General features: G+C 64.9%; 64 protein-coding genes (2 of these 64 only partly in view). 41 read left to right on the top strand and 23 right to left on the bottom strand.

All coding sequences use genetic code 11. The features are described from left to right. From AC1DIM_RS12365 to AC1DIM_RS12380, 4 genes are all read left to right on the top strand, one after another. A protein-coding gene (locus AC1DIM_RS12365) for a cytochrome P450 (protein ID WP_477710784.1) crosses the window boundary here: on the top strand, window positions 1–138 show its 3' portion. The gene continues 1,035 nt to the left of window position 1, outside the view; 138 of the gene's 1,173 nt are visible here — the last part of the coding sequence; the start codon falls outside the window, past its left edge; the stop codon is at window positions 136–138. Beyond that, entirely contained in the window at window positions 135–329 is a 195-nt protein-coding gene (locus tag AC1DIM_RS12370) for a ferredoxin (RefSeq protein ID WP_477710785.1), read from the top strand. Before AC1DIM_RS12365 ends, AC1DIM_RS12370 begins: the two co-directional genes overlap by 4 nt. Beyond that, window positions 326–1,525 (top strand): NAD(P)/FAD-dependent oxidoreductase, encoded by a 1,200-nt coding sequence (locus tag AC1DIM_RS12375; protein ID WP_477710786.1) that lies wholly within the window; start codon window positions 326–328, stop codon window positions 1,523–1,525. The genes AC1DIM_RS12370 and AC1DIM_RS12375 overlap by 4 nt, the downstream gene beginning before the upstream one ends. A gap of 100 nt (window positions 1,526–1,625) precedes the next feature. Next, window positions 1,626–2,240 carry a TetR/AcrR family transcriptional regulator gene (locus tag AC1DIM_RS12380; RefSeq protein WP_477710787.1) on the top strand — a complete coding sequence of 205 codons (615 nt, stop codon included), beginning with the start codon at window positions 1,626–1,628 and terminating at the stop codon, window positions 2,238–2,240. Between the two features lie 3 nt (window positions 2,241–2,243). On the opposite strand, the gene AC1DIM_RS12385 is transcribed toward AC1DIM_RS12380, so the two are convergent. Together AC1DIM_RS12385 and AC1DIM_RS12390 are read right to left on the bottom strand one after the other, a co-directional pair. Further along, window positions 2,244–3,623 carry an ammonium transporter gene (locus AC1DIM_RS12385; RefSeq protein ID WP_477710788.1) on the bottom strand — a complete coding sequence of 460 codons (1,380 nt, stop codon included), beginning with the start codon at window positions 3,621–3,623 and terminating at the stop codon, window positions 2,244–2,246. A gap of 259 nt (window positions 3,624–3,882) precedes the next feature. After that, window positions 3,883–4,119: a DUF2630 family protein gene (locus AC1DIM_RS12390; protein ID WP_477710789.1), complete on the bottom strand. Its 237-nt coding sequence runs from the start codon at window positions 4,117–4,119 to the stop codon at window positions 3,883–3,885. 118 nt (window positions 4,120–4,237) lie between these two features. On the opposite strand from AC1DIM_RS12390, the gene AC1DIM_RS12395 reads away from it, so the two are divergent. From AC1DIM_RS12395 to AC1DIM_RS12420, 6 genes are read left to right on the top strand one after another with little or no spacing between them, the layout of a single operon-like run. Further along, window positions 4,238–4,636: a hypothetical protein gene (locus AC1DIM_RS12395; RefSeq protein ID WP_477710790.1), complete on the top strand. Its 399-nt coding sequence runs from the start codon at window positions 4,238–4,240 to the stop codon at window positions 4,634–4,636. 60 nt (window positions 4,637–4,696) lie between these two features. Continuing rightward, window positions 4,697–8,407: a nitrate reductase subunit alpha gene (locus AC1DIM_RS12400; RefSeq protein WP_477710791.1), complete on the top strand. Its 3,711-nt coding sequence runs from the start codon at window positions 4,697–4,699 to the stop codon at window positions 8,405–8,407. Further along, window positions 8,407–10,101: a nitrate reductase subunit beta gene (gene narH / locus AC1DIM_RS12405; RefSeq protein WP_477710792.1), complete on the top strand. Its 1,695-nt coding sequence runs from the start codon at window positions 8,407–8,409 to the stop codon at window positions 10,099–10,101. The genes AC1DIM_RS12400 and narH overlap by 1 nt, the downstream gene beginning before the upstream one ends. Further along, entirely contained in the window at window positions 10,098–10,718 is a 621-nt protein-coding gene (gene narJ / locus AC1DIM_RS12410; protein WP_477710793.1) for a nitrate reductase molybdenum cofactor assembly chaperone, read from the top strand. Before narH ends, narJ begins: the two co-directional genes overlap by 4 nt. A 2-nt stretch (window positions 10,719–10,720) precedes the next feature. After that, a complete protein-coding gene (gene narI, locus AC1DIM_RS12415; protein ID WP_477710794.1) occupies window positions 10,721–11,566 on the top strand; it encodes a respiratory nitrate reductase subunit gamma in 846 nt (281 codons plus the stop codon). 39 nt (window positions 11,567–11,605) lie between these two features. Next, the gene (locus tag AC1DIM_RS12420; RefSeq protein ID WP_477710795.1) at window positions 11,606–12,844 is read left to right on the top strand and encodes an MFS transporter; all 1,239 of its coding nucleotides are present in this window, start codon (window positions 11,606–11,608) and stop codon (window positions 12,842–12,844) included. Here the strand turns inward: AC1DIM_RS12420 and AC1DIM_RS12425 are convergent. From AC1DIM_RS12425 to AC1DIM_RS12435, 3 genes are read right to left on the bottom strand one after another with little or no spacing between them, the layout of a single operon-like run. Further along, a complete protein-coding gene (locus tag AC1DIM_RS12425) occupies window positions 12,841–13,182 on the bottom strand; it encodes a DUF202 domain-containing protein (RefSeq protein WP_477710796.1) in 342 nt (113 codons plus the stop codon). The genes AC1DIM_RS12420 and AC1DIM_RS12425 overlap by 4 nt on opposite strands. A gap of 4 nt (window positions 13,183–13,186) precedes the next feature. Next, a complete protein-coding gene (locus AC1DIM_RS12430; RefSeq protein WP_477710797.1) occupies window positions 13,187–13,615 on the bottom strand; it encodes a YidH family protein in 429 nt (142 codons plus the stop codon). Between the two features lie 43 nt (window positions 13,616–13,658). Then, window positions 13,659–14,018 (bottom strand): YnfA family protein, encoded by a 360-nt coding sequence (locus AC1DIM_RS12435; protein WP_477710798.1) that lies wholly within the window; start codon window positions 14,016–14,018, stop codon window positions 13,659–13,661. Between the two features lie 193 nt (window positions 14,019–14,211). Here AC1DIM_RS12435 and AC1DIM_RS12440 point away from each other — a divergent pair, with 193 nt between their 5' ends. From AC1DIM_RS12440 to AC1DIM_RS12450, 3 genes are all read left to right on the top strand, one after another. Then, window positions 14,212–14,415, top strand: a complete 204-nt coding sequence (locus AC1DIM_RS12440; RefSeq protein WP_477710799.1) for a hypothetical protein — start codon at window positions 14,212–14,214, stop codon at window positions 14,413–14,415. A 134-nt stretch (window positions 14,416–14,549) separates the two neighbouring features. Further along, a complete protein-coding gene (locus AC1DIM_RS12445; protein ID WP_477710800.1) occupies window positions 14,550–15,647 on the top strand; it encodes a ferredoxin reductase in 1,098 nt (365 codons plus the stop codon). 13 nt (window positions 15,648–15,660) lie between these two features. After that, entirely contained in the window at window positions 15,661–16,848 is a 1,188-nt protein-coding gene (locus tag AC1DIM_RS12450; protein WP_477710801.1) for a fatty acid desaturase family protein, read from the top strand. Between the two features lie 113 nt (window positions 16,849–16,961). On the opposite strand, the gene AC1DIM_RS12455 is transcribed toward AC1DIM_RS12450, so the two are convergent. Next, window positions 16,962–17,219 (bottom strand): metal-sensitive transcriptional regulator, encoded by a 258-nt coding sequence (locus tag AC1DIM_RS12455; protein WP_477710802.1) that lies wholly within the window; start codon window positions 17,217–17,219, stop codon window positions 16,962–16,964. 121 nt (window positions 17,220–17,340) lie between these two features. On the opposite strand from AC1DIM_RS12455, the gene AC1DIM_RS12460 reads away from it, so the two are divergent. The 3 genes from AC1DIM_RS12460 to AC1DIM_RS12470 all read left to right on the top strand — a co-directional run bounded on the left by AC1DIM_RS12460 (window position 17,341) and on the right by AC1DIM_RS12470 (window position 20,252). Further along, the gene (locus AC1DIM_RS12460; RefSeq protein ID WP_477710803.1) at window positions 17,341–17,958 is read left to right on the top strand and encodes a rhodanese-like domain-containing protein; all 618 of its coding nucleotides are present in this window, start codon (window positions 17,341–17,343) and stop codon (window positions 17,956–17,958) included. Then, a complete protein-coding gene (locus tag AC1DIM_RS12465) occupies window positions 17,955–18,713 on the top strand; it encodes a sulfite exporter TauE/SafE family protein (RefSeq protein WP_477710804.1) in 759 nt (252 codons plus the stop codon). The genes AC1DIM_RS12460 and AC1DIM_RS12465 overlap by 4 nt, the downstream gene beginning before the upstream one ends. Before the next feature lie 129 nt (window positions 18,714–18,842). After that, window positions 18,843–20,252: an MBL fold metallo-hydrolase gene (locus AC1DIM_RS12470; protein ID WP_477710805.1), complete on the top strand. Its 1,410-nt coding sequence runs from the start codon at window positions 18,843–18,845 to the stop codon at window positions 20,250–20,252. Window positions 20,253–20,471: 219 nt separating this feature from the next. On the opposite strand, the gene AC1DIM_RS12475 is transcribed toward AC1DIM_RS12470, so the two are convergent. From AC1DIM_RS12475 to AC1DIM_RS12500, 6 genes are all read right to left on the bottom strand, one after another. Beyond that, a complete protein-coding gene (locus tag AC1DIM_RS12475; RefSeq protein ID WP_477710806.1) occupies window positions 20,472–20,726 on the bottom strand; it encodes a YegP family protein in 255 nt (84 codons plus the stop codon). 131 nt (window positions 20,727–20,857) lie between these two features. Continuing rightward, window positions 20,858–21,022, bottom strand: a complete 165-nt coding sequence (locus AC1DIM_RS12480) for a hypothetical protein (protein ID WP_477710807.1) — start codon at window positions 21,020–21,022, stop codon at window positions 20,858–20,860. Between the two features lie 72 nt (window positions 21,023–21,094). Continuing rightward, window positions 21,095–21,409, bottom strand: a complete 315-nt coding sequence (locus AC1DIM_RS12485) for a DUF3040 domain-containing protein (RefSeq protein WP_477710808.1) — start codon at window positions 21,407–21,409, stop codon at window positions 21,095–21,097. 183 nt (window positions 21,410–21,592) lie between these two features. After that, window positions 21,593–21,964 carry a DUF488 domain-containing protein gene (locus tag AC1DIM_RS12490; protein WP_477710809.1) on the bottom strand — a complete coding sequence of 124 codons (372 nt, stop codon included), beginning with the start codon at window positions 21,962–21,964 and terminating at the stop codon, window positions 21,593–21,595. 114 nt (window positions 21,965–22,078) lie between these two features. Further along, complete coding sequence (locus tag AC1DIM_RS12495; protein ID WP_477710810.1) at window positions 22,079–23,962, bottom strand: glycoside hydrolase family 15 protein; 1,884 nt, start codon at window positions 23,960–23,962, stop codon at window positions 22,079–22,081. Then, entirely contained in the window at window positions 23,959–24,435 is a 477-nt protein-coding gene (locus tag AC1DIM_RS12500; RefSeq protein WP_477710811.1) for a hypothetical protein, read from the bottom strand. The genes AC1DIM_RS12495 and AC1DIM_RS12500 overlap by 4 nt, the downstream gene beginning before the upstream one ends. Before the next feature lie 408 nt (window positions 24,436–24,843). On the opposite strand from AC1DIM_RS12500, the gene AC1DIM_RS12505 reads away from it, so the two are divergent. The 3 genes from AC1DIM_RS12505 to AC1DIM_RS12515 all read left to right on the top strand — a co-directional run bounded on the left by AC1DIM_RS12505 (window position 24,844) and on the right by AC1DIM_RS12515 (window position 26,458). After that, on the top strand, window positions 24,844–25,509 hold the full coding sequence (locus AC1DIM_RS12505; RefSeq protein ID WP_477710812.1) for a helix-turn-helix transcriptional regulator: 666 nt from the start codon (window positions 24,844–24,846) through the stop codon (window positions 25,507–25,509). A 206-nt stretch (window positions 25,510–25,715) separates the two neighbouring features. After that, a complete protein-coding gene (locus AC1DIM_RS12510; RefSeq protein WP_477710813.1) occupies window positions 25,716–25,946 on the top strand; it encodes a hypothetical protein in 231 nt (76 codons plus the stop codon). A 98-nt stretch (window positions 25,947–26,044) separates the two neighbouring features. Beyond that, window positions 26,045–26,458 (top strand): VOC family protein, encoded by a 414-nt coding sequence (locus tag AC1DIM_RS12515; RefSeq protein ID WP_477710814.1) that lies wholly within the window; start codon window positions 26,045–26,047, stop codon window positions 26,456–26,458. 98 nt (window positions 26,459–26,556) lie between these two features. Here the strand turns inward: AC1DIM_RS12515 and AC1DIM_RS12520 are convergent, their stop codons facing one another. Together AC1DIM_RS12520 and AC1DIM_RS12525 are read right to left on the bottom strand one after the other, a co-directional pair. Continuing rightward, window positions 26,557–27,393, bottom strand: a complete 837-nt coding sequence (locus AC1DIM_RS12520) for an alpha/beta fold hydrolase (protein ID WP_477710815.1) — start codon at window positions 27,391–27,393, stop codon at window positions 26,557–26,559. A gap of 107 nt (window positions 27,394–27,500) precedes the next feature. After that, window positions 27,501–27,698 (bottom strand): hypothetical protein, encoded by a 198-nt coding sequence (locus AC1DIM_RS12525; RefSeq protein ID WP_477710816.1) that lies wholly within the window; start codon window positions 27,696–27,698, stop codon window positions 27,501–27,503. 155 nt (window positions 27,699–27,853) lie between these two features. Here AC1DIM_RS12525 and AC1DIM_RS12530 point away from each other — a divergent pair, with 155 nt between their 5' ends. Both AC1DIM_RS12530 and AC1DIM_RS12535 read left to right on the top strand, forming a co-directional pair. Continuing rightward, a complete protein-coding gene (locus AC1DIM_RS12530) occupies window positions 27,854–28,603 on the top strand; it encodes a lytic transglycosylase domain-containing protein (RefSeq protein ID WP_477710817.1) in 750 nt (249 codons plus the stop codon). Window positions 28,604–28,722: 119 nt separating this feature from the next. After that, a complete protein-coding gene (locus AC1DIM_RS12535) occupies window positions 28,723–29,211 on the top strand; it encodes a methyltransferase family protein (protein WP_477710818.1) in 489 nt (162 codons plus the stop codon). Window positions 29,212–29,276: 65 nt separating this feature from the next. Here the strand turns inward: AC1DIM_RS12535 and AC1DIM_RS12540 are convergent, their stop codons facing one another. Continuing rightward, entirely contained in the window at window positions 29,277–29,696 is a 420-nt protein-coding gene (locus AC1DIM_RS12540; RefSeq protein WP_477710819.1) for a response regulator transcription factor, read from the bottom strand. A gap of 61 nt (window positions 29,697–29,757) precedes the next feature. Between AC1DIM_RS12540 and AC1DIM_RS12545 the strand changes: the two genes are divergently transcribed. After that, window positions 29,758–30,300, top strand: a complete 543-nt coding sequence (locus AC1DIM_RS12545; protein WP_477710820.1) for a DUF488 domain-containing protein — start codon at window positions 29,758–29,760, stop codon at window positions 30,298–30,300. Window positions 30,301–30,321: 21 nt separating this feature from the next. Here the strand turns inward: AC1DIM_RS12545 and AC1DIM_RS12550 are convergent, their stop codons facing one another. After that, window positions 30,322–31,065 carry an ANTAR domain-containing protein gene (locus tag AC1DIM_RS12550; RefSeq protein ID WP_477710849.1) on the bottom strand — a complete coding sequence of 248 codons (744 nt, stop codon included), beginning with the start codon at window positions 31,063–31,065 and terminating at the stop codon, window positions 30,322–30,324. Window positions 31,066–31,493: 428 nt separating this feature from the next. On the opposite strand from AC1DIM_RS12550, the gene AC1DIM_RS12555 reads away from it, so the two are divergent. The 6 genes from AC1DIM_RS12555 (at window position 31,494) to AC1DIM_RS12580 (ending at window position 36,239) form a co-directional block, all read left to right on the top strand. Beyond that, on the top strand, window positions 31,494–31,952 hold the full coding sequence (locus AC1DIM_RS12555) for a hypothetical protein (protein WP_477710821.1): 459 nt from the start codon (window positions 31,494–31,496) through the stop codon (window positions 31,950–31,952). Between the two features lie 91 nt (window positions 31,953–32,043). Further along, on the top strand, window positions 32,044–32,898 hold the full coding sequence (locus AC1DIM_RS12560; RefSeq protein WP_477710822.1) for a hypothetical protein: 855 nt from the start codon (window positions 32,044–32,046) through the stop codon (window positions 32,896–32,898). Between the two features lies 1 nt (window position 32,899). Then, window positions 32,900–33,403: a hypothetical protein gene (locus AC1DIM_RS12565; protein WP_477710823.1), complete on the top strand. Its 504-nt coding sequence runs from the start codon at window positions 32,900–32,902 to the stop codon at window positions 33,401–33,403. Further along, window positions 33,400–34,635 carry a hypothetical protein gene (locus AC1DIM_RS12570; protein WP_477710824.1) on the top strand — a complete coding sequence of 412 codons (1,236 nt, stop codon included), beginning with the start codon at window positions 33,400–33,402 and terminating at the stop codon, window positions 34,633–34,635. Before AC1DIM_RS12565 ends, AC1DIM_RS12570 begins: the two co-directional genes overlap by 4 nt. Before the next feature lie 144 nt (window positions 34,636–34,779). Beyond that, entirely contained in the window at window positions 34,780–35,370 is a 591-nt protein-coding gene (locus AC1DIM_RS12575; RefSeq protein WP_477710825.1) for an adenylate kinase, read from the top strand. Continuing rightward, complete coding sequence (locus AC1DIM_RS12580) at window positions 35,367–36,239, top strand: NAD-dependent epimerase/dehydratase family protein (RefSeq protein WP_477710826.1); 873 nt, start codon at window positions 35,367–35,369, stop codon at window positions 36,237–36,239. Before AC1DIM_RS12575 ends, AC1DIM_RS12580 begins: the two co-directional genes overlap by 4 nt. A gap of 30 nt (window positions 36,240–36,269) precedes the next feature. On the opposite strand, the gene AC1DIM_RS12585 is transcribed toward AC1DIM_RS12580, so the two are convergent. Further along, on the bottom strand, window positions 36,270–37,085 hold the full coding sequence (locus AC1DIM_RS12585; protein ID WP_477710827.1) for a FadR/GntR family transcriptional regulator: 816 nt from the start codon (window positions 37,083–37,085) through the stop codon (window positions 36,270–36,272). Between the two features lie 139 nt (window positions 37,086–37,224). Between AC1DIM_RS12585 and AC1DIM_RS12590 the strand changes: the two genes are divergently transcribed. The 6 genes from AC1DIM_RS12590 to AC1DIM_RS12615 are packed head-to-tail and all read left to right on the top strand — an operon-like array spanning window position 37,225 to window position 43,114. Further along, entirely contained in the window at window positions 37,225–38,517 is a 1,293-nt protein-coding gene (locus tag AC1DIM_RS12590; protein ID WP_477710828.1) for an ABC transporter substrate-binding protein, read from the top strand. 8 nt (window positions 38,518–38,525) lie between these two features. Beyond that, on the top strand, window positions 38,526–39,404 hold the full coding sequence (locus AC1DIM_RS12595; protein WP_477710829.1) for a carbohydrate ABC transporter permease: 879 nt from the start codon (window positions 38,526–38,528) through the stop codon (window positions 39,402–39,404). Beyond that, window positions 39,401–40,291 (top strand): carbohydrate ABC transporter permease, encoded by an 891-nt coding sequence (locus AC1DIM_RS12600; protein WP_477710830.1) that lies wholly within the window; start codon window positions 39,401–39,403, stop codon window positions 40,289–40,291. Before AC1DIM_RS12595 ends, AC1DIM_RS12600 begins: the two co-directional genes overlap by 4 nt. Window positions 40,292–40,296: 5 nt before the next feature. Beyond that, on the top strand, window positions 40,297–41,445 hold the full coding sequence (dgoD, locus tag AC1DIM_RS12605) for a galactonate dehydratase (RefSeq protein ID WP_477710831.1): 1,149 nt from the start codon (window positions 40,297–40,299) through the stop codon (window positions 41,443–41,445). Between the two features lie 5 nt (window positions 41,446–41,450). Beyond that, on the top strand, window positions 41,451–42,128 hold the full coding sequence (locus tag AC1DIM_RS12610) for a bifunctional 4-hydroxy-2-oxoglutarate aldolase/2-dehydro-3-deoxy-phosphogluconate aldolase (protein WP_477710832.1): 678 nt from the start codon (window positions 41,451–41,453) through the stop codon (window positions 42,126–42,128). Beyond that, window positions 42,125–43,114, top strand: coding sequence for a sugar kinase (locus tag AC1DIM_RS12615; RefSeq protein ID WP_477710833.1), 990 nt, complete (start codon window positions 42,125–42,127; stop codon window positions 43,112–43,114). The genes AC1DIM_RS12610 and AC1DIM_RS12615 overlap by 4 nt, the downstream gene beginning before the upstream one ends. A 33-nt stretch (window positions 43,115–43,147) precedes the next feature. Here AC1DIM_RS12615 and AC1DIM_RS12620 read toward each other — a convergent pair whose 3' ends face one another. Together AC1DIM_RS12620 and AC1DIM_RS12625 are read right to left on the bottom strand one after the other, a co-directional pair. Beyond that, the gene (locus AC1DIM_RS12620) at window positions 43,148–43,972 is read right to left on the bottom strand and encodes an oxidoreductase (protein ID WP_477710834.1); all 825 of its coding nucleotides are present in this window, start codon (window positions 43,970–43,972) and stop codon (window positions 43,148–43,150) included. Between the two features lie 121 nt (window positions 43,973–44,093). Beyond that, on the bottom strand, window positions 44,094–45,203 hold the full coding sequence (locus AC1DIM_RS12625) for a DNA alkylation repair protein (RefSeq protein WP_477710835.1): 1,110 nt from the start codon (window positions 45,201–45,203) through the stop codon (window positions 44,094–44,096). Between the two features lie 66 nt (window positions 45,204–45,269). Here AC1DIM_RS12625 and AC1DIM_RS12630 point away from each other — a divergent pair, with 66 nt between their 5' ends. Together AC1DIM_RS12630 and AC1DIM_RS12635 are read left to right on the top strand one after the other, a co-directional pair. Next, entirely contained in the window at window positions 45,270–46,064 is a 795-nt protein-coding gene (locus tag AC1DIM_RS12630; RefSeq protein WP_477710836.1) for a phosphatase PAP2 family protein, read from the top strand. 15 nt (window positions 46,065–46,079) lie between these two features. Further along, complete coding sequence (locus AC1DIM_RS12635) at window positions 46,080–46,388, top strand: MmcQ/YjbR family DNA-binding protein (protein WP_477710837.1); 309 nt, start codon at window positions 46,080–46,082, stop codon at window positions 46,386–46,388. Here the strand turns inward: AC1DIM_RS12635 and AC1DIM_RS12640 are convergent. Beyond that, window positions 46,358–46,738 (bottom strand): MerR family transcriptional regulator, encoded by a 381-nt coding sequence (locus AC1DIM_RS12640; protein ID WP_477710838.1) that lies wholly within the window; start codon window positions 46,736–46,738, stop codon window positions 46,358–46,360. The two genes, AC1DIM_RS12635 and AC1DIM_RS12640, sit on opposite strands and share 31 nt — an antisense overlap. A 139-nt stretch (window positions 46,739–46,877) precedes the next feature. On the opposite strand from AC1DIM_RS12640, the gene AC1DIM_RS12645 reads away from it, so the two are divergent. The 3 genes from AC1DIM_RS12645 (at window position 46,878) to AC1DIM_RS12655 (ending at window position 48,146) form a co-directional block, all read left to right on the top strand. Beyond that, window positions 46,878–47,300 carry an Hsp20/alpha crystallin family protein gene (locus AC1DIM_RS12645; RefSeq protein WP_477710850.1) on the top strand — a complete coding sequence of 141 codons (423 nt, stop codon included), beginning with the start codon at window positions 46,878–46,880 and terminating at the stop codon, window positions 47,298–47,300. Between the two features lie 71 nt (window positions 47,301–47,371). Continuing rightward, window positions 47,372–47,740 carry a J domain-containing protein gene (locus AC1DIM_RS12650; protein WP_477710839.1) on the top strand — a complete coding sequence of 123 codons (369 nt, stop codon included), beginning with the start codon at window positions 47,372–47,374 and terminating at the stop codon, window positions 47,738–47,740. A gap of 28 nt (window positions 47,741–47,768) precedes the next feature. Continuing rightward, a complete protein-coding gene (locus tag AC1DIM_RS12655) occupies window positions 47,769–48,146 on the top strand; it encodes a hypothetical protein (protein ID WP_477710840.1) in 378 nt (125 codons plus the stop codon). Here the strand turns inward: AC1DIM_RS12655 and AC1DIM_RS12660 are convergent. Beyond that, window positions 48,138–49,553 carry an AAA family ATPase gene (locus AC1DIM_RS12660; protein ID WP_477710841.1) on the bottom strand — a complete coding sequence of 472 codons (1,416 nt, stop codon included), beginning with the start codon at window positions 49,551–49,553 and terminating at the stop codon, window positions 48,138–48,140. The genes AC1DIM_RS12655 and AC1DIM_RS12660 overlap by 9 nt on opposite strands. Before the next feature lie 97 nt (window positions 49,554–49,650). Between AC1DIM_RS12660 and AC1DIM_RS12665 the strand changes: the two genes are divergently transcribed. Then, on the top strand, window positions 49,651–51,183 hold the full coding sequence (locus AC1DIM_RS12665) for a glycoside hydrolase family 1 protein (RefSeq protein ID WP_477710842.1): 1,533 nt from the start codon (window positions 49,651–49,653) through the stop codon (window positions 51,181–51,183). 23 nt (window positions 51,184–51,206) lie between these two features. On the opposite strand, the gene AC1DIM_RS12670 is transcribed toward AC1DIM_RS12665, so the two are convergent. Together AC1DIM_RS12670 and AC1DIM_RS12675 are read right to left on the bottom strand one after the other, a co-directional pair. Next, a complete protein-coding gene (locus AC1DIM_RS12670) occupies window positions 51,207–52,292 on the bottom strand; it encodes an App1 family protein (protein WP_477710843.1) in 1,086 nt (361 codons plus the stop codon). Window positions 52,293–52,358: 66 nt separating this feature from the next. After that, window positions 52,359–53,090 (bottom strand): DUF72 domain-containing protein, encoded by a 732-nt coding sequence (locus tag AC1DIM_RS12675; protein ID WP_477710844.1) that lies wholly within the window; start codon window positions 53,088–53,090, stop codon window positions 52,359–52,361. Between the two features lie 137 nt (window positions 53,091–53,227). On the opposite strand from AC1DIM_RS12675, the gene AC1DIM_RS12680 reads away from it, so the two are divergent. Next, a protein-coding gene (locus AC1DIM_RS12680) for a glycoside hydrolase family 15 protein (RefSeq protein ID WP_477710845.1) crosses the window boundary here: on the top strand, window positions 53,228–53,657 show its start. The gene runs 1,382 nt beyond the window's last position; 430 of the gene's 1,812 nt are visible here — the first part of the coding sequence; it begins with the start codon at window positions 53,228–53,230; its stop codon lies off the right edge, out of view.

Genomic DNA, 53,657 nt, shown 5'->3' on the forward strand with positions numbered 1-53,657 from the left:
AAGCTTGAAGCGCACGCAGTCATCGAGGCCCTAGCCCGCCGGGTGCAGTCGCTGACCATCGGAGACGAAGTGAGGGAGCCGAGCAACATCACCCGCAGCATCGAGAAGCTCGAGGTCGTTAAGGTCGTGGCAGCATGAGGATCGAACTGGACCGGCCACGCTGCGAAGGACACGGCCTCTGCGAGGAAGCTGCTCCTAAACTGATGCACCTTGATGACGACGGCGAGCTGGTCATCGATGTCGTGGACGTGGACGGGGCGGAGCTGGATGCAGCGAAGGCCGCCGTCAGGATCTGCCCTGTGGCCGCCCTGCGATTGGCCGCGGCATGACCATGCGCCGGATCGTGGTGGTCGGCAACGGCATCGCCGGGCTCACGGCGTGTGACTCGCTGCGCTCCGCCGGCTTCGACGGTGAGCTGACCGTGGTGGGCGCGGAGCGGCACCAGCCCTACAGCCGGCCCGCCTTGTCGAAGGCACTCCTGCACGGGGACGACCACCTGCAGGCCCATGAGCTGCCGCAGCCGACCCACGAAGCTACCGAGCTGCTCGGCGTCAGCGCAACGGGCCTCGACATTGAGGCCCGGCTGGTTCGCACGGACGGGGGCGGTGAGCTGCCGTATGACGGCCTGGTCATCGCCTCCGGCTCCCGGGCGAGGCGCCTCGGGCCCGTGGAAGGAACGGCAGGGGCACATCAGAACGGCTCCTTCCGGGAGCTCACCCTGCGCACCATCGAGGATGCGGTCCTGCTCAAGGAACTGGTGGCGTCGCGTCCTTCGGTGATCGTCATCGGCGGCGGACCGCTCGGCATGGAGGTCGCCTCCGGGTGCCTGCACATGGGCTGCGACGTCACCATGGTCTCCGACGTGAGGCCACTGTCCCGGCAGCTCGGTGACCATCTGGCCGGGATCTTCACGTCCGCCGCCATCCGGCGCGGCCTCAAAGTGGTGGGGGGAGGGAAGGCGCGCCTCGCGGCCTCCGACGGCGGCCCGCGGGTTGTCCTGGCTGACGGCACCGAACTTGAGGCGGACCTCGTGGTCACCGCCATCGGTGACGAGCCTAATACCGGGTGGCTGGCTGGTTCCGGCCTGGTCACTGACGGGTCGCTGCGCGTCGATTCCCGCGGCCGGCTCCGGCCGGACATTGTGGCCGCCGGTGACGTTGCCTTCTTCCCCACCCATCGCGGAGTGCAGCGCGTTCCCTTGTGGACCAGCGCCATTGACCAGGCCAAGAGCGCCGCCGTCGGACTTCTCCAGGGCGATGCCGCACCCGAGTTCAGCTTCCAGCCGTACTTCTGGACCGAGGGCTTCGGCCTGTCGCTCAAGGCGGTGGGCTTCACCCCGGTCATCGGCTCGCCCGATTACGCCGAGGCGGGCGAGGGGGCGGCCTCGATGCTGCTGCGCTGGGACAGCGAACTCGGCTCCGGCACAGCCGCGGCGATCAACTACCGGATCCCCGTCCCGAAACTGCGGCGGCTGGCGAATGCCGGCCCGGAAGCGCTCCAGCGGACCGTGCCGGCGGGTGTCTGATGTGCCCGGCGCGCCTCCCGACATGGCAGGGCCGGCCCGTCCCCGGACTCCGTTTCGCTGCGTGCGTTCGGACTCTGCACCCCACCGATAGGATGGACGCATGTCGTCGCTGCGAGAAGCCCAGAAACAGCTGACCCGGGACGTCATCGTCGAACGGGCACTTGAGCTGTTCACCGAGAAGGGCTACGCCGCCACAACGATCGATGAAGTTGCCGCTGCGGCTGGAACAACGCGGGCAACCTTTTACGCCTACTATCCCTCCCGCAGCGATTTGATGCGGGACTTTATGGCGCGCGTCAACGCCTTCCTGGACCGTTCGGACGCCCCCGAACAGGGCACCACCGCCCCCGAGCTCGTCGACGTCGTGCGTGCAGGCGAGCTGCCGGGAATCCTCGCCTGGCTGGAGTCACGCGCTGCCTTGTGGCCGGTTTTCCGCCCCTACCTCGACGTCCTCGACGAAGCCGCGGCCGTCGACCGTGAAGTGCGCACCATGCTTGAGGGATGGCACGAAGAAGTCATCTCCGACATCGTCCGGGGCATGGAGCTGGCCGGCCGCTTCCCGGAAGAGACCCGCCACATCCGGGGTACCCTCGCCTTCACCTCGCTTGACTACGTAGCCACGCTCTGGACCCGCCGGAAGTTCGAGCCAAACCGGGAACATGCCCTCGAGGTGCTGGCGGACAGCTGGCATCACCTGCTGTGCGATGAAGGCTGACGCTTAGGCGAAGGAATCTTCCTTGGCTGCACTGGCCGGGCTGGTGGCGCTGACTGCGCTGGCGCGGCCGGCCGGGCGGGAAATTTCGACGCCGGCAGCCGCCGCCGCGGCGGAAGGTGCGGCCGGACGGTGGCCCAGCGGGTTGAAGTGGCCGGCGAAGAGCTCACCGAAGGCATAGGCGGTTTCGGCGTGCTCGGACAGGTCCACGCCCGCAGTTTCGGCCTCGTGGCTGACGCGGAAACCGATGAACCGGTTGATGACCTGGCCGATAATCAGGGTGACGACGCCGGAGAGCAGCACGGTGACCACTACCGCTGCGGACTGCGCCACCAGCTGCTGGAGGCCGCAGCCGTAGAAGAGGCCGCCGCCTACACCGCCAACCGGGAGGGCGATGAAGCCCAGGGCCAGGGTTCCGATCAGGCCTGCGCCGAGGTGGACGCCCACTACATCCAGGGAATCGTCCAGGCCGAAACGGTATTTCAGGTCGACAAAAACGCAGCAGGCTGCCCCGGCTACCAGACCCAGGCCGATTGCGGCCACTGGGCTGACGTTGGCACAGGAGGGCGTGATGGCCACCAGGCCGGCGACTACGCCGGACGCGGCACCCAGCGACGTGGGGTGGCCATGGCGGACCTTCTCCACGAGCAGCCAGCTGAGCATCGCCGCAGCCGGAGCAACGAGCGTGTTCACCCAGATCAGGCCGGCCTGCTCGGCCGTGGTGGCTGCGCCGCCGTTGAACCCGAACCAGCCGAACCAGAGGATGGCCGCACCCAGCATGATAAAAGGGACATTGTGCGGGCGGTGGCTGGGGTCCTTCGCAAAACCGTGGCGCTGCCCTACCACCAGGGCCAGGACAAGGGCAGCCGTACCCGAGCTGATTTCCACTACGGCACCGCCGGCAAAGTCGATTACTTGGCCGAACACCGCGGTCATGGCTCCGCCTGCGCTCATGAGCCCGCCGCCCCAGATCATGTAGGCAAGCGGGCAGTAGACCAGCGTGACCCAGACCGGTACAAACACGGCCCAGGCGCTGAACTTGGCGCGGTCCGCAATAGCACCGCTGATCAATGCCACGGTGATGATCGCGAAGGTGGCACTGAAACCGGCTTTGATCAGATCCGGGGAGCCCATGAGGTTTTGCAGACCGAAGTTGGCGAACGGGTTGCCGAAGATGCCCAGGAAGCCCTCGCCCGTGGTCATGGAATAACCCCACAGAACCCAGACAACACCGACGATTCCAGCCGAGATGAAGCTCATCATGATCATGTTCAGGGCGGCCTTGGCCCGGGTCATGCCGCCGTAGAAGAGGCCAAGCCCCGGGGTCATGAGCAGCGCCATAGCCGCCGCGATCATCAGCCAGACGTGTTGCGCAGTGATGTGCACCGGCGTCCCTTCCCATTGATCCAGATCGCGGGACTTCTGCCCGGGCGATCCCCCTGATCAATCGTCGTGGTGCCGTGTTTCGTTCTGTGCCGCAGCACGTTGCGTGCTTGTTACGTAATGGACCGCTGCGTGAAGACCGCGTGACCGGCATGTTTCGCGCAGGTTAAATAGGTGGCTGCCGGAGGGGAAAGGCAGCGTGGACAGGTTGGAGTGCGCCCCCACATTTCCTCAACGTCACCAGTTGCTCACCACCCTCGGCCTACTGCTTGTAGCCCTCCACTTCGTGGACTGAACGGGTGGCTGCCTCGTTCGGATTCTCGCCGGACTCCAGCTTGGCCCGGCGCTGCCGCAGCAGGTCCCAGCACTGGTCCAGGCTCTCTTCCAGGTGCCTCAGCCGAGCCTCGTCCGGTGCTTTGCCAACTCCCGACGCTTCGCGGAGTTCATGCTCCTCCGCGACCAGCGCCTCAATGCGGCCTAAAATGTCCTGATCGTTCATGGCTTCTCCTTTTTGTTCCAAGATGGGTGCTCCATGGCGGGTCCCCTCAGGCTAATGAGTCCTGCAGGAAGTCACCAGCGATCTTTTCTGGAGCCCCACCCCCGGTAGCATCATTTCCATGCCCACCGTGCTCGAAATGGCAGGTCCCATCCTGGAGATCCTGACCTGGCTGTGCCTGCCTGCCGGGCTCGGCCTGCTCTTCTACTCCGGTATCCTGCGCCGTTTTGTGCACCCGTGGTCAGTGGCCGAAGCTGTGGTCTACGCGGACGAGAGCGGAACGGGGTTCCGCTGGTTCGACCGCAAATTCCAGGTCCACCACGCGCCGATGTCGCCCTATGACATCAGGGATTTGGCCGTCGGTGACACCCTGCCGATCTATTACCACCCCAAGCGCCCCACCCAGTGGCAAACCGCAGCGCCCGAGGATGCGGCGAGAACCGCCGTCGTGCTTGGCCGCTTGCTCACCGGAATCGGCGCTGCGGCGCTCATGGTCGGGTTCTTCCTGCCGATGTTCTGACCCCCGGGAAGGGCCGCCCGGCCCTGTTCTTAACGGCTGCCATGGCCTAGCGTGTTGCCCATGGCTGCCGGACCCCATGCGGGGTTAGATGGACCCGCATCAGATGCAATGCTGAAGTTGGGCCGTTTCTTCACGAAATGGGACCAGACCGACGACGGCAGGGCCGTGTTCCGGGAGGGCGGCCGCCAGGGCGACATCTTCTACCGCGACCGTTGGAGCCACGACAAGGTGGTCCGCTCCACTCACGGCGTGAACTGTACCGGCTCCTGCTCCTGGAAGGTGTACGTCAAGGACGGCATCATCACCTGGGAATCCCAGCAGACCGATTACCCCTCGGTGGGCCCGGACAGTCCTGAATATGAACCTAGAGGCTGCCCCCGGGGGGCAGCTTTTTCTTGGTACACGTACTCACCCACGCGGGTCCGTTTCCCGTATGCCCGGGGTGTCCTGGTGGAGATGTACCGGGAGGCCAAGGCCCGGCTCGGTGACCCGGTGCTCGCCTTTGCCGAGATCGCGGCTGACCCGGAACGCCGCCGCCGCTACCAGCAGGCCCGCGGCAAGGGTGGTTTGGTTCGGGTCTCGTGGCAGGAGGCGACCGAGATTGCCGCCGCCGCGCATGTGAACACGATCAAGACCTACGGCCCGGACCGGTGCGCCGGCTTCTCGCCGATTCCCGCGATGTCCATGGTCTCGCACGCGGTGGGGACCCGCTTCATCCAGCTGATCGGCGGGGTGATGACGTCCTTCTACGACTGGTATGCGGACCTCCCCGTGGCCAGCCCGCAGATCTTCGGCGACCAGACAGACGTCCCGGAATCCGGCGACTGGTGGGACGCGCGCTACCTCATGATGTGGGGCTCCAACGTCCCGGTGACGCGCACTCCTGACGCGCACTGGATGGCCGAGGTGCGGTACCGCGGCACCAAGGTGGTCACGGTCAGCCCGGACTACGCGGACAACACCAAGTTCGCCGACGAATGGCTCCCCGCCCAGGCCGGAACGGACGCCGCGCTGGCCATGGCCATGGGCCACGTGATGCTCAAGGAATTCTTCGTGGACCGCGAGGTCCCGTTCTTCACCGATTACGTCAAGCAGTACACGGACCTGCCGTTCCTTGTCCGGCTGGTAAGGAACGACGACGGCGCGCTGACGCCGTCGAAATTCCTCACCGCGAAGGACCTCCCGGGCGAGGCCGGGGCTGAGGATGCGGCATTCCGCACCGTGCTGTTCGACAAAACAACCGGGCGTCCCGCCGTTCCGAACGGCTCCATGGGGTTCCGCTACTCCGGCAGCGGCGAAGGCAAATGGAACCTTGACCTTGAGGGGATCGAACCGGCGTTGTCCCTGCGGGAAGTGTCCGGGGAAAGCGCCGAAATCCTCCTCCCGTGCTTCGAGCAGGCGGACGGCACCGGCAGCATCCTGCGGCGCGGGGTGCCAGTTCTTGAAATCGAAGGCCAGCTCGTCACTACAGTGTTCGACCTGATGCTGGCCCAGTACGGTGTGGGCCGGGAGGGTCTGCCGGGGGAGTGGGCCGCCGGCTACGAGGATGCGTCCACGCCGTACACCCCGGCCTGGCAGGAGGAAATCACCAGCGTTCCGGCGCAGGCCTGCATCCGTGTGGCGCGTGAGTTCGCCCGGAACGCCGAAGAATCCAAGGGCCGCTCCATGATCATCATGGGCGCGGGAATCTGCCAGTGGTTCCACGGCGACACCACCTACCGGGCCGTGCTGGCGCTGGTGATGCTGACCGGCTGCATGGGCCGCAACGGCGGTGGCTGGGCGCACTATGTGGGGCAGGAGAAGACCCGGCCGGTCACCGGCTGGCTGTCGCTGGCCAACGCCCTGGACTGGGCCCGGCCGCCGCGGACCATGATCGGCACCGGTTACTGGTACATGCACACGGACCAGTGGCGCCAGGACGGCTACTCCGCGGATGCCCTGAAATCCCCGCTGTCCACCGGAGCGCTGGACGGCATGCACACGGCGGACGCGATGGCGCAGTCCGCGAGGCTCGGCTGGATGCCGTTTTATCCCCAGTTCGACCGCAACCCGCTGGACCTCGCGGATGAGGCGGAGGCCGCCGTCGCCGCCGGGACAGCGAAGGACACCCCCAGCTACATCGCCGACGCGCTCAAGAACCGCACCCTGAACCCGGCCATCGAGGACGTGGATGCCCCGGAGAACTGGCCCCGGACCCTGGTGCTCTGGCGCTCCAACCTGTTCGGTTCCTCGGCCAAGGGCAACGAATACTTCCTGCGCAACCTGCTTGGCACCCATAACAACGTTTTGGGCAAGGACCACGCCGAAGGGCTCAAGCCCAGGGGCGTGAAGTGGCATGAGCAGGCGCCGGAAGGAAAACTGGACCTGCTGGTTTCCGCCGATTTCCGGATGACCTCCACAACGCTGCTGTCCGACGTCGTGTTTCCCGCTGCCACCTGGTACGAAAAGCATGACCTCTCCTCCACGGACATGCACCCGTTTGTGCACGCCTTCAGCCCGGCGATCGACCCGCCGTGGGAGACCAAAACGGACTTCGACACCTTCCACCTGCTCGCCCGCGAGTTTTCCCGGCTGGCCAAAACCCACCTCGGCGTCCGCCGCGACCTGGTCAGCGTCCCGCTGCAGCACGACACCCCGGGCCAACTGGCCCAGCCCGGCGGCATCGTGCGCGACTGGCGGGAGACGGACATCCCCGCCGTGCCCGGGCAGAACATGCCCGTATTTTCCGTGGTGGAGCGGGACTATACGGCCATCGCGGACAAGCTTGCCGCCGTCGGGCCGCTGGCCGACAAACTGGGCTTCACGGTCAAGAACGTCACCTACAAACTTGCCGGACCCCTGGACCGGCTCAGCCGCTCCAACGGGGTGATGCTCGGCGGTGCCGCGGACGGCCGGCCGGCGATCGACACCGACGCGAAAATGGCGGAGGCCATCCTGGCGTTCTCCGGCACCACCAACGGCGCGCTGTCGGTCCAGGGCTTCAAGGACCTGGAGGTCCGTACCGGCCGCAAACTTGTGGACCTGTCCGAAGGCTCCGAGGAAAAGTTCATCACCTTCGCCCAGACCCAGGCGGGCCCGGTGCCGGTGATCACCTCCCCGGAATGGTCCGGTTCAGAAACGGGAGGCCGCCGCTATGCCCCGTTCACCATCAACATCGAACGGCTCAAACCCTTCCACACCCTGACCGGACGGATGCATTTCTTCCTCGACCACGACTGGATGACGGACATCGGCGAGGGGCTTCCCATTTACCGGCCGCCCCTGGATATGCACCGGCTCTTCGGTGAGCCCAAGCTCGGCGCCAACGGGGAACTTGAGGTAGTGGTCCGGTACCTGACACCGCATTCCAAGTGGTCCATCCACTCCGAATACCAGGACAACCTGCTGATGCTCTCGCTGTCCCGCGGCGGCCCGACGGTCTGGATGAGTCCCGCCGACGCCGAGTCCATCAAGGTCAGGGACAACGACTGGGTGGAGTGCCTGAACATCAATGGCGTCCTGGTGGCCCGGGCGATCGTCAGCCACCGGATGCCAGCCGGGGTGGTGTACGTCCACCACGCCCAGGAACGCACCATCGACGTGCCGAAGTCCGAGGCTACGGGCCGGCGCGGCGGCATCCACAACTCCGTCACCCGGCTGCTGGTCAAACCTTCGCACCTGATCGGCGGGTACGCCCAGCTGGCCTACGCATTCAACTACCTTGGCCCCACCGGGAACCAGCGCGACATGGTTGCCACCGTCCGCCGTCGTTCTCAGGAGGTGCAGTACTGATGCGTGTTATGGCTCAAATGGGCATGGTCATGAACCTGGACAAATGCATTGGCTGCCACACCTGTTCGGTGACCTGCAAGCAGGCCTGGACCAACCGTGCCGGCACCGAATACGTCTGGTTCAACAACGTGGAGACCCGTCCGGGACAGGGCTATCCCCGCCGGTACGAGGACCAGGAGAAGTGGCATGGCGGCTGGGAGCTGAACAAACGCGGGAAGCTGGTCCTCAAGGCAGGCGGCCGCGTGAAGAAGCTGTTCGGGATCTTCGCCAGCCCGGTCCAGCCCGAGCTCAAGGACTACTACGAGCCGTGGACGTACGACTACAAGACGCTGATCGATTCACCCCTGGGCGATGACTTTCCCGTGGCCCGGCCCAAGTCGCTGATCACGGGGGAGGACACCAAGATCACCTGGTCCGCAAACTGGGACGATGACCTGGGCGGTTCCACCGAGCATGGCCATTTGGATCCGATCGTGGAAAAAGTCCGCCGTGAGTCCGAGGACAAGATCAAGTTCGCGTACGAGCAGACGTTTATGTTCTATCTGCCGCGGATCTGCGAGCACTGCCTGAACCCGTCCTGCATGGCCTCCTGCCCTTCGGGGGCGATTTACAAGCGGGTGGAGGACGGCATTGTCCTGGTGGACCAGGACAAATGCCGTGGTTGGCGGCAATGCGTCACCGGCTGTCCTTACAAGAAGATCTACTTCAACCACAAGACCGGCAAAGCCGAAAAGTGCACCTTCTGCTACCCCCGCGTGGAGGTGGGGCTCCCCACGGTCTGCTCAGAGACCTGCGTGGGCAGGCTGCGGTACCTGGGGCTGTTCCTGTACGACGCCGACGCCGTCACCGCGGCAGCCTCCGTCACCGACCCGAGGGAACTGTACGACGCCCAGATGGATGTGCTGCTGGACCCGAATGACCCCGCCGTCCAGGCCGAAGCCCGCGCCCAGAACATTCCGGAGGACTGGATCGACGCCGCCCGGCGCTCCCCGGTCTACGCCCTGGCCAAGGTCTACAAGGTGGCCCTGCCGCTGCACCCCGAATACCGGACCATGCCCATGGTCTGGTACGTCCCGCCGCTCTCCCCGGTCGTGGACCTGCTGCGGGACCAGGGGCACGACGGCGAGGATCACGGCAACCTCTTTGGCGCCATCGACGCGCTGCGCATCCCGGTGGAATACCTCGCGGAACTGTTCACGGCGGGCGATGCAGACCGGGTCACCGCGGTGCTGAAGAAACTTGCCGCCATGCGCTCCTTTATGCGCGGCATCAGCCTGGGCAACGATCCCGATGACTCCATCCCCGAGGCCGTGGGGATGGACAGCCAGACCATGTACGAGATGTACCGCCTCATGGCCATCGCCAAATACGACGAACGCTACGTCATTCCCAAAGCCCATGTGGAACAGGCTCATGACCTGGAGGAGATGGGCTGCTCACTGGATTTCGACGGCGGACCGGGCATGCAGGACTCCTCCCCGTTCGGTGAGGCAAGCGGCAGGCCCGTCCCGGTGGCGGTGGAAACGTTCAACGCCCTCCGGGACAGGCAGACCTCGGACGAGATGGGGTCCGGGTCCGGCCTCCACGGCCGGGTCAACCTGCTGAACTGGGACGGGCGCGGGGCGCCCCCAGGGCTCTTCCCGGGACGGTCGCGCCCCGAACCAGGTTCTTCGGCAGAAGAGGAACGGCCGTGAGCCGGCGAGATCAGGTGGTCTACATGGCCGCCGCGTGGTGCCTGTCCTATCCCGATGAGGAGCTGATCGGCCGGGTGCCGCTGATGCGGGCCGCGCTGGCCGAGTTCCCCGGTGCGGTCCAGGACTTCGTTGACGTCCTGGACCTGCTCGAATCCTCGGAACCAATGGAAATCCAGGCCCACTACGTGCGCGAGTTCGACCTGGGCCGGCGCCACGCGCTCCACCTGAGCTACTGGACGGACGGCGACACCAGGCGCCGCGGTGAAGTCCTGGGCAACTTCAAGAAGGCCTACCGGCAAAGCGACATCCTGGTGGACACCCACGGCGAACTGCCGGACTACCTGCCCATGGTCCTCGAATACGCCGCCCGGGTGGATCTTGCGGCGGGCCGTGACTTGCTGATCCGGTACCGGGCCAGCCTCGAGATGCTCCGCTTCGGCCTGCTGCGCGATGAGTTGCCGCATGCCCGCATCCTCCAGGCCATCTGCACCACGCTGCCTGGGAAATCGCCGGCCGATGAGCAGGCTGTCATGCGGATGGCCGGCTACGGGCCGCCCACCGAAGCCGTGGGACTGGACCCGTATGATCCCCGCCTGCTGCCCGTGAAAGGGGCCTGACCATGCTGATCTTCGAGACCGGGCCAGGATCCGCCGTCGAACTCACCGCCCTGGACATCGTCCTCTGGGGTGTCCTGCCGTACGTCATGGTGGTGGTGCTGGTGGGCGGCAGCATTTGGCGCTATAAATACGACCAGTTCGGCTGGACCACCAGGTCCTCACAACTGTATGAGTCCCGGCTGCTGCGGATCGCCTCACCGCTGTTCCACTTCGGCTTGCTGGCGGTCATCGCGGGCCACTTTTTCGGCCTGGTCATCCCCATGGCCTGGACGCAGGCCGTGGGGATGAGCCAGGAGTTCTACCATATAAACGCCCTGCTTGTGGGAGGCATCGCGGGGGTGGGAACCCTGGGCGGAATTCTGCTGCTGATTTACCGCCGCCGCACCACCGGGCCGGTTTTTATGGCCACCACCAAAAACGACAAGGGCATGTACGTGGTGCTCACGGCGGCCATCCTGTTCGGCTTGTGGACCACCCTGGCCAGCGTCTTTGAGGGCGAGCACGGGCACAACTACCGCGAAACCGTGGCCCCCTGGTTCCGCTCCCTGTTCATCTTCCAGCCGGACATCGCGGCCATGGCGTCAGCGCCGTTCTCCTTCCACCTGCACACGCTGGTGGGGATGGCGCTGTTTATGATCTGGCCCTTCACCCGGCTGGTCCACGCCTTCACGGCGCCGCTGCACTACCTCTTCCGGCCCTACATCGTCTACCGCTCCCGTGACCGGGACCGCGTCAACGCAAAGCGGAAGGAAACAGCCGGAACCTCCGCTGCACGCACCACCGGGACTGCGGCACGCCGCGGCTGGTCCGCCGTCGGAACCCACGACAGGGACACCCGGAACCGCTAGCGAAAAAGCCAGTACCAACGTAGAGGGAAGAGGAACGCCGTGACCGGATCCGCCGCCCCAGCCCCGCCGGCGCCGGCTGGCCGGACGCTCAATCTCGTGCTCGCAACCTCCGCCTCGGTAGTGGGTTTCTGGGCGTGGAACTCGGTGGCGACACTGGGCTCGTTCTACACGCAGAACCTCCACCTCAACCCGGCGGCCACAGGGGTGCTGGTGGCGATGCCGGTGTTTGTCGGCTCGCTCGGCAGGATCGTCGTGGGCACTTTGACGGACAAGTACGGCGGCCGGGCGATGTTCACCTTTGTGCTGCTCGCCTCCATCCTGCCGATCCTGCTGGTCTCAGTCGGCGGACTTCTCAGCTCATTCGCGCTGGTGCTCGGCGCCGGCCTGGTGCTCGGCGTCGCGGGTACCGTCTTCGCCGTCGGAATCCCGTTTGTCAGTGCCTGGTTCGAGCCGTCCCGGCGGGGCTTCGCCACCGGCGTGTTTGGTGCCGGGATGGGCGGCACTGCGCTGGCCGCGTTCCTGAACCCGCGTCTCGTTGCCAGCATCGGGTATTTCCCCACGCACCTGCTGATTGCCACAGTCCTCGCCGCAATGGCAGCCCTGGTGTGGTTCCTGATGAAGGAGTCGCCGGGCTGGACCCGCAACAACGCCCCGGTGCTGCCCAAGCTCCTTGACGCCGCGAAGACACCGGTCACGTGGAAGATGTGTTTCCTCTACGCGGCGGTCTTCGGCGGCTTCGTCTCGTTCGCCACGTACCTGCCCACCTACCTGCGGGATGTGTACAGCTTTGATCCCAGTGGTGCCGGGGCCCGCACAGCGGGTTTCGCGCTGGCGGCAGTGCTGGCACGGCCAATCGGCGGCGTCCTCGCCGACAAGTTCGGCTCCAAGCCGGTGGTGCTCGCCTCGCTGGCAGGGGTGGCGGTGCTCGGCTGGGTGGTGAACCTCCAGCCCGACGGCGAGGTCCCCGCCGGTCTGACTTTCGTGGCCATGGCGGCCGCGCTGGGGTTGGGAACCGGTGGCGTGTTTGCGTGGGTGGGCGTACTCGCTCCGCCCGGCAAGGTGGGCAGCATCAGCGGGGTGGTCAGCGCCGCCGGGGGGCTGGGCGGCTACTTCCCGCCCCTCGTGATGGGTGCAACGTACGACGCCGCCACCCGCAGCTACTCAATCGGCCTGCTGCTGCTGGTTGCCACCGCCCTGGTGGCGTTTGCCTTCACCGCACTGGTCTTGCGTGGTCCCTCGAAATCCGTCCAGGCAGTGAAGGCCTCACCCGGAGCCTAGGCGGCCAGCACCACACCAATGCCGAGTGCGCCCAGGACGATCCCGGCAAAGGCCGTCCAGAGCACAGCCGAGGTATCGGCGTCGACATTCTCACGCGTGATCCCGCGGGCGCTGGCGCCATAGCGGCGACGCTGGGTGAAGTAGATGGCCGCGGCGGCGGCGGCGGACACGGCGAACAGCAGCAGGATGGGCAACCCGTAGTGGGGGAGCCAGCGCAGGAAAAGGGCGCTGACGGTCACCAGCGCCAGCATGGTCCGGCCCCACGCCAGCGTGGTCCGTTCGGGCTGGAGCCCGGGATCGCCGTGCGGCGCGGGGTCCGGCGTCCGGCTGCGGGCCATAACGCTAACGCCAGAGGATAAAGACAAGGACGACGGCGGCCGCCAGCGCCCCGGCGCCGGCCAGCAGCGGCACGATGAGCGGCAGCGGGAGCGGAGTTTTGTTGCGCATGCTTCGCTCCACGCGGAGCCAGCGCCCTGCGGCGCCGGCGCTCAGCAGCATGCCAAGGAGCAGAAGCAGCACTGCGAGACTTTTGCGGACCGGCTCAAGGAAAAGGTCCGACGTGAAGGCTTCGATGGCGATGCCGCCGGCCAGGAGCGCCAGTGCGGTGCGGATCCAGGCGAGGAAGGTCCGTTCATTGGCGAGGGTGAAGCGCGGGTCGGGTTCGGTGCCGCCGGGTAGCAGCCGTTCGGCTATCCGTCCGCGAGACGGCGGGGGAGGCGTCGACGGCGACGGCGGCAGGGGACCGCTGGGCGGTGGCTGGTTGCTGGACACGGGGACAGTTTAGCCGCCGGGGAATGCGGTCGCTGCAGGCTCGTCAGCCAGCGTTCCGGGGTGCGAACATGATGACGGCCACGCCCACCAGGCAGATCACGGAACCCGCTACGTCCCACCGGTCCGGCCGGAAGCCGTCGAAGATCATGCCCCAGATGAGCGAGCCAGCCACGAACACACCACCGTAGGCGGCAAGGATCCTGCCGAAATGGGCGTCCGGCTGCAGGGTGGCAACAAAACCGTAGACGCCCAGGGCAATAACGCCGAGGCCCGCCCACCACCAGTCCTTGCCTTCGCGGACGGCCTGCCACACGAGCCAGGCGCCGCCGATTTCAGCCACCGCTGCCAGAACGAAAAGCACGGCCGTTTTGGCGATCGACGCCGTTTCAGCAGGAATATTCACAGGTTCATCATGCCAGCCGGGAATGCGGTCGCTGCACGGACTGACGGCCCGCTTCGGCAACACCTATGCGGGCGCACCGGATGTCCTGGCCGAGTCTCAGACCCGGCTGGGCGTTCCGCCCCGGAAGTAATACTCTAAGAGCAACCGGGGCATTGCTTACTCCCGTCCTGCCCCGCAGCCAGAGAGGTTCACCATGTCCGAGAAGCTTCATCTGACGCCAGAAGACGATTTCCCCGACGACCTTGCCGCCCTTCCTAACCAGGAGCTCCAGGTTCTGGACAGCCAGGTGCAGCGCCAGCTGAACTACGAATACGTTGCTGAGGGCGAACCCAATCCGGAGACGGAGTTCAGGCGCGATGACCTTAACGAGGAATTCGAGGAGCGCGACCAACGCTGATCCGGGAACCATCCACCTGCCGGAGCCGTTACGCTTATGGTGGGCTTGGGGGACCCGACTGCCCTCTAATACAGCATGGCTGCGCAACGGTCAGGAGAGAGAAACATGGCTCGCGCCGCTAAAGGAACAACTGCATGATCCGGCTACGTCAGTTGGCCCAGGCGGCCTCCGTCTTGACCTCACCACTGTCGCCCGAAGACGTTCTGGCGCTCTTCAACCCTGTCTTTTCCGCACGCCAGCTGCGCGGCGTGGTCACCCGGGTAGTCCAGGAAACGGCACAATCGGCCACCATCTTTTTCCGTCCCGGCCGCGGTTGGCATTCGCACCTGGCCGGCCAATGGGCGCGCATCGGCGTTGAGCTTGACGGCGTCCGTCACTGGCGCTCGTACTCCCTGAGTGCCCCCGCGGGCAAGGACCCCGCCATCACCGTCACCGACGTCGGCGCCGTTTCCGGCACCCTGGTGCGCACCACCAAGCCCGGCGACGTCCTGTTCCTCGCCCCTCCGCAGGGTGACTTCATCCTCCCGGAGCACCCGCGGCCGCTGCTGATGGTTACCGCTGGAAGCGGTATTACTCCGGTGATGTCCATGATCCGCACGCTGGTCCCGCGCCGCCCGGATGCCGACGTCGTGCTGGTGCACTCGGCCCGCACACCTGGTGAGAGCCTTTTCCACGAGGAACTTGCCGAGCTGGCCGACCAGTTTCCCAACTTCCGCCTGGCCCACTGGTACACGGGCGAACAGGGCAGGATGGATTTGACCAACACCGCAGAGCTTGACCAGATCTGCCCGGACTGGAAAGAACGCGCCGCTTACGCCTGCGGCCCGGACAGTTTCCTGGACGACGCCGAGGCGCTGTGGAAGCAGGCCGCGCTCACCACCCCGGCACCGGGCTCGGATGTGGCAATCGCTGGTGACCCCGGCAACCTGATGATCGAACGGTTCAACACCACCTTTGCCGGGGGTGTGGGGCACGATGGCGGCATTGTCACCTTTGAAGCCTCGGACCGGGAAGTCGACGCCGACGGCGACACCCCGCTGCTGGATGTGGGCGAGGACGCCGGTGTGCTGATGCCCAGCGGCTGCAGGATGGGGATCTGCCACAGCTGCCTGACTCCGCTCCTGTCCGGCCAGGTCCGTGACCTCCGGACCAACGAAATCCATGGCGAGCCCGGCCAACTGATCCAAACGTGTGTCTCGGCAGCCGCCGGACCCGTCAACCTCGAACTCTGAGGAGCACTATCGCATGTCAGTAGTTTCAGAAAACAAGACAGTTTCAGAAGGCAAGACCGCCCCCACCGGAGCGGCAAGGACGCGCCCCGGAGCGCTGGCCGAGTCCGGCAGCCCTTCGGTCCGCCCTCCCAGCGCCGCGCACCTTTCGGACGAACAGGTGGCGGAGCTGGGCCGGGAACTGGACGCGATCCGCGACGATATCCTCGCCAAGCGCGGTGCCTCGGACGCAGCCTATATCCGGCGCCTGATCAAGATTCAGCGCGGCCTGGAGATCTCCGGCCGCGCCGCACTCCTGGTCAGCAAGAACAAGGGGGCGTGGGTTACCGGCACCACCCTCCTGAGCCTCGCCAAGATTCTCGAAAACATGGAGATCGGGCACAACGTGCTCCACGGCCAGTGGGACTGGATGCGGGACCCGGACATCCACTCCACCACCTGGGAGTGGGACTTTGTCACCCCCTCCCGCTCATGGCAGCACACCCACAATGACCTCCACCACCGCTGGACCAACGTGGTGGGCAAGGACAACGACGTCGGGTACAACCTCCTCCGCATGGACGAGTCCCAGCCGTGGGTGCCCGCGAACCTGGGCAACCCGCTGTACAATGCGATCCTGGCACCCCTTTTCGAATGGGGCATCGCCATCTATGACCTCGAGCTCAACGATTTCAAAGAGGGCAGGAAGTCCAAGGAAGCGTTGCTCAAGGACCTCAAGGCGCTGGGCAAAAAGGTGGTCACCCAGTTCACGAAGGACTATGCGGCCACTCCCGCCGTCGCCATGCTCACCGGCTCCGGCAAGCAGGCCCTCTACGGCACCCTGACCGCAAACGCCGTCCGCAACGTGTGGGCACACGCGGTGATCTTCTGTGGCCACTTCCCGGAAGGAACGGACACCTTCAGCGAAGAAATGGTTGAAGGCGAAACCCGCGGCGACTGGTACGTCCGGCAGATGATCGGCTCCGCCAATATCTCCGGCTCCAAGTTCATGCACCTCATGACCGGCAACCTGTCGCACCAGATCGAGCACCACCTCTTCCCGGACCTGCCGTCCAACCGGTATGCCGAGGTTGCGCCTCTGGTCCAGGAAATCTGCCAGCGTTACGGCCTGAAATACACCACGGGTCCGCTGCTGAAGCAGGTGGGTTCAACCTGGGGCAAGATCTTCAGGCTCGCGCTCCCAAGCAAGGCCGCAAAGGCCTAAGGCAGCAGAGCACAACAGTCAGTGGAGGGGACAGGCGAATGCCTGTCCCCTCCACTGTTTGTTTTAGCGCGCCGTATTAATGCGCCATCCTGTGACGTCCCCGGAAGTAGCCCTTAGGCGAGGGAGAGGAAAAGCTTTTCCAGCTCTTTCCGGTCCATGGTGGTGTCTTTGCGGACGATGCACTGCTCCAGGCCGCTGGCAATGATGGCGAAGCCAGCGCGGTCCAGGGCCTTGGACACGGCGGCAAGCTGCGTGACGATGTCCTTGCAGTCCCGGCCCTCCTCCAGCATGCGCGTGACGGCGGCGAGTTGGCCCTGGGCCCGTTTGAGGCGGTTGACCACGGGTGTCAGTTCAGTCGAATCAAGTTGCATTGGGGGTCTCCAAGGGTCGTGTTCCTGCGGTCAACTATATACCCGGTGGGGTGTCTTGACTACCCCCGGGGGTATCTGTAATACTCGGTGGGGTATTTACTCGTCCGTTGAAAGGCCATCCATGACTTCCCCTTCCACCACCGCAGCCACCACCGCGCTCGCCCCGGAGGAGCTGCGCAGCTGGGTCACCGAACACCAGGATCTAGTCGTTGTTGACGTCCGCTCAGCCGCCGAGTTTGAGGCCCTTCACATCCGCGGCTCCTACAACGTGCCGCTGCCGCTGCTGTCCGAACACGCGGATGAGCTGGCTGCACGCCTGGGCGGCCGCGTAGTCCTTGTCTGCCAGTCCGGAGCCCGTGCCGAGCAGGCACGCCAACGCCTGGGCGCATCGGGGATTGAGGCTGCCTATGTCCTGACCGGAGGTGTGCAGGGCTACGACGCGGCCGGAGGTGACGTCGTCAAAGGGAAGGGCCGCTGGGACCTGGAACGGCAGGTCCGCCTCGCCGCGGGGTCCCTGGTGGTTCTTGGCCTCGCGGGAGGTAAGTTCGTTTCGCCAAAGATCCGGACGCTGGCCGGGGTTATCGGCGCCGGCCTGACCTTCTCCGCGGCTACCAACACCTGCGCCATGGGCCAGGCCCTCTCGGCCATGCCGTGGAACAAGTCCGCCAAGGAGCCCACCCGCGAAAGCGCCATCCTGACCCTGCCCGCGCCCGAGGCCAAGCAGGCCCCGGCAGCATGATTGCGGCCTTGTCGCTGGGGCTCCTGGTTGGGGCCGTGCTCGGTGTGGTGGGTGGCGGCGGTTCGATCATTGCCGTTCCCGCACTGGTTTATGGCGTGGGCATGAGTCCGGCGGCAGCCATTCCCACGTCCCTCCTGGTGGTGGGAATCTCGTCCCTGGTGGCCTTGTTCCCGCGCCTTCGCGAAGGTATCAACTGGCCTGTGGTTCTGATCGTCGGAGCTGCGGGAATCCCCGCAGCGTGGGGCGGGGCAGCCGTGGGACGGCTGCTGGATCCGAATGTTCTGATGCTTGCGTTTGCCGCCATCATGGCGGTGGCAGGAATCCGGATGCTCATGCGGACCATGGAAACGGAGGGGTCGTGCAGCATCGGTCCCACGCGGGCTTTCCGTTCCTGCGCGCCCAAGGCCGTGGGGGTCGGGCTCCTTGTCGGCTTCCTCACCGGGCTGTTGGGCGTAGGCGGGGGATTCCTGATTACGCCTGCCCTCACCTTGTTCCTGGGCCTGCGCACGAAACAGGCCGTTGGTTCATCCTTGGCCATCATCGTCATTAACTCGGCGGCGGGCTTCAGTGCGCATGTCGCTGGATTCACCATTGACTGGCCGACTGTCCTGAGCTTCGCAGTCCCGGCGATCATGGGCTCCCTCATTGCTGCGCGGCTCGCCCGCCGGCTCAAGGACAAGCACATCCGCGTGTCCTTCGCGATGCTTATCTTTGCGGTGGCCGCCTGGGTCACGGCAAGCACCGTTACCGCCTGACGCCTTTCCCGAACCGGCCTAACGCCGCGTTAAACCTGTTGGAAAGTTCCGATTGCAACATACCCCCTAGGGTATTAATATTGATAGCAGAACACTTCCCCTCCACCACTTCACGAAGGAGAGCATCAGATGCTTATCGAACGCATTTACGACGAAGACCTTGCCCAGGCAAGCTACCTGATCGGCTGCCAGGCCAAGGGTGAAGCGGTAGTGGTCGACGGGCGCCGCGACATCGCGGTCTACCTGGAGCTTGCCAAGAAGAACGGCATGAAGATCGTCGCCGTCACGGAAACCCATATCCATGCCGACTACCTCTCCGGCACCCGCGAACTGGCCGCGGCCACCGGCGCCCAGATCTACGTCTCGGGTGAAGGGGGACCGGACTGGCAGTACGGGTTCGACGGCGAGCGGCTCTTCGACGGCGACAAGATCGCCCTCGGCAACATCAGCCTCCAGGCAGTACACACCCCCGGCCACACGCCGGAACACCTGTCCTTCCTGATCACCGACGGCGCGTTCAGCGACCAGCCCGGCTACCTGCTCTCCGGCGACTTCGTCTTCTCAGGTGACCTGGGCCGTCCTGACCTGCTCGACGAGGCAGCCGGCGGCATCGACACCCGTTTCGTCGGAGCCAAGCAGCTGTTCGCCAGCCTGCGGGACAAGTTCCTGACCCTGCCGGACTACGTCCAGGTCCACCCTGCCCACGGCGCAGGCAGCGCCTGCGGCAAGGCCCTCGGTGCCATCCCTTCCTCCACAGTCGGATACGAGCGCCTCTACGCCTGGTGGGGCTCCTACCTCGCCGCCAACGACGAGCAGGGCTTCATCGATGAACTCCTCGACGGGCAGCCCGATGCGCACGCCTACTTTGGCCGCATGAAACGCGAAAACCGTGAGGGGCCGGCCGTTCTGGGCCAGCGCACGCCGCTCGCGGAACTGGACAATGCCGACGTCGCCAATGACCTTGCTGGAGACAAGGTCACCTTCATCGACACCCGTTCCAACGGCCAGGTTCACAAAGGCACCGTCACCCGCTCCCTCAACGTCCCGGCCGGCAAGTCTGTAGCCAGCTACGGCGCCTGGGTGGTCAACCCCGAAACGGACCGGAATCCGCTGGTGCTCCTGGCTGCGGACCAGAAGCAGGCGCAGGACATGTGGGACCACTTGGTCCGCGTTGGCATCGACAATGTGGCCGGCTATGTCAGCAGCATCGACGGTCTGCCGCTGTCCGCGCCAAAGCTCATCCAGCCCGCCGAACTTGCTGACTTCGATGCAGCGATGGTCCTGGACGTACGCAACCGTACCGAGCACGCCGCCGGACATGTTCCCGGATCCCACCAACTCAGCGGCGGACGTCTCATGTGGCACCTCGATGAACTGCCCGCGGAGGGCACCATCGTGACCTACTGCCAGAGCGGGGTCCGGAACTCCGTGGCCGCCAGCGCCCTGCGCCGCGCCGGGTACAACGTCGTCGAACTCGACGGCAGCTACGCAGGCTGGAAGGCGTGGCAGCAGGCGCAGGAGACCGTGCCAAGCAACTAGGAAACGCAGCTGTAAGTCATCCGGCAACACTCCTGGTCGGGGATGCAGGAGTGGGGGTGTGCAGTCAACGGTTCAGGGCTGTTCGGCGGTGGATTTTTCAGTGCTGCGGTCCGGCTGATCCGCTTTCGGCGGCATGGGAATTGAGGTGGCAGCCACGGTACTCTCCTTCTCAACGCCGGCACTTGTTGGACCGGGAGTTCGTTTGATTTTCTGCCTGGTTCATCCGAACCATTGTGATGGGCGCTGTTGCGTCTGCCGTGAAGCCGACGATGGGCTTTTGGTCAACGGCGGCCGGGTCGTATGGTCGTTGATGAGCGCCATTGCGGCGCATTCTTGTGCATCGTGGATGCCTGCGACCGCTGAGTTCTTGTCCTTGTATCTTCCGGACACAGCAAGCACTTTCCCAGTGCGGGAGAGCAATCTGAACTCAAAGTCTCCGTCGGTTGTTACCACCAGTTCGAATGTTCCTGTCATGGTCCACGTGATCCTTTGGGTCGGGCGCTTCGTTTGGTCCGGCCGGACCTGTCGGGTCATCGCCTGATGAAACGCAATGAGTGGGTCTGAATTAAGCAGTGTTCGTGGCCAATGATTTGGCCCCTTTGGGACTAGGGATGCCGCGCACCCTTGGGTGCATCGGCTTCCGCAGGGGAATCCGGACCTTCAGCGGGGTCCTGGGAGTGGGACCGTATCTCCGGAAACTCCCGTGTGTTGTCGCCTTCAGCCGGAGCCTCGCTGTGGATCCGGATATCGCCTGTGGCTGAAATGCCCATTCCTCACACCTCTTTGTTGCCTACATCATCTGCGAACCGAWGGTAGGCAGATGAATTGATTCAACGCTGACTTCAATATTTCCCGGGTCCCGAACCGGGACGAGGGCTGATCCGGCGTGGTGTCCGTTCAGCGTCGTCTCCTACGAGGACGTAGGTTCCTACTCCCATCAAAAGGAAGCCGATAACGCCGACGGCGGTAACCTGCGAAGCGATTCCCGCAATAAGCAACACGACACCGACCAGACACGCGAGGGCGGCAAAATACGTCGCTCTGAATCTGTCCCGCAGGGAACCTGAGGAGAGTTCCTGGGCCAGTCGCGGGTCCTTTGCGATCAGGTCCAGCTCCAGTTCATTAAGCAGCTTCTGCTCTCTGTTTGACAACGGCATCTGAAGCCTCCTCTGACACCGCTGCCAGCCCTGTCCAGGGCCTTGAAGCTGAGCCGCTGAGCAGTTGTGGTTGTCGCGGTTTCTAAATCCAACATTTTGAATGTTAGTATTCCGACCATAGGAGCGTTCCTGATGGAAGTCAAGGAAAGTGGTCCGGGCAGGGGGATTCCGGTTGGGGCGCCGTCAGCTTTCGGAGCTTGATGGGTGCCGGGTTTCCTTGATCAGTGCGAGCAGAACTGCTGCTTCACTGATGCTGGGTTCCTTAGTGGCCGTCAGGAGGGTCAGCGGGCCGCGGTCGGCCAGGCTGCGGAGCCGGCCAAGGGCCGTTGCGGCGTCGGGTGCTTCCAGTTCGACTCGGTAGCGTCGGCTGAACTCCTCGAAGAGTTGAGGGTCGTGGGCGTACCACTTCCGCAACTGAGGGGACGGGGCCAGGTCTTTGCACCATTGGTCGATGCGGGCCTTTTCCTTGGTCAGGCCCCGCGGCCAGAGTCGGTCTACCAGGATGCGGGTGCCATCTGTGACGAGCGGGGCCTCGTAAATGCGTCGAACTTTCACAGTTTGTGGGCTGACCATCGGGGTGGGCTCTCTTTCGTCGCAGGGTAATGGGTGGCTTTGTTCCTTGAGTGTTGAATAGGTGGTGCGGGCCGAGGGGATGCAGCAGGTGCAGTCTCAGCGGGCGGTTGCGTCGGTCCCTTCGTTCCCGGCAGCGGTATCGCGGAGGGCGAGGGCAGCCTGGATCAGGGCGGCATGGGTCAGCGCCTGCGGAAAGTTGCCGAGGAGGTCTCCGGTGACCGGGTCGATTTCTTCGCTGTAAAGCCCAAGCTCGTTGGCGTTCTTCAGGAGTGCCTGGAAAAGTGCCGTCGCTTCGCTTCGCCGTCCCGTGTGGGCGAAGGCCTGGACAAGCCAGAATGAACAGGGCAGGAATGCCCCCTCGGTTCCGGGTAGTCCGTCCTGGCCGGGCGGGTAGCGGTAGAGGAACGGAAAGCCTGCGGAGAGGTTTTCGTTGACGGCATCCACTGTTCCTTTGACGCGGTCCGAGCCGGTCTCTTCGAAGCCGGTGACGGGCAGGACCAACAGGGCCGCGTCCAGGTCGGTGGATCCGTAGGTGCGGGTGTAGGTGTTTCTCGCGGGGTCAAAGCCCTTTGATCTGATCTCGGCGGCGAGATCGTGCCTGGCCTTTTGCCAATGGGCCCGTTGCCGTGCGCGGAGGTGGTGGGTTTGTCCTATCCGCAGTGCCCTGTCCAGAGCCAGCCAGCCCATCATTTTGGAATGCACGTGGTGGGCGGCGTCGTCGCGGATTTCCCAGATTCCTGCGTCCGGTTCCTGCCAGCGCAAAGCCACCAGGTCCGCAAAACCGCGCATCGCCCGCCACGTCTCTGAGTACAGGCGGTGTCCGCTCCGCACCAGGACCCAGGCGGCGTCCAGGACCCATCCGTAACCGTCGAGCTGGTGCTGTCTTGCGGCGCCGTTGCCGATGCGGACCGGGGTGCTCCCGGCAAAGCCGGGCCAGCCGCGGAGGGTGCGCTCGGCGGGCACATGTCCTCCGGCAAGGGTCAGCAGTGCGGGCAGCCGCGGCCGCTCAAGCCGGCTGGCGTGCAGCAGCCAGCCGAGGAACTTTCTGGCTTCAGCGGTTTTGCCGACGGCAAGAAAGGAGCCGACCCCTATGCTGGCGTCCCGAGGCCAGGCATACCGATAGTCCCAGTTGCGGATCCCGCCCGGATCCTCTGGAAGGGATGTGGTGGGGGCTGCCACCGGGGCCCCGGAGGGGGAGTATGTCAGCAGTTGGAGGGTCAGCAGGCTCCGCAGGACAGGTTCCCGGAAAGGCATGCCCGCATCGACGTCCTCCGTCCAGGCCTGCCAGCGGGCTTCGTCGGTTTCCACCAGGCCCCAGGCTGTTGACGGGTCGACGTGGATGAGGGGTTCACCGTAAGCGATGGCGAGTACGAGGGTGACGGGGTGGCCGGGGTGGACGGTCAGGTAGGTCCGCTGACCTGGTTCCAGCTCGAGTTCCTGGCTGCACCCCAGGGACAACGCCAGCGGGCCCCAGTCGCAAACGAGGTCGCGTCCGCGGCGGATGCGCGGGCGGCGATGCTGTTCGCCCAGCCGGGGGTCGAAGCAGATGACAGCAGGCATGGGTGAACCCCTGGCGCTGAGCCGTCGAATCAGGACCGTTGTGGGCAGCAGCTGGCCGGCAACTTCAGCGACCATGGCTTCGGTGAGGATGAGCGCGCCTTCGCCGGCTGACCAGACAGTTTCCAGTGTTGCGCTGTGGTGGCGGTATCGGCGCGTGACTTCTTGCGACGGCAGGACCGGTCCGGCCAGAAACGCTCCGGCGCAGGCTCCGCCCAGGAGCGCTCCGAAGACAGGCTCACCATCAAATGCCGGGACGCAGAGCCAGTCCACAGAACCGCCTGCGGAAACCAGGGCTGCCGTGCGGGTGTCACCGACCAGCCCATAATCAGCAATGGGCGACGGCGTCCAGTGCTCGCTGAGGTGAGGGAGGGGATCTGCCACGGTCGATTCGTCGATGCCGTGCCGCCGCTGGGCTGTCATGATGCCTTCAGGAGCAGCCCGAGGACAGCGCCGTAAACAACGTGGGCGAGAACTGCGACGGCGGGGGTCTGGATGCCGTAGTTCAAGCCAAGCAGGCCCGGGGGCTCCAGCACCGCCCTGTTCCCAGGTCCCGCCCTGGTCGATGCCATCCTCGGATGGATCCCTGGCAGCAGCGGGAGGATCACCGTCAGCGCCACAGCGACATGGAGGAGCCCAAGCAACGCACCCGTCCACCACGTTGCCGTCCCCAGGAGCGCGAAGGTAGCCGCGTAGCCCAAGGCGAAAATCTGACCCGCGACCAGATGGATGAAGAATCCCGCGACACGTGCCCGATCAGGATCAGGGGTTACGAGCGTGCCTAGCACCAGGGGCAGGTCCAGGCGTGTCCAGCCAGCCATCTGAGCTGAGATCATCACGACCGTCAGCGCGCCGGTCGCCAGCAGCCCGAACAGTGCCCACCCGTACCAGTCCATCTCAACAGCCGCTTCCACTGTGCAGGGCCGGCGGAAGTCGCCGCTGCCTTGCAGGCGGTCCTGTCCGGCGGGTTGCCGATGGCTCGGCGGCCGCGCGCCACCGAGGTGTGAGACGGGAGGTGTGATCTCGCGTGTCCGGAACCATCTCCTTGCCCTTTCCTGTACTGGGGCCGCGGGTAATGATCAGGTGGGTATCGGCAGAGATGATCATGCCTGACTGGCGTCGGACTTCCTCGAGGATGGGAATGACACGAGCAGCTTTCCCTTGTCGTCAAGGGGTGCCGGGCGAGCGTGATCGTCCTTCGGGGTGTGTACTGATATATCATGACCCATCTAAAGCCGGTTCTCTTGAATTTAGAGCGTATAATTAAGTCCGTCAAGCCTTCCAGGAGATGATTGAATTTCCCCATGAGTTCCTCGCACATTACAACGCGAAATCCCGACGCGGCCTCACTGGCCGATCCTGTGCGGCGCTCTCTCTACCAGGCACTGATACGTAGCCCCGTACCGCTCACGCGTGACCAACTGGTTAAAACGCTCAATCTCGCTCCGAGTACTGCATCGTTTCATCTGGAGCGGATGGTGCAGGACGGTCTGCTGGAAACTGAAAGCAGGAAGCTTGGTCCCCGGACCGGCCCAGGTTCCGGCCGTCCCAGTAAGCTCTACAGGCCGGCATTGGATGAAGTTCAGCTCTCCTTTCCGGCGCGCGATTACGAGCTTGCCGGCCGCATGTTGGCCTCCGCGATCGAAGCGTCCGTTGAAACCGGAGAACCAGTGGAGGACGCTCTTGCCGCCGTGGCCTATGCGGAGGGCCAACGGCGCGGTCTGCTCGCAGGGAACCTCACGAAGGCTTTGACTAACAACGGTTACGAACCTGAGACCGACGGGCAGGGAGTGGCTTTGTGTAACTGTCCGTTCCGCCGCCTCGCAACAGACCACACCCGGCTTGTCTGCGGACTCAGCGCCGCCCTCTTGCAGGGCACACTTGACGGGTGCAGTGACAAGGAGCACAAGGTGGTGGCCGCCCCCGCGGGCTCAGCCTGCTGCGCACGGCTCACCGTGCCATCAAAGTGAAAGGCCCAGCGCATGGTGGGTTTCACCCCTACCTATGCGCCTGAGGGCTAAGCGGGCGTTCTGAAATGGTGTTCCGACCAGCGCCTGGCACCTCGGCGTTGAGGCATGCCACATGATCAAGCCCTAAGCCGTGATCCTCATGGAGGCGGATAGCCACAGAGCCTTGGGCCTCTGGCATTTACTGCCAAAGGTGTCATGATGGAGTGATGGTTGCAGTGGACCCCGTTGCACAGGCTCAGGCCAACTTCAAAGAGGCCAAAAAGCAGTTTGCGCACGCCGAAGATCAGTTCCGACGCAGCGAAATTTCCAAGGAACGGCTCGACGAATTGGGCCGGCTGCGCGATATCGCCGAAGAAGATCTACGCCGCACGGCGAAGTTATTCGGATTACCGATTCCAGACGACGCGAGGTGGAGTGGAAACTTCAGGCCTGGCTGACACCCCGGATGTCTTGCTAACCCCTCGACTGATGGCCTTAGAAGGCAGCTGACCGGTCGTGGCTGGCCATATGCGTCCCGCGGGTCAACAATGGCTGAATGGGGTATTCAGCCAAGGTGGCATCATCCGTTCTGTACGTATCCGAACTTGACCGGTCGGTGACCTTTTACCGGGACCTGTTCGAATGTGAGGTAAACCTCCGCTCGACGGATGCTGCCCTCCTGCTGACCGCCGAGGGCTTCCAGCTGTACATCATCGAGCGTGGCAAGCATGCTGAGCGCCACCCCAACGGATTGGGCCACCACCTCCTGATGTGGGCCACTGACAGCGCCAAGGGCCTGGAATGTCTGAAGCAGGCGCTGCAGGGCACCGGCAGTTATGTCGATACCCACATATCCGGCGGCGTTACCTTTGTAGAGGGCCGCGACCCTGACGGCCTTCGCGTGGTGATTGCCCACCCCGATCCGGCACAGCACCCGCGTTCTATTTTCGACAGCCACTTGTACGCCTGATTGGTAGCAGCCGTCCGCGCTGAGAGCCGCGCGGCGGCGCGTTGACCGATGAGGACTGACGCATCTCCGCTGGATAACGCCCTCGCGGCTGAACCCTTCTATTTCTGCAGGAAGCTGAGCAGGGCCTCGTTGACCTCCGTGGCGTGCGTCCACAGCATGCCGTGCGGGGCGCCGTCGATCTCCACATACTCGGCGCTGGGCAGCGCCTTGGTGAACCGGCGGCCGGTCACGTCGATCGGCAGGATGTTATCGGCGGTGCCGTGCACAATCAGTGCGGGCACATCGATCTTGGGGATGTCTGCCCGGAAGTCGGTCAGCCAGGTGGGCTGGGCTGCGACCAAGGCGGTGGCTCCTGCGGCGGCCGCAACATTCCAGCTGGCGTCCACTGCTTCCTGGCTGAGACGCGGGGTGCCCAGGAACGTGTCGGTGTTGTAGAAGTTCTTAAAGAACTCCCTCAGGAAGGCGTATGGGTCTGCGGTGACGGCTTCGGTGAGTCCGTCAAAGACATCCTGCGGAACGCCGTCGGGATTGTCGTCGGTCTTCAAGACGAAGGGCTCCAGCGATCCCAGGAATGCTGCGCGGGCAACCCTGGCCGATCCGTAGGTGCTGATGTACCGGGCCACTTCGCCGGTGCCCATGGAGAAGCCCACCAGCACGGCCTCGTTCAGGTCCAGGGCGGTCAGGAGGGTGTCGAGGTCGGCGGCGAAGGTGTCATAGTCGAAGCCTTCGGTGGGCTTGCTGGACTTGCCGAACCCCCGGCGGTCGTACGTGATGACCCGGAAACCGGCCGCCAGGAGTGCGGTGGTCTGCTTCTCCCAGGAGGAACCGTCCAAGGGATAGCCGTGGATCAGGACCACCGGCTGTCCACTTCCATGGTCCTCGTAGTAAAGCTCGATGTCTGTGCTGTTCTCGGTTCCAACGGTTACGTAGGCCATCAGTGCGGTCCTTTCGAGGGCTCGGAATCAGTTCAGGGCAGGACGCTCAAAGCCGCGCCCGGCATTCCCTACTCTAGGGAACGCCGGGCACGGCTCCAAGGGCGCGGCTATTTGGAGGGTTGGGGCAGTTCGCACTCAATCTTGGGGTTGACGCCCATGTAGTTCAAGGGACCCGCAATGATGGTCACTGCCACCGTGCCCGCCTGGGCGCAGGTTCCGGGGGCGCCGCCGAAGTAGCCGCGCTGCCAGGCGGCGATTCCGCCGATGATCAGCCAAATGACAATCAGTGCTCCGAAAAACTTCATGGTGTCCTCCCATTGGCCGTGGCCGCCTGTGCGTTCAAGTATGCGCCGTTAACTGACATGCGCACAGCATCAGGAGGGGGCCGCATCCCGGGTGCGGTCGTCGGCGTCGTAGTGGGCCGTTCCTCCTGCCGGACTTCGATCGATAGGATCAATCCGTGCTCCGACTAAAACGCCTTGCGGTTTTCTGCGTGTTCGCGATCTGCGTCATCACCGCGTTGTCCTTCTGGGCACTCCGGCAATCCGGCGCGGACGCCCGCGGGGCTCTTCCTCCTCCACGGGCGGAAGCGAAATTCGAGACGCTCGCCGCCGGCTTTACTCCCGCGGTGAATATCACTGGGAACGCTGATGCCCAGTGGCTCATCCATGCCGCTGCGCAGACTGGAATTCCCGCCCGGGCCCTTCGCGCGTACGTAGCGGCCGCCGGCGGGGCCAACCACTCCACCCCGGGGTGCGGAATCGGGTGGAACACGGTGGCGGCGATTGGTTTCGTCGAATCCGCTCACGGAGCTTTCGGCGGCGGAAGCCTGACTCCCGCGGGACAGGCGAGCGGACCGATTGTCGGCCCAAGTCTGGACGGCAACGGATTTGCCGCCATCGCTGATACAGACAACGGCGCCCTGGATGGCGATGCCCGCTGGGACCGTGCCGTCGGACCCATGCAGTTCATTCCCTCCACTTGGAAGCTTGCGGGGTTGGACGGGAACGGTGACGGAAAAGCAGATCCCTTCAACATCGACGATGCCGCCCTCAGCGCGGCCAGCTATTTATGCGCCAAGGGCCGTGACCTCACCACCGCGAACGGATGGATTGAGGCCATCTACTCCTACAACCAGTCCGACTCCTATGTGGACCAGGTACGCAACCGGGCCACCTCCTATGCCGAGAAGGTGGGCACCACCGGATGAGACCACCGGGCTAGTGACCCTCGCGCGGTTGAAGGGCTCGCGCGGTTGAGGGGCTCGCGCCGTTGAAGGGAACGGATTAGTCTGACGCGTATGGCACAGGCAGCCTCGCCCACACGCGCTTGGATCGGGACAATCGTCTTCCTTGCCCTGCGCCCGGCGTCGTAGCGGGCCTTATCCCATGGCTTATCTCCGGCTGGCGGCGGTATGACTGGGGCGGCGCGGTCTGGGTGGTCGTGCCGATCGCCTGGATCGCGATCGTTATCGGGGCGGCTTTCCTCCTGCACGCCTTCGCGCTGTTCGCCCTGCACCGAGGGACTCCTGCTCCGGTCGCGCCGACCGAAACGCTTGTGGTGACGGGGGTCTACCGATACGTGCGCAATCCGATGTACCTCGCGGTTCTCACCATCATCCTCGGCCAGGCGCTGCTGTTCGGCAGCTGGTGGCTCGTGCTCTATGCCGGGGTCGCCCTGGCGGCGGTGGTCGGGTTCGTGAGGGGCTATGAGGAACCGGCACTGACCCGTACCTACGGCAAGCAGTTCCTCGACTATCGGCGCAACGTCCCGGGGTGGTGGCCTCGTCAAGGACGACGTCGGCGACGTAGTAGGTGAGGGTGCTGTCGCCGCTGCCGGTGGTCGCCAGGAGTCATTCCGCAGTTGCAGTGCCGACGGGTTGCCTAGTGCGGCTGGCAGGAGGCAGGGTCCTGGCTGGTGCCGTCCTCGCTGGCGACTGTCACCGGGCAGAGCCGCAGTGCCACGTCCCGCAGTTCCTTGGGGTGGAACGGCTTTGTCAGGTAATCGGCAGCCCCCGAGGCCATGCCGGCCAGGATGTCATCCTGTTCGGACCGGGCCGTCAGGAACAGCAGGGGAGCGGTGCTCAGGCCGCGGATGGCGCGGGCAACCACGTGGCCGTCCATGTCAGGGAGGCCAAGATCCAGGGTGATGAGGGAAATGCCGGGGTCCGCTGCTGCCGCGATGCCATCCGCGCCAGTGGCAACTTCGCGCACGGCAAAGCCCGCACGGGTCAGAATGACGGTGATCAGCCCGCGGATATCGTCGTCGTCCTCAATGACGAGACAGACGTGTTGAGTTTCCATAAAAGCCCCCAGAGCCAGCTTCCCACCAGTGTACGGGCTGCGTCGGGGGAGAATCGCTACTATGACGCCTTCCGCACAACACCCGCAGCTTCTGACCGTGGGCCACGGAACCGCCAGCCAGGAGGACTTCAAGGAACTGCTTGCCACAGCTGGAGTCCAAGCCCTGGTTGATGTCCGCATCGCCCCCGGCAGCCGCAAGTTTCCGCATTTTGGCAAGGACTTGCTGGCGCAGTGGCTGCCCGCGGCCGGAGTGTCCTACCGCTGGGAGAAGAGGCTCGGCGGATTCCGCAAACTTCCGCCGGACTCCCCGGACGTGGCACTTCGCAACGATTCGTTCAGGGCTTACGCGGCGTACATGCGGACTCCCGAATTTTCACTCGCCCTTGACGAACTCCTGGCCCAGGGAGCAGAACAGACGGTGGCCGTCATGTGCAGCGAGACCGTGTGGTGGCGGTGTCATCGCCGGCTGATCGCGGACCACACGGTATTACTCGACCACGTGAACGTGCTGCACTTGATGACCGGTGGAAAGCTGATGCCCCACCTGCCCACCGTCGGTGTCCGGGTCAACGGGACCGAACTGGTTTACGACGCCGGGACGTAGCGCTGCCAGCGCCGCCGCCGTCTACTCGTCGTAGTGGGTCTCCGCCGGCCCCTGTCCGAGGGCGTTAACCACGGCCGCCGCCACCGTGTGCAGCTTGGAATTCCGGGTGCTGGACGCGGTCCTGAGGAGACCGAAGGCCTCCTGCTGGCTGCACCGGTTCTGGGCCATGATGATGCCAACTGCCATATCGATGACCGTGCGGCTCTCGAGGGTGGCGCGCAGGTGGGCAGCGGTCTCGCTGTAATCGGCGAAACGAACGGCCAGCCGCAGGGCAAGGGACGTTTGGCGGACAAAGTCCTCGGCGGTTTCCAGGTTGCGGCCCTCAAAGCGGCCGCTTTGGTGCGAGTACAGGAGCAGAGTGGCTTTGGTTTCCCCCTGCAGCTGGAAAGGAATGGCCAAGACTGACCGAATGCCGTGGCCCAGCACTGCTTCGGCGTATTCGGGCCAGCGATCCTCCTGGTCCAGATCGGGGACGTGGACAGTCAATTGGTCCTCGGCGGCGGTTAGGCCCGGGCTGTCGCTTGACTCGTATTCGATCTGGCTGATCACCTGGGCAGCATCGCCGCTGCTGGCCACGTTTGCGGCCTTGCGCTGGCGCAGAAGCGTGATGCCGCACAGCACTTCGTCACCGGGCTCGCACAGGTTGCGCGCTGATACGCGCGCGAGCTCCGTCAAAAACTCCACAACATCGGAGCTGTTGAGGAGTTCCTCATGCAGGTAATTGGTGATTGATATAGCTGTATTTGTTGTCGACTCGCCGGCCACGGTTCCTGGTGCCATTCGCTCAGGTCAAGACGATCCGGCAATACCGCCGCTCATCAAGCGCTGGCGGCTTGAGGGTGGCGGGGATCGCTGGATCGACGAACTGTCCAACGGCCTGCTGCTAAACCGTAACCAGAAGTATATACAGCTGTGGCCCTTGCAAACGTCACATTCCGGGCGTCTGCCGGGTGCCGCAAAGTACTTGGTTTTGGCCTTCCGCGGCGCCAGCCAAAACTGAGTACTTCTGCCCCAAACCAAGAAGTACCTTCCGTGGACGTTAACGAAAGTCCAGTACCGGTACGCGTTGTTTGCGGATTGGGCACCGTGAAGTATGAGCGTCAGCGATCAGCCGGAAGCAAGTTCCCATCGTGGTTCCCGATGGCTGTGCGTCTCACCCATCACTCTCTAACCCACCAATAGGAGTCTCAGCCATGCGCAAAATGACGAAGAAGAACAAGGTCCTGGCAGCTGCCGGTGCACTCGCCCTGGTAGCCGGCGGTGGCAGCGCTGCCTACGCCTACTGGACCACCACGGGTGCGGGCACCGGTACGGCCACCAACTCGACAGGCGGCGGAACAGTCGTCCTGCACGCCAACTTCGACGGCGGAATCACGCCGGGCGATTCCCGGGTAGTGACCTACACGGCTGACAATGCCGACCCGAACACCAGCACCAAGGTGGGGAAGCTGTCCGCTACGGTGAGCACCAGTATCGCAGGCTGCGATGCGGGCTGGTTTGACGTTTCTGCCGTCACCGATAACGTCACCGTCGCGAAGAACTCGACCAAGACAACGGTTGGTACCGGAGTTCTGACGTTCAACGACAGCGCCACGGCTGACCAGAGCGCCTGCAAGGGCGCGATCATCACCATCACCGTCGGCAGCATCTAAAGAAAACTTCGCCGGCGGGAAGGGTCAGAGACTTCCCGCCGGCGATTTCCACCTCCTCCCGCTCAGTTAGACCAAGCAAGAAGGGCTGAACGTGCAGAACGAATCTGGGTACTTCCGCACAATCATGCGAAGAACCACCACCGCAGCGAAGGTGCTGTTGGTGGGTCTTGTGGTGATGCTGGCTTCGGCGGGCACCATCTACGCGGCCAGCCAGGGCGGGAGCCAAGGCAACAAATCCAGCAACGTCACGATTCAGGTGAATCCCGCCAGCCGGTCAGTTGACCAGGGCGATTCCGTCACTTACACGCTGTCGCTGACCTCCACCAATGGGTTCAGTGGCAGCTTCACTCCGACAATTTCGGGTCTTCCGGACAGTACGACGGCGGCCTTCGCACCGACGCCGGTGACGCTAGCTTCCGGCAAGACCACTACCGTCACCCTGACGGTGGCAACGTCGGCCACCACCCCGGACGGCAAGGCGGACCTCACTATTGGGGGCACCGTTCCGGCCACGGCCGGCGTCAGCCAGCCCACCGCCGTCGTGGTTCAACTCCAGGTCAAAGCCTCTAACAAGACGTTCAGCATTTCCGGAAACCTCGGCACCCAGCTCACACCGGGAGCCACTGTCCCGCTGAATCTCGCAATAGCGAATCCCAACAATAAGAGCCTGGCCCTAAACAGCCTGTCCGTCTCGATCACAACCGTCACCAGGACGCCCGTTGCGGTGGCCGCGGGGCTGCCCTGCACGGCGGCAGACTACGTGGTGACGAATTATTCGGGCCAGTATCCGCTCAACGTTCCCGTCGGCTCCAGTTCGCTTCAATCGATCGGCATCGCTGCCGCGCTGTGGCCGCAAATCGCCATGCTGGACACCACAAAGAACCAGGACGGCTGCAAGGGCGCCACGCTCCAGTTCGCCTACTCCGGCGCAGGGCAGGGAAACTGACATGGCACTGAAGCACGAGAAAACAACACCCCGACGGCTGGCAGCCAAGACTGCGGCAGCAACCATCACCCTCTGCCTGCTAACGGGAGCCGGCGGTGCGTACGCCTACTGGGCCACAGTGGGTGCCGGATCCGGCGCCGCCACGAACGGCACCATGGCCACCGTCAGCGTGGAAGCCCTGGTTGCCGGCGACGGCCTGCGCAACACCCTTGTCCCGGGCGGCACCGCCGACGTTGCCGTCCGGGCGCTCAACCCCAACAGCTTTCCGGTGCAGGTCTACGCCATCCGCGGCAACGGCGCCGCCGCGGCCGACTCGAACCACCCTGGCTGCACCACCACCGGCGTCACGTTCGTTGACCCGGCGGTCCCGCTGGCGGTCAGTATTCCGGCGAACTCGTCCATCCTGATCGCCCTGCCGAACGCCGCCGCCATGTCCCTGGCCTCATCGTCGGGCTGCCAGGGCGCCACCTTCAGCCTGCCTGTCACCTTGGAGGCACGGAAATGAGCCGCATCACCCGAACCCGCATCACCCGAACCCGTATTGCGATCGCCGCCATGGCAGCCCTCGCCATATCGTTTGGAGGTCCCGCGGCCAACGCCTACTGGCAGACCCTCGGCAGCAACCCGGGGACTGCGAAGGCAGGTGCCATCGCAGCACTTGCGGCCCCGAACACGAAAACTGCGCCAGGAGGTGCCGCAGATGTCAGTTGGACTAAAGGCACGACGGCGGGCGGCCAGGCGGTCTCCGGCTACACCATTGACCGCTACTCGTCGGCGACCGGCGGGACAAAGGTTACCGCCGGACCAGGCTGCGCGGGAACTATCACCGCACTCAGCTGCACAGAGGCTAACCTGTCCGCCGGCACCTGGTACTACACGGTGACACCCGTGCTCGGCTCGTGGGTTGGGCCGGAGTCTGCGCGCAGCGGGGGAGTGGCAGTCGCTGACAGTACGGCACCCGACGCGCCAATTTTCGACCCGATACAGCCCGTGAACATAGCGACCACTTCCACTGTTTCCGTCGGCGGAACTGCTGAAGCCAATTCCTCCGTAACAGTCACTGTGAAGGATTCGGCTACCCCGCAACATTCGGCCCCGAGAACAGTGTCCGTAGGTGGCGACGGAAGATGGACGGTCACCAACTTTAACCTCTCGGGGCTCACTGACGGCGTCATTACCTACACGGCGACTGCCAAGGATGCGGCCGGCAACGTGAGTCCTCCAGTGTCGGTTCTATCAACCAAGGACATGGTGGCGCCCAAGGTCACAGCTGTCGCTCTATCGAATGGTCAGGGAACGCAAGCCATCTCTGACGCTGGCGACAAAGTCACGATAACGTTCTCTGAGCCGTTGCTTTCGTCGACAATTTGCGGTGGCTGGACGAGCCCCTCTGGCAGTCAGACGGTGAGCGGCACCCTAACGATCGTTTCGGTCGCCAAGGACAAAAACTCGCTGACATTCGCCAGCACCGACCCTGCTTGTCCTTCAGTCGCGTATGGAACGGTAGTGATCGACGGCACTTACACGGCCGGGGGTAACCTGACCTTCAGTTCGCTCCTGACCTGGAATCCCGGATTGTCACAACTAACTGTCACTCTCGGAGCTTTGACGGGTGGCACTCCGGTAACAAAGAACGGAAACGTCACGCCGACTTACACGCCAGCCCCCGGGCTGACGGATGTTGGCCGCAACCCGCTTCCGGTCGACGCGGTGCAAGGGTCAAACTCAAAGTTCTAACCACGACAGTCCAACGCCAGCCTCCCGTAGCACCTCCGGGAGGCTGGCGTTGTGCTGCCACTTGTGGGCAGAATGTAGCTCACGTTGGCGCTGCCGGCGGTGGACCCGAAATTAGCCGGCGTTGGCGCCGCGGAGGGACAGGCTATGACCAGACTGCTCATCATCGGGCCGCCCGGCTCCGGCAAGGGCACCCAGGCGGTTCACATCGCCAAGCATTTCAGCATCCCGACGGTATCCACGGGCGAAATCTTCAGGACCAATGTCAGCGAGGAAACACCGCTGGGCCTGGAAGCCGCGAAATACCTCGACGACGGCGCCTTTGTGCCCGACCATCTCACCAACGCATTAGTGAAGGACCGTCTCCGTGACGTCGATGTCCAGCCCGGGTTCCTGCTGGACGGTTACCCCCGCACTGCGCCCCAGGTAATGGAACTGGACAACATGCTTGCCTCGCTGGGCCACCGGCTCGACGCCGTTGTTGAGCTCCGCGCCCCGGACTCCGAACTGGAACAGCGGATGATCCAGCGGGCCAAGGAACAGGGCCGCAAGGATGACACGGTGGAGGTCTTCCGGCGCCGGCTGGATCTCTACCACCGCGAAACCCACGAAGTGGTGGCCGTCTACGCCGGCCGCGGCATGGTGGTTTCGGTCGACGGCAGCGGCGAGCCCCGTGCCATCACCGAACGTGCCATCGCCGCCGTCGAAAAGTTCCTAGCAGCAGGAGTAGCACCATGAGAATCGCAGTGACCGGCGGAAGCGGAAAACTGGGGCGGCATGTGGTCCGCAGGCTCACCGATGACGGCCACCAGGTGCTCAACCTTGACCGTACCGGAGAGAGGAACCCGGGCCTGGCCATCGTGGACCTGCGCAACTACGGCCAGGTCCTTGACGTTTTTCTCGGCCTGGATGACAGGCACAACGGCTTCGACGCCGTCGTCCACCTGGGCGCCATCCCTGCGCCCGGCATCATCCCGGATGCCGCGACGTTCGAGAACAACATGCTCTCCACCTACAACGTCTTCCAGGCGGCACGCCGCGCCGGGATCAAGAAGGTGGTGTACGCCTCCAGCGAGACGGTGCTGGGACTGCCGTTCGACGTCGACCCTCCTTACATTCCGGTGGACGAGGACTACCCGGCCCGGCCCGAAAGCACCTACTCGCTGGTCAAGCACCTCGAGGAGCAGATGGCCATTCAGCTGACACGCTGGGACCCGGAGCTGAGCATCACCGGCCTTCGGTTTTCGAACGTGATGGACATCGAGGACTACGACCGCTTCCCGGCGTTCGACGCCGATGCCACCGGGCGCAAGTGGAACCTGTGGGGCTACATCGACGGGCGCGACGGGGCGCAGGCGGTAGCCCGGGCCCTTGAACACGGAAAGCCGGGATTCGAGGCGTTCATCGTCGCGAACTCAGACACCGTGATGTCCCGTTCCAGCGCCAGCCTCGCCGCGGAGGTGTTCCCCGACGTCCGCGTGACCAAGGAACTGGCCGAACACGAGACCCTGCTGTCCATCGACAAGGCCAGGCGGCTGCTCGGATTCGAACCCGAACATTCTTGGCGCTCCTACCACTCGAACCGCACCACGCCCACGGAGGACTAAGCAGTCTGGGCAGTTCACCACAGGCTGGTTCTAACTGATCCGTGGGGAGGGGGAGTCCGACGGCGGCCGCTGGGGGGCGTCGTCGGGCTTTCCCGGTTGCCGGGACGAGTCCTGTGCAGCGTCAGGGTGGTGCTCGGACCAGATGTGGCCCACCTCCTCGGCGAACTGCTCCACAATCCTGCTCATGGCAGCGTGCGCTGCGCTGGCCTCGCCCCGCTGGATGGCACTCGCCACGTCCACGTGCAGCTGCAGTGCTTCGTGGTGCGGCAGCTGTGGCATCAGGCCGTGTTCCACCCGGCCGGTCAGGACCTCGGCCACCAGGTTCTGCAGCTGGGCGAACATGGCGTTGCCGGAAGCCTTGAGGACAGCGGCGTGGAACTCGACGTCCAGCCGGAGGAATTCTTCCTGCTCACCGCGCTGGCCAGCTGACCAGAGGCGCGCCGCGAGCGAGACCAGATCGCTGCCTGCATCCCAGGACGCCCGTTCGGCGGCGAGCCGTGCGGCCTGCGGCTCGATGGCGCCGCGGAGCTCGTTCAGCGCCTGAAGCTGCTCGAGGCGCCGGGATGAGGCGAGCCGCCAGCGGATCACCTGCGGGTCATAGAGGTTCCAGGCGTCTTCGGGCTGCACCACGGTGCCAAACCGGCGCCGGGAAGCCAGCATGCCTTTGGACGACAGGACCCTGGCAGCCTCCCGGACCACGGAGCGGGACACATTGTGCTGTGCCTCCAGCTCATCCAGGCGCACGATCGAGTTCGCTGCAAGGCGCCCATCCGCGATCGCCAGTCCCAGGCTCTGCACCAACGCAGCATGCCGGTCTGTAGGGGACTCCACCTTTGGGGTTCGCATGGATAAATCATACTGGTTGGCGAATGGGGTTGTTTAAGTCTGCCTTATTTACCTATGATCTTCCCCAGAGCAGATGTAAAGAGGCATTTGTATGTGGCTGGACAGTGACGTCAGCCCGGAACAAAAAAGGGGAGTCGTTATGAAGCGACGTTCAGTAGTGAAGTACGCGGCGGTTGCCGCCGCACTCTCGCTGGGGCTGACAGCCTGCGGCGGCAGCGGCAGCAGCGACGCCAAGCAATCGGGAACGGTCCGGGTGACGCTGGCCAACCACGTCTGGACCGAGGGCATCAAGGCAGCCATCCCCGAATTTGAGAAGTCCAGCGGCCTCAAGGTGGAGCTGACCCAGCTCGGCGAAGACCAGCTTTCAGACCAGTACAACGTCAAGCTCAACGCCGGCAGCGACGAGATCGACGTGATGATGTACCGTCCGCTCCAGGAGGGTAAGGCATTCGCAAAGAACGGCTACCTCGCGGACCTGACCAGCAAGGTTTCCTCGGATTCCAACTGGGACTGGAAGGACTACCAGGAGGGCCCGGTCAAGGCCACCACCGCTGACGGCAAAGTGGTGGGTGTCCCCATCATCACCGAGCGTGAGGTCCTGTACTACCGCAAGGACCTGCTGAAGGCCGCCGGCCTGGAAGTTCCCAAGACCATGGACGAACTGGAAGCCGCTGCAAAGACCATCAAGGCAGCCAACCCGGACACCGCCGGCTTTGTGGCCCGCACCGGCAAGTCCGCGGCCGTCACCCAGTTCTCCAGCTTCCTCTACAGCTTCGGCGGCGACTTCACCGATTCCAGCGGCAAGTCCACTATCAACTCGGATGCTGCCAAAAAGGCTTACTCCTTCTACGGCGGCCTGATCAAGAACTACGGCCCGGCCAACGTCAGCACCGACATGAGCTGGCCTGAGGCAATGGCAATCTTCACGCAGGGCAAGGCCGCCTTCTACACCGAGGCTGACTCGCTCTACAAGAACGCCACGGACCCGGCCAAGTCCAAGGTTGCCGACACGGTCGGGTTCGCTGCCCTGCCCGCCGGTCCCGCTGGTTCCAAGCCGTACAACATCCCGTCATGGGGCCTCGCCGTGAACCAGGCATCGGGCAACCAGGACAACGCCTGGAAGTTCATCCAGTGGGCCACGAGCAAGGAACGCACTCTGGCGGCACAGAAGGCCGGCGTCCCCGGTCCCCGCGCCTCCGTTTGGGCCAACTCCGAGGGCACGTCCACGTACCCGAAGGACCTTGCCGAAGCCATCGCGGTCAGCGCCGACAACGGCATCGGCCACGACCGTCCTGAGGTAGTCACCGTCGGCAAGGCACGCGAAATCGTCGGCGAGCCGATCGTTGCCAGCATCACCGGCGCCGACGCCGCCGCTGCGGCTGACTCGGCCCACGCTTCCTTCCAGAAGTTCCTGGACAGCGAAAAGAAATAGCACACCCTGTGCACCAACGCCGGCACCCCCGGCCCCGGTGCACCACAGAGCAGGGGCTGGAGGGCAGCGACGCTGCCCTCCAGTTCCCGCTGGCCTGGACCCTGTACCTGAGCCTCACCGATTCGCAAGGCTCCGTCCGGGCGGCCACCGAGTTCATCGGCCTCGAAAACTACATGACCGTCCTGTCCGACGTCGAACGCTTCTGGCCCGCGGTGGGCCGCACCCTGACCTTCACCGGCATTGCCCTGGTTTGCGAAGTAGCCCTCGGCATGGGCATCGCACTGCTGCTGTGGCGCCCGTTCCGCGGGGAAAAGTGGGTGCGCGTGGCCATCCTGCTGCCGCTCGTGGCAACCCCGGTGGCCGTGGGCATGATGTGGCGGCTGATCTTCGATCCCAACATCGGCTTCGCGAACCAGCTGCTCGCCGCTGTGGGCATTCCCGCCCAGCCCTGGCTGTCCGGCCAGGACACGGCGCTCGGCACCACCATCTTTATGGACGTGTGGCAATGGACCCCCATGGTGGTCCTCATTCTGCTGGCTGGCCTGACGTCCCTCTCCGAGGAGCCCGATGAGGCAGCCCGGATGGACGGCGCCAACGCGTTCCAGCGGTTCTTCTACATCACCCTGCCCCTCATGATGCCCACGGTGATTGTGGCCATCCTGCTCCGGGGCATCGACGCCCTGAAGACCTTCGACATCCTGTACGCAACCAAGGGCAAGGGCGGCGGGTCCTTCCACGAGGTGGAGACCCTGAACGTCTACGCCTACGGCCTGAGCTTTGACTACAACCAGTACGGACTGTCCTCTGCGGTGCTGATCCTGTTCTTCATGATCATCATCGGCTCCATGTGGCTGCTGACCATGCGCAAGAAAGCGGTAAGCAAATGACCGTCCTGAACGAAAACACCGTAAACCAGGCCTCTGCCGGGCGGCCCCTGCCGCTCCGCCGCCCCAAGAAACCCCTCGGAACCCGCGCCTACAAGGTCTTCCGTGTCGTAGCCCTGATCGCCGTGGTCCTGTTCCTGATCGCGCCCCTGATCTGGATGCTGCTCGCTTCGCTGAAAACCAATGTGGACATCTACGACACCGCCAAATCGTTCGTCTTCAGCCCCACTTTCGAGAACTACGCGAACGTCCTCCAGCGCAACAACTACTTCGTCTTCATCTTCAACAGCTTCTGGGTGGCGTTCGTCTCCACAGCCCTGTCGCTGGTGCTGGGTGTTCCGGCCGCGTACGCCATGAGCCGGTTCACCATGCACCGTTCAGCCCTCGTGGTCCTGATGGCCCGCGTCATCCCGGGCGTTTCGCTGCTGGTGCCCTGGTACTACGTGTTCTCCAACCTGAAAATGGTGGGCGGCTTCGAGGTGCTGATCCTCAGCCACATGTTCGTCGCGCTGCCTCTGATCGTGTACATCATGATGAGCTACTTCGACTCCCTCCCGCTGGAGTTGGAGGAATCGGCCCAGGTGGACGGACTGACCCCCATCGGCGCGTTCCAGCGCATCACGCTTCCGCTGTCCGTGGCCGGCATGGCCACCGCCGGTATCCTGTCCTTCATCTTTTCGTGGAACAACTTCATGTTCGCCCTGGTGCTGTCCGGGTCCAAGACCAAGACGCTGCCCGTGGCCATCTTCGACTTCGTCTCCTACGCCAGCATCGACTGGGGCGGACTCATGGCGGCCGCCACTGTGGTGACCATCCCCATCATGATCATTGCGCTCTTCACGCAGAAATACATCGTGTCCGGCATGACCGCCGGCGCTACTAAGGGCTAGGCCGCATGACAATCATCAGCAGAATCGAAACCTTCCTGGTCGCACCGCGGTGGCTTTTCGTCCGGATCGAGACCGAGAGCGGCATCGTCGGCTGGGGCGAGGCAACCTGCGAGGGCCGCAGCGAAACGGTGCGCACCGCCGTCGAACAGCTCTCCGAGTTGCTCATCGGCAACGACGCCCTCCGCATCGAGGACCACTGGCAGGTCATGACCAAGGGCTCCTTCTACCGGGGCGGGCCCATCCTGGCCAGCGCGGTCTCCGGGCTGGACCAGGCGTTATGGGACATCGCGGGCAAGCACTTCAACACCCCTGTGCACCAGCTCCTGGGCGGCCATGTCCGCGACAGGATCCGGATGTACGGCTGGGTGGGCGGGGACGAGCCCAACGAGGTTGCCGACCAGATCAGTGCCCAGCTGGAAGTGGGCCTCACCGCCGTCAAGATGAACGCCAGCGGCCGGATGAGCCCCGTCGCCTCAGTGGCAGAGCTCGACGGCGTGGTGCGGCGTGTTGCCGCAGCCCGCGAAGTTCTGGGGGACCACCGCGACGTCGCCGTGGACTTCCATGGCCGCTTCAGCCTGGCCAACGCCCGGCGTGTGGCACCGCTGCTGGAACCCTACCGGCCGTTCTTCCTCGAGGAACCGGTGGTGCCGGAAAACACGCACCTGCTGCGCGAATTCACCTCGTCCACCACCACGCCGGTCTCCACCGGCGAGCGGCTCTACAACCGGCAGGAATTCCTGCCCGCATTGCAGGCGGGCATCGCCGTGGCCCAGCCGGACCTGTCCCACGCCGGCGGCATCACCGAGGTGCGCAAGATCGCCTCGCTGGCCGAAATCTACGACGTGCAGCTGGCTCCGCACTGCCCCCTCGGCCCGCTGGCCCTGGCCGCGTGCCTGCAGGTTGGCTTCGCAACCCCCAACTTCCTGATCCAGGAACAAAGCATCGGCATCCACTACAACAAGGGCGCAGAAGTCCTGGATTATGTGGTGGACAAAACGCCGCTGAAGTTCGTGGACGGCCACATTGAACGGCTGACCGGACCCGGGCTCGGCATCGAAATCGACGAAGCGGTGGTCCGTGCCGCGGACAAGCGCGGCCACGCCTGGCGCGGGCCCGTCTGGCGCCACGCGGACGGAGCCTTCGCAGAATGGTGAACACCATGACTGACAGCAGCAACACCCCTGAAGGCCTCCTGGCCGGAATCAAAGAGGCCCGCCTCGTGGCTATCGTCCGCGGCACAAACGGCGGTGCCGCTGCCAAAGCGGCACTCGCCGCGATGGACGAAGGTTTCCGGTTCGTCGAGATCGCGCTGACCACGCCCGGTGCCCTCGAAGCAATCCGCGAGGTCCGCACCGCGGCCCCGGACGGCTGCTACGTCGGCGGCGGAACCGTGCTGACCGTCCAGGACGTGGACAACGTGGCCGAGGCCGGCGGCCAGTTCATGGTGACGCCGGCCCTGGCCGCATCAATCGCCGAGTCCGCACGGCAGGGGATTCCGGTCCTGGCCGGTGCACTGACCCCCAGCGAGGCGTACGAAGCCATGAACCGCGGCGCCACCGCGGTCAAACTCTTCCCCGCTTCCATCGGCGGCCCCGGTTACCTCAAGGCACTGCGCGATCCTTTTCCCGAAATCCCGTTCATCCCGGTGGGCGGAGTGGGCCTCGACGAAGCAGCAGGCTACTGGGAAACCGGCGCGATCGCCGTCGGTCTCGGCGGACCGCTGTTCGGGAACGCAGGCTCCGGGGGTGACCTCGCCCCCATGCGGGAGCGGGCACGCGCGTTTGTTGATTTGGCGGAAGCCTTCAAACGGCGATCTGCCGCAGCAGGCGTGCGGTGAGTGCCGCCGTCGACCTTTTGACCTTCGGCGAGTCCATGGTCTCGCTGCGCTCGGCCGGGCCGCTGTCTGCCGGCGGCAGCCTGGCCATGCACGTGGCCGGGGCGGAATCGAACGTTGCCGTAGGGGTTGCCCGCCTGGGCCACAGCGTCAGCTGGGCCGGTGTTGTTGGCGCGGATCCACAGGGTGAGTTCATCCTGCGGCAGCTGCGCTCCGAGGGGATCCAGGTGCAGCACCGGCTGGACAAGGTCCGGAGCACGGGCGTCATGTTCCTCGAGCAGCGGACCGCTGACCTGACCCGGGCGTTCTACTACCGTGCCGGTTCTGCGGGCTCTACGCTCAGCCGGGACGACGTTGATCTTGCCCTGAACGCCGGCCCGCGCGTCCTGCACCTGACCGGCATCGCCGCCGCCCTCAGCCCGGAAGCCCGGGCTGCGCTGGAGTACGCCGCGGAGCGTGCCGCGGCAGAGGGCGTGGTGGTCTCCCTCGACGTGAACTACCGCAGCAAGCTCTGGACCCGGGATGAGGCGCGCGCCGTGCTGGCCCCCATCGCCCGGCACGCGGACATCCTGATAGCGTCCGATGACGAACTGGACCTTGCAGCGTCCGCCGCCTCGGGTGGTGACACCCCGGGTGGTGCCAAGTCCGACGACGCCGAGACCGCCCTTGCCGCGGAGCTCCTTGGCCGCGGGGTCACCGAAGTGGTGGTCAAGCGGGGCGCCGCCGGCGCCGGCGTCCACACCGCCGCCGGACGGTTCGAGGCACCCGCCATCACCGTGACCAGCATCGATACTGTTGGTGCCGGCGATGCATTCACGGCCGGCTACCTCTCCGCCTTGCTCGACGGCGGCGACGTACCCGCTCGGCTGGAGCGCGGGACCGTGATGGGGGCTTTTGCCGTCAGCACCGCCGGGGACTGGGAGGGACTTCCCGGCCGGGACGAACTGGCGATCCTTGCAGCGACCCAGAGCGGCGCCACCGTCCGCTGACGGCTTGACCGGGCATAAAGCCGGGGGCTCGCGTCAGATGTCTGTGCTGAGGCTGAGGTCCCGCCACGTGTCCAGCTCGGTGCGTTCTGCCTCGGCGACGGCAGCAAACGCGCCGAAAGCGTCTGTGCCGAGCACCAGCAATGACGGCGGGTCCGGGCTTTCGGCGACTGCAATGATGGCTTCAGCTGCTTTGGCCGGGTCGCCCGGCTGGGTGCCGTGCACCGTGTCGTTCTCCTTGCGGCGCTTACCCGCCGTCTCCGCGTAGTCCTCGATCGGCTTCGCGGACTGGGTGAGGGAGCGGCCGGCGAAATCGGTGCGGAATGCGCCGGGTTCCACAACGGTGACGCTGATCCCGAGCGGCTGCAGCTCCTTGTGGAGGGAACCGGACAGGCCTTCCAGGGCCGCTTTGGTTGCGGAGTAGTATCCGGACCCGGCCGGTTTGATGCGGGCTCCGATGGACGAGATGTTCACGATGGACCCGGACTTTTGCGCACGCATGTCCGGAAGGACTGCCTTGATCATGTCCACAGTGCCGAAAACGTTCGTGTCGAACAGTTGCCGGATGTCGGCGTCGTCCGCTTCTTCAACCGCGGCGCGGTAGCCGTAGCCCGCATTGTTGACGAGCACGTCGATCCCGCCGAAGCGGGCCTTAGCCTGTTCGACAGCCGAGGTGATCTGCGCCCGATCGGTGACGTCCAGAGGCAGTGCCAATGCAGTGTCCGGGTAGGCGGTTGTGAGGTCTTCCACCGTGTCGGAATGGCGGGCGGTGACGACGGCGTTATGGCCGCGGGCGAGCACGGCTTGGGCGAGTGCGCGGCCGAGTCCGGTCGAGCAGCCTGTGATGAGCCAGGTGGCCATGGTTTATTTCCTTTCGGGAGTGACGCGGCAGTCCGCATGTTCCGTTCACTAGCCAACCGCACATCTCCCAGCTCCGGTAGTGCCTGCTGATACAGGTACTGCCAGGTCCACCCACGCTGCCTCAGGTGAGGACTTCGAACTCAGTACGCCCGTGCCGGACACCGTTGACCTGGAGTTCCAGGGCGTGCAGTCCAGGGTGGTGCACCCGGGTGGTCATCGGTTTGAAGGCGTGGCGCTTGGCCAGGGTCCTGGTCTCGCCCGCAGAAAGCGTCAGTGCGGTCAGTTTGAAGATCTTCACGGACTGGCTGCCGTTGGCTTTGCGGTAGTGGACGGCGTAATCCACCGCCAGTTGGGCATCCGCTGTGCCGGTATTGGAGATCTCGAATTCGAACCCGAGGTCTTCCGGCATCGCCACCACCTGCCGGTCCAGGCGAAGTGCCGTGACAGCCACCGACGCCGGCGCGAACTCCTGGAGCGCCAGCGCGTCCGGATGGCCTTTCTTGATCAGGGTCCGGAGTCCGTGCCTCACCACCCAGGCAGTATTGGCATCCGGGGCAGCCAGCCAGCCTGCCGCCGTCGCAACCACCGACTCCGGGGAATGGCGGGCCACGTCGTTGAGGTGGTTGGCAACTGACCTGCGAACGTACTCGGAAGGGTCCCGGTAGAGGGCGTTGAGGATGGGCAGCGTTGCTTCCGGCCGCTGGACCAAAGCGGGGACCCGCACCGCCCACGGGAGGTAGGCGCGGGTGCCTTCGGAAGCCAGGCGGCGGACGTGTTCATCGGGGTGCGATGTCCACCCGAGGATGGCCCGCAGGGCGGTGTCGGGATCCCGGGCGATGAGTCGCCGGATGGCAAACTCACCGGTGAGCCGAGGGGTCAGCTCGGCCAGGAGCGCCAGGCAGTCCGTGAAGGCCGCTGAGCTCTCCGATTCCAGTGCCAAGGTCACGGCTGCCTCGGAAACGGGCCACAGGATCCAGCCCGTAAAACCAGGGTTGTCCAGCGCGCCGCGGAAGACGCCGGCCGCCGTCGAATAATCACTGCCCGGGACCTGCCGGAAATCGGCCAGGAGCGCACCGCAGACCTGGTCGGTCCTTCCGCGCAGACTGAGTTCGTCGAGCGTTGTTGCTGCCACGGCCACGTTGGGCCACGGGGTGCCAGGTGCCGCCCCGCCCAGAATGCCAGCGAGGGCTTCAACATTCCGGCGGTTGATCAGTTCGTTCATCGCACCCATCCGGTCAGGCTACAGGGATAGTCTTCTTCTCAAGGAAATCCAACGGCGCAGGGACGGAAGTCGGACGTGGCAGAGCAGGCAGGGCAAGGAAGATCAGGGAACGGCCCCCATTGGTGGCGCATCTTCCATGACAAGTTCGTGGTGGAAGAACGCTTTATGGAGCCTGAGGCGCGCAGGGGGCTCTACCGCGCGGCGGTGATCCTGATGGGAGTGGGCGCCCTCGTATTTATCGTCACGTTGGTGGGGGTGGTGCAAAGCGGTACCGGGCCGTGGGGACCGGACGAACCGATCCGGGAATGGCTGGTCGGCATCCGTTCAGAGACCCTCACCGGCGTGATGATCTTCATCGCCGTGGTCTTCGGTCCCATTGCCCTGCCCATCATCGTGCTGGTGGTCACGGTGGCGTGGGGGCTCGCGGCGAAGCACGCCTGGCGGCCGATTGCCCTGGCTGCCGCGATGCTCACGGGCGTGATCGTTTCCCAGATCATCCTGCAGATCGTGGAGCGGTCCCGGCCGCCGGTGGAGCTCATGCTTTTTGGCGCCGACCACACGTTCTCGTTCCCTTCGGGCCACGTCCTGGGGGCTTGCGACTTCCTGCTGGTGGGAACGTTCCTTGTCTTCTCGCGGCGGGATAACCCACGGTCTGCCGTTCTGGGCTTTGTAGGGGCGGGAGTCGGCATCGTGCTTGCCATTCTGAGCCGGCTTTACCTCGGCTACCACTGGTTCAGCGACACTCTCGCTTCGCTGTCCCTGGCGCTCGTCATCCTGGGCGCCTGCATCGCCCTGGACACCTGGCGGACCGCCCGGGTCCCCGGCGAACGAATCACGGGCCAGCTCTCCAAAGCGGACGCTCCGGACTAGGGGCGGCTGGCTGCCATGGCCAACGAGGCAGATGTCCGCCGCATATGCCGCGCACTGCCCGGCGTCACCGAACGCAGCAGCTGGGGCCAGCCTGCCTGGTTCGCGAAGGCGCTCATGGCCCGGATGTGGGAGGACGGCGTGCTGACTGCCAAGACCACGGAGCGGGAGGCGCTGGCCGGCACGGATGCCGAGACGTATTTCTGGACCCCGCATCACGAGCGGTCACCCCGGTTGGTGCTGGTGCGGCTGGCGCGGATCGGTACAGAAGACCTGACGGAACTGCTTGAGGAGTCTTACAGGCTGGCGGGTGGCCGCGGAACCTGACCGGCCGACGTCGGGCGGTTTCCGGGAGCGCTACTGCTCTGGGAGTGAGCGTGCCGCTTGAGGGCGCGGACCAATTTGGCGTTGGCGGCCTCCAGTTCCAGGACCTTTGAGACCCCGGCCAGGTTGAGGCCTTGCGCCAGCAAATCACCGATGTGCAGGAGCACGGCGACGTCGGCGTCACTGTATTGCCGTGTTCCGCCGGACGTTCGGGCAGGCGTGAGCAGTCCACGCGTCTCGTAGAGGCGGATGTTCTGCTGGCCCGTCCCGGCCAGTTGGGCGGCCACGGAGATGGCGTAGAGTGCCCGCCCGGCCCGGGCCTGCGGTGCACGTCCGGAGGTCGGTTCGCTCATCTCTACTCCCAAAAATTCCGGCCGAAACGTCTTGCCTCAGTTTCGCACGGGTGCTATAAAAAATCTATGTCCACCACCATAGATAACCGAGGTGGATAGACGAATATCCAGCCAACTGCATGCTGAAGGAGTGAAGATGATGTTGATGCGTACGGACCCGTTCCGTGAGCTGGACCGGCTCACCCAGCAGGTCTTTGGAACGGTGGCCCGGCCGGCGGCCATGCCGATGGACGCCTGGCAGGAAGACGGTGAGTTTGTTGTCGCGTTTGACCTGCCGGGCGTCAAGGTGGACTCCGTGGACCTGAACGTGGAGCGGAACGTTCTCACCGTCCGGGCGGAGCGCCTTGATCCCACCCAGCCCAACGTTGAGCTGGTGGCTTCCGAACGGCCACGCGGCGTATTCAGCCGCCAACTGATCCTGGGCGACACACTGGATGCGGACCGCATCAAGGCCAGCTACGACCAGGGCGTATTGACCCTGCGGATCCCGGTGGCCGAGCAGGCTAAGCCCCGCAAGATCGAGATCGAAACAACGAGCCAGATGCACGAGATCGGAAACTAACCCCTTCCCGGGGCGCCGGCAGCCTTTGTCAGCGCCCCGGGAACATCCCCGGAGAATTCCCCGGAACCGTCATGACCAGCCAGCCGGATTACTACGACCTCATGCGGGTGACCCCCGCTGCCAGCCAGCAGGAGATCTCCCGCGCCTACCGGGCATTGATGCGGACCCATCATCCGGACCTCGACGGCGGCGCGGCGGATGGGGGCGAGGTCCATCGTGGCGAGTTGCTGCAGATCATGCAGGCCTTCGCGGTCCTGCGTGACCCGGAGCGGCGCGCAGCCTACGACAAGAGCCGCGCCGGCACCCGGGCGCAGGGTACCGGACCGGTCCTCATTCCGGTCCGAAAAGTCCGCGGCACCGCGCAGGGCAGCCCCGAGCACGGGCCAACCGCCAGCATCAGGATCACCCCGGTCCGCTGGGAAAGCGGGCCATGGGCGTAACCGCATGAACAACCATAGGAGAACCCCCATGAGCGAGTGGCGTCGCTACGATTCCCATCTGATCTCCGCCTTCCATGAGCGCTTCGAAACGCGCTGGGGCAAGGGCACGGCCCCGTTCCTGGATCCCGAGGAACACGAGGAACCGGTTCCGCGTGCGCAGTGGATCAATCCCGCAACAGGTGCGGCGCTGGCAGTGGTGCCGGTGTGGACTGCGGACGAGCGCCAGCAGCGCTCATTCGGGGTGTTCTATCTCCCGCCCGCCGGGGACATCTGGGTACTCCGGCCTGGTTATACGGGCTACCTTGAACCGGCCGACGGCGACACTGAGCACCTCGTCACCCTCCGGAATGATGCCTACCGCAAGGCCGTGGCCCACGCCAAGGAATTCCTGCTCGGCTCACAGTGAACCGACGCCGGTGACCGGCCCGGGAGCTGTTCCGCTGCCGCTGCCCAGCAGGCTGCGGGTGAGCGTTTCGGCGTCGGCCATCAGGTCCTCGACGGCGGCACTGAGGTGGGAGTCGGACACCGGTTGGTTGTCCAGCGCGGCGGCAACAACCGCGCGGCGGACCAGTTCGCGCGCGAAGGAAGCGGTGGTTCCTTCGGTCTGTTCCGCGGCGGCATCGAGCGCCTCCGGGCTGAAAGCCACCAGGCGGCCGTACAGTTCCAGCAGCCGGACCCGTTCGGCGTGGGCCGGCAGCGGAATTTCGACCGCGAGGTCCACCCTGCCGGGCCGCTGCGCCAGGGCACGCTCCAGCATGTCCGGCCGGTTGGTGGTGAGGACAAATGCCACGTCGGCATCCCTGTCCAGCCCGTCCATGGCGTCCAGCACCTCAAACAGCAGTGGCTGGGGCCCATGCCCGAAGCTCCGGTCCTCGGCGATGAGGTCGCAGTCCTCCAGCACCACAATGGACGGCTGAAGCGCGCGGGCCATGCGGGCCGCTTCCGCGATCCGGGCGAGCGAACCGCCCGAGAGGAGGATCGCCGTCGAGCCTTCACTCTGGCTGAGCAGGTGGCGCACGGTGTGCGTTTTGCCCGTCCCAGGCCTGCCGTAGAGCAGGATGCCGCGTTTGAGGTGCTGGCCGTGTTCCAGGAGGGACGCGCGGTGGGTGGCGATTCCTACGGTGTGGTCGGCCACCTTCTGCAGCAGCCCCTCGGGCAGGATGACGTCCGACGCCGGGAGGCTGGGGCGGTGGTGGAACGTCACCCCCGCCGTGCTGGGGCCGTATTCGGACATGACCAGGGAGATGACCTGGCCCTTCAGGACGCTGTTGTGGTCCATCCGGAGGCGGAACTCGGCCAGGAACTCCGTGGCCGTGTCCGGGCTGCCGGCCAGCACCTCCAGGGAAGCTGTCTGGCGTCCGGAGCGCGGTTCGGCGTTGCGCTGCAGGACTGCCAGCGGGCTCCCGCCGAAGGCGAAAAGCCAGAGGCCCAGCGCCACGGCCTGCCGCTGCGCGTCCGGCCCCACCGCCAGGTTGGCGTAGTCGGGCTGGGCGAGCGGAAACTGGGGAAAGAGCTGGGACTGCTGGACCATGTCGCTGAAGGACTGGTGGTGGCGCTGGCCGCCGCCGCCAATGCCCACCAGCCGGCTGGCAGGGTCCTGGGCGGCGAGTTCAGCCATCACGATGTCAGCGTCCACGAACCGGTGCGGCGGGATCACCTCCTCCACCACGGAGAGCCCCTCAGCGGGCGCCCTGAGGTGCGCAGTCAACGCCGGAAGCAGCTGCAGGCCTTTCTGCTGCCGGTGGCTTCCGGCCTGCGCGAGGTGGACCAGCGTGCCGAAGTCGTCGATGAACTTCCCCAGTTTTTCATCCATGCCCAGACCCTAGCAGCCTGCGTCGCGAGGGGTGCCCCGGGTATAGCATTCTGAGTTATACCCGTTCCACGTTTTCACCTTACAAAGGGCTGACGCCATGCATATTTCCGCCAAAGACCTGGCAGCCCTCATTCCCGCGGACTTCACGTTGGGTGTGGCCACCGCGGCCTTCCAGATTGAAGGCGCGCTCACTGAAGATGGCCGCGGCCCGGCGGGGTGGGACGTGTTTTCCGCCAAGCCCGGGTCCATCGTTGAGGACCAAAGCCCGGCCGTTGCCTGCGACCACTACCACCGCATGCCGGGGGATGTGGCACTGATGAAACAGCTCGGCGTCGACTCCTATCGGTTCTCGCTGTCCTGGTCCCGGATCCAGCCCAACGGGAGCGGTCCGGTGAACCCTGCGGGCCTGGATTTTTACGATCGCCTCCTCGATGAGCTGCTCGCCAACGGCATTTCCCCGATGCTGACGCTCTATCACTGGGACACGCCGCTGGCGCTGGACGAAGCCGGCGGCTGGATGAACCGGGACACCGCCTACCGCCTCGGGGAGTTCGCTGCCATTGCCGCGGCCGCTTACGGAGACAGGGTGGCGAGGTGGTGCACCATCAACGAACCTGCCACGGTCACCACCAACGGCTACACCCTGGGGCTGCACTCGCCCGGCGAAGCGCTTATGCTCAACGCATTTCCCACTGTGCACCACCAGTTGCTGGGTCACGGGCTGGCACTGCAGGCGCTGCGGGCGGCGGGGGTCCCCGGCGAGGTCGGGATGACCAATGTGTACTCGCCGATGGTCCCCAACTCCATCAACCCCCTGGACAAGATCAGTGCCGGTTTGATGGATCTTGCCCAGAACCGGGTGTATGCCGACCCGGTCCTCACCGGTAAGTACCCGGACCTGGTCCGTGCCGCAAAGTTCTTCAGCTCCTTCGAGCACCCGGACGAGGACATGGAAATCATCTCCCAGCCGCTGGATTTCTACGGACTGAACTACTACATGCCCACCAAGGTGGCTGTGGGCTCGGGGGAGGGGGCCGTTCCCGCGAGCATGGCCGAAGCCATGGGCAGCGACCTCAGTGCTGCGGGCAACGGCGGCACCCCGTTCCACGTGGAGACCTGGCCCGAAGCCGACATGACGTCCTACGGTTGGCCGGTGAAACCTGAGTACATGAAGGTAGCGCTCAAGGAAATGGCCGATCGGTACCCGAATCTGCCGCCAGTGATCATCACCGAAGGCGGGGCCAGCTTCGAGGACATCATCGTCCGCGACAAGTCCACCAACATCACTTTCATCCCGGACGAGCGTCGCCTGAAGTACCTCTCGGACCACATCGAGTCGGCGCTGAAGGCCACGTCCCCCGGCGGTGAAGCCGAATCGATTGACCTGCGCGGCTACTACGTATGGTCGCTGCTGGACAACTTCGAATGGTCCGCGGGCTACAACCAGCCGTTCGGACTGCTACACGTTGATTTCGAGACGCTCGAACGCACGCCCAAGGCCTCGTATTTCTGGTTCCAGGAGCTCATCGAGGAACGGAACCTGGTAGCCGCGGCCGGTGCCGCCGTCGCGCAGGCTATGGAACCTGAATCAGTGGAGGACAGCGGGATTGAACATGGAGCCGGTGTTTAGGCGCGCTTAGCGTCTAGGCGGGCCTAGAGCAGGTCCAGGACCCTGAGCTGCTTGGCCATTCCGGCTCCGTCAGGCGAATAGATCCACGGCACCACGGAGGTGGTGTGGTCGCCGTCTTCAGAATGCCCGCCGGCAAAAACGGACTCGCTGACGGAAAGCTGCCGGATTGCGATGGCCGCCACCATATCGCCGTGGTCGTGGGCAAAACCGGAGTAGATCTGTTCATCGTGCTGGCCGTTGTCGCCGATCAGCAGCCAGCGCATGTCCGGGAACTCCTTGGCCAGGCGTTCCAGGTTGCGGAGCTTGTGTTCCTGCCCGCTGCGGAACCAGCGATCCTGGGTGAGGCCCCAGTCCGTGAGCAGCAGGGCGCCGGAGGGGTACATGTTCCGGCCCAGGAACCGCTTCAACGTGGGGGCGGCATTCCATGGGCCAGTTGACAGGTAGATGACCGGGGCGTCGGGGTGTTCAATGGTGAGCCGGTCCAACAGGACAGCCATCCCGGGGGTGGCCATCCGTGCCCGTTCGCTGAGCACAAACGTGTTCCAGAGCGCCAGGAACGGCCTGGGGAGGGCTGTCACCATCACGGTGTCATCGATGTCTGAGACGATCCCGAACCTCGCGTTGGCATCGATCACCTGGATCAGCGTCTCCACCGGTTCGGTCCCGTCCGCCCGCAGGACGGCCGTGTGCCAGCCGGGGGAGAGCCTGACGTCCACGACGGTGTCGATCAGGCCGCCCCGGTCTGCCTTGACCTGGGTGGTGACATCGCCGATGGTTATCTCCACCCCGGTGTACTGCATCGGAACGCTGGTGAACGCCCGCCAGCCGCGGATATTCTGGGTGCCGTTCAGGGCAGCGTGTTCGGCCAGGCTGCCGGGGGTGGGTTTCCTGGTCAGAAGGACACGGCCGAGGACACGCACCCACCCGGTGGATGAGCCGTAGCCCTGGTACGCGATGGTCTGCGGTGCGAAATTCCAGCGTCCGGCGACCCGGATTCGCGTGCCGTTGACGGCGTCCGAGATCCGGTGGGCCAGACGGAACAGCTGCGTGCCCGAAGGCTGTGCCGGGTGCGGGGTGTTTTGGGGTGCGTTCTGAGGAGCCGGGTCCATGCCTCCACTCTGCCACAGGCGCGCCATGCGCCGGGCAAGCCCTGGGGGTGGCCGGCATTCGTGACGTCAGCCAGCGCCAACGAACCAGCGCAGTGTTTCGGCGTTCCGCACGGCGTTCCCGCCGCCGTCGTTATTGAAATAGGCATAGACGTCCAGGCCGGCCCCGGCCCATTCCCGGATGCGGGCCGCCCACCATTGCAGGTCCTCATCTGAGTAGGAACCGCCGTAAAGATGCTGATGGTCGGGACCGTGCAGGCGGATGTACACGAAGGGTGCCGTGGCGCGCAGGATGCAGGGGAGCCGGGCGCCACTCGTGATGCAGTACGCGGCTCCGTGCCGTTCCAGCAGTGTGTAGACGTCCGCGTGGTCCCAGCTGGGGTGCCGGAACTCAACGGTCACCCGGATCCACCACGGGACGGCGCCGAGGAAGTAATCCAGGCGGGCATCATCGCGTTCCATCTGCGGCGGGAGCTGGACCAGCAGGACCGCACGTTTGTCCCCCAGCTCGTGCCAGCAGCGGGCAATCCGCTCGAGCCACACCTCAGGCGCGTAGAGCTTCTTGCCGTGCGTCAGGCCGCGGGGAGCCTTGACTGACATGGCGAACCCGTCCGGCAGCCGGCGCCGCCAGCTGGCGAAGGACGTATCCCGTGGCCAGCGGTAGAAGCTGGCGTTCAGTTCCACCGTGCTGAAGCGGGCAACATAATGCTGGAGCCTGTCGCGGGCGGGGAGGCCTGGCGGGTACAGCACGCCGTCCCAATGGTCGTAGCTCCAACCGGACGTGCCGATATGAATCGCCATGGTTAGCCCCCTCCCAGGGATGAACGGTGCATCATGGTGCCTCCGGTGTTCGGGGACGGACCTTGCACTCAGGCTACCGGGCCGTGTTTAGCCCCTTCCGCTCCCTCCGCGGCCCATCCTTGTGGCAGTGTAAGGACATGGCGCGCATCGAGGATTATGCAGTTGTTGGCGACCTTCACACCGGCGCCCTGATCAGTAACGAAGGCTCGATCGATTGGCTCTGCCTGCCCCGCTTCGATTCCCCGGCCTGTTTCAGTGCCCTGGTTGATACGCCCGAGGCCGGTCGCTGGCTGTTGGCGCCCGAAAGCGGCGGTACGTGCACCAGGCGCGGCTACGTGGAGGGCACCCTGGTTCTTGAAACCGAATGGGAAACCCCCGATGGCACCGTGAAGGTCATTGACTTCATGCCACCACGTGACGAGGTGGCAGACATCGTCCGGATTGTGGTGGGCGTGACCGGAACCGTCAGGATGCACAGCGAACTGGCTATGAGGTTCGACTACGGGCACATCATCCCCTGGGTGCGGAGGGATAAGCATGGCCTGCATGCCATCGCCGGCCCGGACG

It is taken from the genome of Pseudarthrobacter sp. 01T43 (assembly GCF_056398665.1).

Coding starts and splice junctions, on each gene's coding strand:
- AC1DIM_RS12545 (WP_477710820.1), top strand. CDS start 29,758: ATGACGCCTTCCGCACAACACCCGCAGCTTCTGACCGTGGGCCACGGA.
- AC1DIM_RS12665 (WP_477710842.1), top strand. CDS start 49,651: ATGCATATTTCCGCCAAAGACCTGGCAGCCCTCATTCCCGCGGACTTC.
- AC1DIM_RS12510 (WP_477710813.1), top strand. CDS start 25,716: ATGGTTGCAGTGGACCCCGTTGCACAGGCTCAGGCCAACTTCAAAGAG.
- AC1DIM_RS12400 (WP_477710791.1), top strand. CDS start 4,697: ATGGCTGCCGGACCCCATGCGGGGTTAGATGGACCCGCATCAGATGCA.
- AC1DIM_RS12470 (WP_477710805.1), top strand. CDS start 18,843: ATGCTTATCGAACGCATTTACGACGAAGACCTTGCCCAGGCAAGCTAC.
- AC1DIM_RS12520 (WP_477710815.1), bottom strand. CDS start 27,393: ATGGCCTACGTAACCGTTGGAACCGAGAACAGCACAGACATCGAGCTT.
- AC1DIM_RS12515 (WP_477710814.1), top strand. CDS start 26,045: ATGGGGTATTCAGCCAAGGTGGCATCATCCGTTCTGTACGTATCCGAA.
- AC1DIM_RS12480 (WP_477710807.1), bottom strand. CDS start 21,022: ATGGGCATTTCAGCCACAGGCGATATCCGGATCCACAGCGAGGCTCCG.
- AC1DIM_RS12650 (WP_477710839.1), top strand. CDS start 47,372: ATGACCAGCCAGCCGGATTACTACGACCTCATGCGGGTGACCCCCGCT.
- AC1DIM_RS12675 (WP_477710844.1), bottom strand. CDS start 53,090: ATGGCGATTCATATCGGCACGTCCGGTTGGAGCTACGACCATTGGGAC.
- AC1DIM_RS12555 (WP_477710821.1), top strand. CDS start 31,494: ATGCGCAAAATGACGAAGAAGAACAAGGTCCTGGCAGCTGCCGGTGCA.
- AC1DIM_RS12445 (WP_477710800.1), top strand. CDS start 14,550: ATGATCCGGCTACGTCAGTTGGCCCAGGCGGCCTCCGTCTTGACCTCA.
- AC1DIM_RS12655 (WP_477710840.1), top strand. CDS start 47,769: ATGAGCGAGTGGCGTCGCTACGATTCCCATCTGATCTCCGCCTTCCAT.
- AC1DIM_RS12570 (WP_477710824.1), top strand. CDS start 33,400: ATGAGCCGCATCACCCGAACCCGCATCACCCGAACCCGTATTGCGATC.
- AC1DIM_RS12565 (WP_477710823.1), top strand. CDS start 32,900: ATGGCACTGAAGCACGAGAAAACAACACCCCGACGGCTGGCAGCCAAG.
- AC1DIM_RS12505 (WP_477710812.1), top strand. CDS start 24,844: ATGAGTTCCTCGCACATTACAACGCGAAATCCCGACGCGGCCTCACTG.
- AC1DIM_RS12575 (WP_477710825.1), top strand. CDS start 34,780: ATGACCAGACTGCTCATCATCGGGCCGCCCGGCTCCGGCAAGGGCACC.
- AC1DIM_RS12485 (WP_477710808.1), bottom strand. CDS start 21,409: ATGCCGTTGTCAAACAGAGAGCAGAAGCTGCTTAATGAACTGGAGCTG.
- AC1DIM_RS12380 (WP_477710787.1), top strand. CDS start 1,626: ATGTCGTCGCTGCGAGAAGCCCAGAAACAGCTGACCCGGGACGTCATC.
- AC1DIM_RS12580 (WP_477710826.1), top strand. CDS start 35,367: ATGAGAATCGCAGTGACCGGCGGAAGCGGAAAACTGGGGCGGCATGTG.
- AC1DIM_RS12450 (WP_477710801.1), top strand. CDS start 15,661: ATGTCAGTAGTTTCAGAAAACAAGACAGTTTCAGAAGGCAAGACCGCC.
- AC1DIM_RS12660 (WP_477710841.1), bottom strand. CDS start 49,553: ATGGATGAAAAACTGGGGAAGTTCATCGACGACTTCGGCACGCTGGTC.
- AC1DIM_RS12495 (WP_477710810.1), bottom strand. CDS start 23,962: ATGACAGCCCAGCGGCGGCACGGCATCGACGAATCGACCGTGGCAGAT.
- AC1DIM_RS12585 (WP_477710827.1), bottom strand. CDS start 37,085: ATGCGAACCCCAAAGGTGGAGTCCCCTACAGACCGGCATGCTGCGTTG.
- AC1DIM_RS12455 (WP_477710802.1), bottom strand. CDS start 17,219: ATGCAACTTGATTCGACTGAACTGACACCCGTGGTCAACCGCCTCAAA.
- AC1DIM_RS12610 (WP_477710832.1), top strand. CDS start 41,451: ATGACTGACAGCAGCAACACCCCTGAAGGCCTCCTGGCCGGAATCAAA.
- AC1DIM_RS12395 (WP_477710790.1), top strand. CDS start 4,238: ATGCCCACCGTGCTCGAAATGGCAGGTCCCATCCTGGAGATCCTGACC.
- dgoD (WP_477710831.1), top strand. CDS start 40,297: ATGACAATCATCAGCAGAATCGAAACCTTCCTGGTCGCACCGCGGTGG.
- AC1DIM_RS12425 (WP_477710796.1), bottom strand. CDS start 13,182: ATGGCCCGCAGCCGGACGCCGGACCCCGCGCCGCACGGCGATCCCGGG.
- AC1DIM_RS12390 (WP_477710789.1), bottom strand. CDS start 4,119: ATGAACGATCAGGACATTTTAGGCCGCATTGAGGCGCTGGTCGCGGAG.
- AC1DIM_RS12620 (WP_477710834.1), bottom strand. CDS start 43,972: ATGGCCACCTGGCTCATCACAGGCTGCTCGACCGGACTCGGCCGCGCA.
- AC1DIM_RS12635 (WP_477710837.1), top strand. CDS start 46,080: ATGGCCAACGAGGCAGATGTCCGCCGCATATGCCGCGCACTGCCCGGC.
- narH (WP_477710792.1), top strand. CDS start 8,407: ATGCGTGTTATGGCTCAAATGGGCATGGTCATGAACCTGGACAAATGC.
- AC1DIM_RS12375 (WP_477710786.1), top strand. CDS start 326: ATGACCATGCGCCGGATCGTGGTGGTCGGCAACGGCATCGCCGGGCTC.
- AC1DIM_RS12460 (WP_477710803.1), top strand. CDS start 17,341: ATGACTTCCCCTTCCACCACCGCAGCCACCACCGCGCTCGCCCCGGAG.
- AC1DIM_RS12540 (WP_477710819.1), bottom strand. CDS start 29,696: ATGGAAACTCAACACGTCTGTCTCGTCATTGAGGACGACGACGATATC.
- AC1DIM_RS12590 (WP_477710828.1), top strand. CDS start 37,225: ATGAAGCGACGTTCAGTAGTGAAGTACGCGGCGGTTGCCGCCGCACTC.
- AC1DIM_RS12525 (WP_477710816.1), bottom strand. CDS start 27,698: ATGAAGTTTTTCGGAGCACTGATTGTCATTTGGCTGATCATCGGCGGA.
- AC1DIM_RS12465 (WP_477710804.1), top strand. CDS start 17,955: ATGATTGCGGCCTTGTCGCTGGGGCTCCTGGTTGGGGCCGTGCTCGGT.
- AC1DIM_RS12500 (WP_477710811.1), bottom strand. CDS start 24,435: ATGGACTGGTACGGGTGGGCACTGTTCGGGCTGCTGGCGACCGGCGCG.
- AC1DIM_RS12625 (WP_477710835.1), bottom strand. CDS start 45,203: ATGGGTGCGATGAACGAACTGATCAACCGCCGGAATGTTGAAGCCCTC.
- AC1DIM_RS12600 (WP_477710830.1), top strand. CDS start 39,401: ATGACCGTCCTGAACGAAAACACCGTAAACCAGGCCTCTGCCGGGCGG.
- AC1DIM_RS12645 (WP_477710850.1), top strand. CDS start 46,878: ATGTTGATGCGTACGGACCCGTTCCGTGAGCTGGACCGGCTCACCCAG.
- AC1DIM_RS12640 (WP_477710838.1), bottom strand. CDS start 46,738: ATGAGCGAACCGACCTCCGGACGTGCACCGCAGGCCCGGGCCGGGCGG.
- AC1DIM_RS12475 (WP_477710806.1), bottom strand. CDS start 20,726: ATGACAGGAACATTCGAACTGGTGGTAACAACCGACGGAGACTTTGAG.
- AC1DIM_RS12370 (WP_477710785.1), top strand. CDS start 135: ATGAGGATCGAACTGGACCGGCCACGCTGCGAAGGACACGGCCTCTGC.
- narI (WP_477710794.1), top strand. CDS start 10,721: ATGCTGATCTTCGAGACCGGGCCAGGATCCGCCGTCGAACTCACCGCC.
- AC1DIM_RS12440 (WP_477710799.1), top strand. CDS start 14,212: ATGTCCGAGAAGCTTCATCTGACGCCAGAAGACGATTTCCCCGACGAC.
- AC1DIM_RS12670 (WP_477710843.1), bottom strand. CDS start 52,292: ATGGACCCGGCTCCTCAGAACGCACCCCAAAACACCCCGCACCCGGCA.